The sequence below is a fragment of the Negadavirga shengliensis genome (assembly GCF_042652345.1).
Classification (GTDB): Bacteria; Bacteroidota; Bacteroidia; order Cytophagales; family Cyclobacteriaceae; genus Negadavirga; species Negadavirga shengliensis.
Map to the genome: position 1 here is coordinate 173,014 of NZ_JBHSJJ010000007.1, position 57,671 is coordinate 230,684.

At 46.4% G+C, this 57,671-nt stretch carries 48 protein-coding genes (2 of these 48 only partly in view); 22 read left to right on the forward strand and 26 right to left on the reverse strand.

Translation table 11 applies throughout. The annotated features are described in order from the left end of the window. On the reverse strand, positions 1-992 hold the 5' portion of the coding sequence (locus tag ACFPFU_RS13810; protein ID WP_377065352.1) for a pyridoxal phosphate-dependent aminotransferase. Its footprint begins 340 nt before the window's first position; the window shows 992 of its 1,332 coding nt (coding positions 1-992); it begins with the start codon at positions 990-992; the stop codon falls past the left edge of the window. A 113-nt stretch (positions 993-1,105) separates the two neighbouring features. Continuing rightward, positions 1,106-2,785: an energy-dependent translational throttle protein EttA gene (gene ettA, locus ACFPFU_RS13815; RefSeq protein ID WP_377065353.1), complete on the reverse strand. Its 1,680-nt coding sequence runs from the start codon at positions 2,783-2,785 to the stop codon at positions 1,106-1,108. 140 nt (positions 2,786-2,925) lie between these two features. Here ettA and ACFPFU_RS13820 point away from each other — a divergent pair, with 140 nt between their 5' ends. Beyond that, the gene (locus ACFPFU_RS13820) at positions 2,926-4,176 is read left to right on the forward strand and encodes a DUF349 domain-containing protein (RefSeq protein WP_377065493.1); all 1,251 of its coding nucleotides are present in this window, start codon (positions 2,926-2,928) and stop codon (positions 4,174-4,176) included. Between the two features lie 77 nt (positions 4,177-4,253). Next, positions 4,254-4,475, forward strand: coding sequence for a DUF2795 domain-containing protein (locus ACFPFU_RS13825; protein ID WP_010855875.1), 222 nt, complete (start codon positions 4,254-4,256; stop codon positions 4,473-4,475). A gap of 61 nt (positions 4,476-4,536) precedes the next feature. On the opposite strand, the gene ACFPFU_RS13830 is transcribed toward ACFPFU_RS13825, so the two are convergent. From ACFPFU_RS13830 to lpxK, 17 genes are all read right to left on the reverse strand, one after another. Continuing rightward, positions 4,537-5,274 (reverse strand): LytR/AlgR family response regulator transcription factor, encoded by a 738-nt coding sequence (locus tag ACFPFU_RS13830; protein ID WP_377065354.1) that lies wholly within the window; start codon positions 5,272-5,274, stop codon positions 4,537-4,539. Further along, positions 5,271-6,302: a sensor histidine kinase gene (locus ACFPFU_RS13835; RefSeq protein WP_377065355.1), complete on the reverse strand. Its 1,032-nt coding sequence runs from the start codon at positions 6,300-6,302 to the stop codon at positions 5,271-5,273. Before ACFPFU_RS13835 ends, ACFPFU_RS13830 begins: the two co-directional genes overlap by 4 nt. 23 nt (positions 6,303-6,325) lie before the next feature. Next, positions 6,326-7,081 carry a LiaF transmembrane domain-containing protein gene (locus ACFPFU_RS13840; protein WP_377065356.1) on the reverse strand — a complete coding sequence of 252 codons (756 nt, stop codon included), beginning with the start codon at positions 7,079-7,081 and terminating at the stop codon, positions 6,326-6,328. 117 nt (positions 7,082-7,198) lie between these two features. Next, positions 7,199-7,882, reverse strand: a complete 684-nt coding sequence (locus ACFPFU_RS13845; protein WP_377065357.1) for a 2-C-methyl-D-erythritol 4-phosphate cytidylyltransferase — start codon at positions 7,880-7,882, stop codon at positions 7,199-7,201. 187 nt (positions 7,883-8,069) lie between these two features. Beyond that, entirely contained in the window at positions 8,070-9,035 is a 966-nt protein-coding gene (locus tag ACFPFU_RS13850) for a PorP/SprF family type IX secretion system membrane protein (protein ID WP_377065358.1), read from the reverse strand. A 75-nt stretch (positions 9,036-9,110) separates the two neighbouring features. Then, positions 9,111-17,093, reverse strand: coding sequence for an MBG domain-containing protein (locus tag ACFPFU_RS13855; RefSeq protein WP_377065359.1), 7,983 nt, complete (start codon positions 17,091-17,093; stop codon positions 9,111-9,113). Positions 17,094-17,241: 148 nt separating this feature from the next. Then, positions 17,242-17,805, reverse strand: a complete 564-nt coding sequence (locus ACFPFU_RS13860) for a phage tail protein (protein WP_377065360.1) — start codon at positions 17,803-17,805, stop codon at positions 17,242-17,244. 45 nt (positions 17,806-17,850) lie between these two features. Next, positions 17,851-18,306, reverse strand: a complete 456-nt coding sequence (locus ACFPFU_RS13865) for a hypothetical protein (protein WP_377065361.1) — start codon at positions 18,304-18,306, stop codon at positions 17,851-17,853. A gap of 361 nt (positions 18,307-18,667) precedes the next feature. After that, the gene (locus ACFPFU_RS13870) at positions 18,668-19,486 is read right to left on the reverse strand and encodes a hypothetical protein (RefSeq protein WP_377065362.1); all 819 of its coding nucleotides are present in this window, start codon (positions 19,484-19,486) and stop codon (positions 18,668-18,670) included. 159 nt (positions 19,487-19,645) lie between these two features. After that, positions 19,646-20,287, reverse strand: a complete 642-nt coding sequence (locus ACFPFU_RS13875) for a response regulator (protein WP_377065363.1) — start codon at positions 20,285-20,287, stop codon at positions 19,646-19,648. Beyond that, positions 20,211-22,346 (reverse strand): tetratricopeptide repeat-containing sensor histidine kinase, encoded by a 2,136-nt coding sequence (locus tag ACFPFU_RS13880; RefSeq protein ID WP_377065364.1) that lies wholly within the window; start codon positions 22,344-22,346, stop codon positions 20,211-20,213. Before ACFPFU_RS13880 ends, ACFPFU_RS13875 begins: the two co-directional genes overlap by 77 nt. A 436-nt stretch (positions 22,347-22,782) precedes the next feature. Further along, positions 22,783-23,223: a DinB family protein gene (locus ACFPFU_RS13885; RefSeq protein WP_377065365.1), complete on the reverse strand. Its 441-nt coding sequence runs from the start codon at positions 23,221-23,223 to the stop codon at positions 22,783-22,785. A 48-nt stretch (positions 23,224-23,271) separates the two neighbouring features. Continuing rightward, the gene (locus tag ACFPFU_RS13890) at positions 23,272-24,960 is read right to left on the reverse strand and encodes a GMC oxidoreductase (protein WP_377065366.1); all 1,689 of its coding nucleotides are present in this window, start codon (positions 24,958-24,960) and stop codon (positions 23,272-23,274) included. 75 nt (positions 24,961-25,035) lie between these two features. Next, positions 25,036-26,280, reverse strand: a complete 1,245-nt coding sequence (locus ACFPFU_RS13895; RefSeq protein ID WP_377065367.1) for an ABC transporter permease — start codon at positions 26,278-26,280, stop codon at positions 25,036-25,038. A 122-nt stretch (positions 26,281-26,402) separates the two neighbouring features. Beyond that, complete coding sequence (locus tag ACFPFU_RS13900; protein WP_377065368.1) at positions 26,403-27,014, reverse strand: MiaE family protein; 612 nt, start codon at positions 27,012-27,014, stop codon at positions 26,403-26,405. Positions 27,015-27,017: 3 nt separating this feature from the next. Next, positions 27,018-28,904, reverse strand: coding sequence for a putative porin (locus ACFPFU_RS13905; protein WP_377065494.1), 1,887 nt, complete (start codon positions 28,902-28,904; stop codon positions 27,018-27,020). A 40-nt stretch (positions 28,905-28,944) separates the two neighbouring features. Continuing rightward, positions 28,945-30,012, reverse strand: coding sequence for a tetraacyldisaccharide 4'-kinase (gene lpxK, locus ACFPFU_RS13910; RefSeq protein WP_377065369.1), 1,068 nt, complete (start codon positions 30,010-30,012; stop codon positions 28,945-28,947). 45 nt (positions 30,013-30,057) lie between these two features. On the opposite strand from lpxK, the gene ACFPFU_RS13915 reads away from it, so the two are divergent. From ACFPFU_RS13915 to ACFPFU_RS13925, 3 genes are all read left to right on the forward strand, one after another. Continuing rightward, entirely contained in the window at positions 30,058-31,158 is a 1,101-nt protein-coding gene (locus tag ACFPFU_RS13915) for a Nif3-like dinuclear metal center hexameric protein (RefSeq protein WP_377065370.1), read from the forward strand. Positions 31,159-31,161: 3 nt separating this feature from the next. Then, positions 31,162-31,929, forward strand: coding sequence for a zinc ribbon domain-containing protein (locus ACFPFU_RS13920; RefSeq protein ID WP_377065371.1), 768 nt, complete (start codon positions 31,162-31,164; stop codon positions 31,927-31,929). Positions 31,930-32,045: 116 nt separating this feature from the next. Then, the gene (locus tag ACFPFU_RS13925; protein WP_377065372.1) at positions 32,046-32,459 is read left to right on the forward strand and encodes a hypothetical protein; all 414 of its coding nucleotides are present in this window, start codon (positions 32,046-32,048) and stop codon (positions 32,457-32,459) included. Here the strand turns inward: ACFPFU_RS13925 and ACFPFU_RS13930 are convergent. Continuing rightward, positions 32,443-33,081 carry a histidine phosphatase family protein gene (locus tag ACFPFU_RS13930; protein ID WP_377065373.1) on the reverse strand — a complete coding sequence of 213 codons (639 nt, stop codon included), beginning with the start codon at positions 33,079-33,081 and terminating at the stop codon, positions 32,443-32,445. The two genes, ACFPFU_RS13925 and ACFPFU_RS13930, sit on opposite strands and share 17 nt — an antisense overlap. Before the next feature lie 57 nt (positions 33,082-33,138). Between ACFPFU_RS13930 and ACFPFU_RS13935 the strand changes: the two genes are divergently transcribed. The 8 genes from ACFPFU_RS13935 (at position 33,139) to ACFPFU_RS13970 (ending at position 43,744) form a co-directional block, all read left to right on the forward strand. Beyond that, positions 33,139-33,558, forward strand: coding sequence for a hotdog fold thioesterase (locus tag ACFPFU_RS13935; RefSeq protein WP_377065374.1), 420 nt, complete (start codon positions 33,139-33,141; stop codon positions 33,556-33,558). A gap of 5 nt (positions 33,559-33,563) precedes the next feature. Beyond that, positions 33,564-34,775, forward strand: coding sequence for a chorismate-binding protein (locus ACFPFU_RS13940; RefSeq protein WP_377065375.1), 1,212 nt, complete (start codon positions 33,564-33,566; stop codon positions 34,773-34,775). After that, positions 34,772-36,463: a 2-succinyl-5-enolpyruvyl-6-hydroxy-3-cyclohexene-1-carboxylic-acid synthase gene (menD, locus tag ACFPFU_RS13945; RefSeq protein WP_377065376.1), complete on the forward strand. Its 1,692-nt coding sequence runs from the start codon at positions 34,772-34,774 to the stop codon at positions 36,461-36,463. The genes ACFPFU_RS13940 and menD overlap by 4 nt, the downstream gene beginning before the upstream one ends. Before the next feature lie 119 nt (positions 36,464-36,582). After that, positions 36,583-37,464, forward strand: coding sequence for an inositol oxygenase family protein (locus ACFPFU_RS13950; RefSeq protein WP_377065377.1), 882 nt, complete (start codon positions 36,583-36,585; stop codon positions 37,462-37,464). A gap of 92 nt (positions 37,465-37,556) precedes the next feature. Then, the gene (locus ACFPFU_RS13955; RefSeq protein ID WP_377065378.1) at positions 37,557-39,131 is read left to right on the forward strand and encodes a solute:sodium symporter family transporter; all 1,575 of its coding nucleotides are present in this window, start codon (positions 37,557-37,559) and stop codon (positions 39,129-39,131) included. Between the two features lie 140 nt (positions 39,132-39,271). Beyond that, positions 39,272-39,955, forward strand: coding sequence for a response regulator transcription factor (locus tag ACFPFU_RS13960; protein WP_377065379.1), 684 nt, complete (start codon positions 39,272-39,274; stop codon positions 39,953-39,955). Continuing rightward, complete coding sequence (locus ACFPFU_RS13965) at positions 39,952-41,202, forward strand: sensor histidine kinase (protein WP_377065380.1); 1,251 nt, start codon at positions 39,952-39,954, stop codon at positions 41,200-41,202. The genes ACFPFU_RS13960 and ACFPFU_RS13965 overlap by 4 nt, the downstream gene beginning before the upstream one ends. Positions 41,203-41,395: 193 nt before the next feature. After that, positions 41,396-43,744 carry a TonB-dependent receptor gene (locus tag ACFPFU_RS13970; RefSeq protein ID WP_377065381.1) on the forward strand — a complete coding sequence of 783 codons (2,349 nt, stop codon included), beginning with the start codon at positions 41,396-41,398 and terminating at the stop codon, positions 43,742-43,744. A 157-nt stretch (positions 43,745-43,901) separates the two neighbouring features. Here ACFPFU_RS13970 and ACFPFU_RS13975 read toward each other — a convergent pair whose 3' ends face one another. Further along, positions 43,902-44,552: a LuxR C-terminal-related transcriptional regulator gene (locus ACFPFU_RS13975; RefSeq protein ID WP_377065382.1), complete on the reverse strand. Its 651-nt coding sequence runs from the start codon at positions 44,550-44,552 to the stop codon at positions 43,902-43,904. A 67-nt stretch (positions 44,553-44,619) separates the two neighbouring features. Continuing rightward, positions 44,620-47,763, reverse strand: a complete 3,144-nt coding sequence (locus ACFPFU_RS13980) for a sensor histidine kinase (protein WP_377065383.1) — start codon at positions 47,761-47,763, stop codon at positions 44,620-44,622. A 341-nt stretch (positions 47,764-48,104) separates the two neighbouring features. On the opposite strand from ACFPFU_RS13980, the gene ACFPFU_RS13985 reads away from it, so the two are divergent. From ACFPFU_RS13985 to ACFPFU_RS13995, 3 genes are all read left to right on the forward strand, one after another. Beyond that, on the forward strand, positions 48,105-48,518 hold the full coding sequence (locus ACFPFU_RS13985) for a hypothetical protein (protein ID WP_377065384.1): 414 nt from the start codon (positions 48,105-48,107) through the stop codon (positions 48,516-48,518). A 179-nt stretch (positions 48,519-48,697) separates the two neighbouring features. Beyond that, positions 48,698-49,372 (forward strand): hypothetical protein, encoded by a 675-nt coding sequence (locus ACFPFU_RS13990; protein ID WP_377065385.1) that lies wholly within the window; start codon positions 48,698-48,700, stop codon positions 49,370-49,372. 649 nt (positions 49,373-50,021) lie between these two features. Next, positions 50,022-50,894, forward strand: coding sequence for an alpha/beta hydrolase (locus tag ACFPFU_RS13995; protein WP_377065386.1), 873 nt, complete (start codon positions 50,022-50,024; stop codon positions 50,892-50,894). Positions 50,895-50,983: 89 nt separating this feature from the next. Here ACFPFU_RS13995 and ACFPFU_RS14000 read toward each other — a convergent pair whose 3' ends face one another. Then, entirely contained in the window at positions 50,984-51,877 is an 894-nt protein-coding gene (locus tag ACFPFU_RS14000) for a DUF5829 family protein (RefSeq protein ID WP_377065387.1), read from the reverse strand. Between the two features lie 242 nt (positions 51,878-52,119). On the opposite strand from ACFPFU_RS14000, the gene ACFPFU_RS14005 reads away from it, so the two are divergent. The 5 genes from ACFPFU_RS14005 to ACFPFU_RS14025 all read left to right on the forward strand — a co-directional run bounded on the left by ACFPFU_RS14005 (position 52,120) and on the right by ACFPFU_RS14025 (position 55,697). Next, positions 52,120-52,815, forward strand: coding sequence for a hypothetical protein (locus ACFPFU_RS14005; protein ID WP_377065388.1), 696 nt, complete (start codon positions 52,120-52,122; stop codon positions 52,813-52,815). A gap of 111 nt (positions 52,816-52,926) precedes the next feature. Further along, entirely contained in the window at positions 52,927-53,343 is a 417-nt protein-coding gene (locus ACFPFU_RS14010) for a DsrE family protein (RefSeq protein ID WP_377065389.1), read from the forward strand. Beyond that, positions 53,340-54,392: a c-type cytochrome gene (locus ACFPFU_RS14015; RefSeq protein ID WP_377065390.1), complete on the forward strand. Its 1,053-nt coding sequence runs from the start codon at positions 53,340-53,342 to the stop codon at positions 54,390-54,392. Before ACFPFU_RS14010 ends, ACFPFU_RS14015 begins: the two co-directional genes overlap by 4 nt. Then, positions 54,393-55,199 carry a sulfite exporter TauE/SafE family protein gene (locus tag ACFPFU_RS14020; RefSeq protein ID WP_377065391.1) on the forward strand — a complete coding sequence of 269 codons (807 nt, stop codon included), beginning with the start codon at positions 54,393-54,395 and terminating at the stop codon, positions 55,197-55,199. It begins immediately after the preceding gene. A 24-nt stretch (positions 55,200-55,223) separates the two neighbouring features. Continuing rightward, positions 55,224-55,697 (forward strand): hypothetical protein, encoded by a 474-nt coding sequence (locus ACFPFU_RS14025; RefSeq protein ID WP_377065392.1) that lies wholly within the window; start codon positions 55,224-55,226, stop codon positions 55,695-55,697. A 197-nt stretch (positions 55,698-55,894) separates the two neighbouring features. On the opposite strand, the gene ACFPFU_RS14030 is transcribed toward ACFPFU_RS14025, so the two are convergent. Together ACFPFU_RS14030 and ACFPFU_RS14035 are read right to left on the reverse strand one after the other, a co-directional pair. Further along, positions 55,895-56,176: a hypothetical protein gene (locus ACFPFU_RS14030; protein WP_377065393.1), complete on the reverse strand. Its 282-nt coding sequence runs from the start codon at positions 56,174-56,176 to the stop codon at positions 55,895-55,897. Further along, positions 56,173-56,688 carry a hypothetical protein gene (locus ACFPFU_RS14035; protein WP_377065394.1) on the reverse strand — a complete coding sequence of 172 codons (516 nt, stop codon included), beginning with the start codon at positions 56,686-56,688 and terminating at the stop codon, positions 56,173-56,175. The genes ACFPFU_RS14030 and ACFPFU_RS14035 overlap by 4 nt, the downstream gene beginning before the upstream one ends. Positions 56,689-56,819: 131 nt before the next feature. Here ACFPFU_RS14035 and ACFPFU_RS14040 point away from each other — a divergent pair, with 131 nt between their 5' ends. After that, positions 56,820-57,056, forward strand: coding sequence for a hypothetical protein (locus tag ACFPFU_RS14040; RefSeq protein ID WP_377065395.1), 237 nt, complete (start codon positions 56,820-56,822; stop codon positions 57,054-57,056). A gap of 249 nt (positions 57,057-57,305) precedes the next feature. Here ACFPFU_RS14040 and ACFPFU_RS14045 read toward each other — a convergent pair whose 3' ends face one another. Continuing rightward, positions 57,306-57,671, reverse strand: partial view of a glycoside hydrolase family 43 protein gene (locus ACFPFU_RS14045; protein ID WP_377065396.1) — the 3' end only. The gene runs 621 nt beyond the window's last position; 366 of the gene's 987 nt are visible here — the last part of the coding sequence; its start codon lies off the right edge, out of view; its stop codon occupies positions 57,306-57,308.

Consider the following 57,671-nt stretch of genomic DNA (forward strand, 5'->3'; position numbering starts at 1 on the left):
AACCTGATCCCTTTGACAGGTCCCAAAATCTCCTCCATGATGCGGCTTCGCCGGCCTATCTTTTCATTGGCTTCTTTTCTGTATTCGGCATATTCAGGATGGCTCATGATTTTGGGAATGGCCAATTGGGGCAGGGTGGTAGAACAGACTTCGATCATTTTGGCGTTTTCCAAAGTAATACACAACTTGGAGAATTCCTTGGAAACGTTTTTGTTGTAAAACTCCATCCATCCGCACCTCGAACCCGGCCAGGGGAATTCCTTGGAGATCCCTTTCAGGGAAATCCCGGGAAGGTCATCGCCCAGTATCTCGGACAAGCCAATGGCTTCAAAACCATTATAGGTGATATTCTGGTAAATCTCATCCGCAATCAAAAGCAAACGGAATTCACGAGCGATTTCCACAAAGCGGTCCAGTACCTCCCTGGGATAAACCATACCCGTAGGATTGTCGGGATTAATGATAAGGATTCCCACGATAGAGGGGTTGTATTTCACCTTATTATAAAGATCATCCATATCCGGATACCAATTGTTGTCCGGATCAAGATTATAGGTAATCGGGCTGGTATTGGCATGGGCAGCCTCAGCGGAACTGTGGGTGGAATAAGCCGGGGAAGGGCCGATAATCCTGGCAGTGGGAATCAAAAACTGATAAAGTTTGGCGATGCCATCGCCCAAGCCGTTAAAAAACAAAATATCATCTGCAGTAATCTGCACCCCACCTTTTTGGTTGTTGATGCGTGCAAGATATTCCCTGGTTTCCAGCATGCCTTTGCTATCCGCATAACCGTAGCTATGGTCATCCTGAACCAATTCGGCCACGATCTCCTTCATCCAGCCCGGTATGGTATTGCTTTTCTGTATGGGGTCCCCAATATTTTCCCAGGTGATGCCATAACCCAGGTTTTCTATCATCCTGGCTTTTTTTACAATACCCCTGATCTCATAATTCAATTCCTCAGCGCCAGGCCTTAACAGCAACTGTCTCATAATTTACCTTCTTCTATACAATCAGTATTTACTAAATGCAAAGAAACAAAAAAGAGCAATAATCACTCAGAATTTTATCTGAAAAGAGCAATAAAACTGCAAATTTCACAACGCTATTTCAGTTTTTTATACTTGATGCGTTTGGGGGTAATGTCCCCCAATCTTTTTTTCTTGTTTTCTTCGTAATCGGAAAAATTACCTTCAAACCAATATACCGATGAATTTCCCTCAAATGCCAAAATGTGGGTACAGATCCTGTCCAAAAACCACCGGTCGTGGGAAATGATCACCGCACAGCCTCCGAAATTTTCCAAAGCCTCCTCCAGCGCCCGGAGCGTATTCACATCCAGGTCGTTGGTAGGTTCATCCAAAAGCAGAAGGTTTCCGCCTTTTTTCAGTGTCAGGGCCAGGTGTACCCTGTTTCTCTCCCCTCCGGATAATATCCCTACCTTTTTTTCCTGGTCAGAACCTGCAAAGTTAAATTTACTTACATAGGCCCTTGCATTTACTTCTTTGTTGCCCAGCCGGACAAATTCATTGCCGCCGGATATCATTTCATATACCGACTTATCGGCATCCAAAATATCATGCTCCTGATCCACATAGGCTATCTCCACGGTCTCTCCGACTTCAAAATGCCCCGCATCAGGCGCTTCGCTGCCCGTTATCAGCTTAAACAGGGTGGATTTGCCGGCACCGTTTGGACCTATTACCCCGACAATCCCCCCCTGAGGAAGGGAAAAAGAGAGGTCATCAAAAAGCAGGTTGTCCCCATAGCCTTTGGAGACCCCGTTTACCTCAATGACTTTTGAACCGAGCCTGGGTCCAGGGGGAATATACAGTTCCAATTTGGATTCTTTTTCTTTGGATTCCTCACTTACCAGCTTTTCATAGGCGTTGAGTCTTGCCTTGCCCTTGGACTGCTTTGCCTTGGGGGACATCCGGATCCATTCCAGCTCCCTTTCCAGGGTTTTCTGTCTTTTGGACTCGGTCTTTTCTTCCTTTTTCAGGCGCTCCTGTTTTTGCTCCAACCAGCTGGAATAATTTCCTTTCCAGGGGATTCCTTCGCCTCGGTCCAGTTCCAATATCCATCCCGCCACGTTGTCCAGAAAGTACCGGTCATGGGTTACGGCGATAACCGTTCCTTTATAGTTCTTCAGGTGTTGCTCCAACCAGTGCACCGATTCTGCATCCAGGTGGTTGGTCGGCTCATCCAGCAAAAGCACATCGGGTTCCTGCAACAAAAGGCGGCACAACGCCACCCTTCTTTTTTCCCCACCAGAAAGGTTTTTGATGACCGCCTCACCCGGAGGGAGTCTAAGCGCATCCATGGCCTTGTCCAGCATCACATCCAATTCCCAGGCATTACAGGCATCCAGCTTTTCCTGCACTTCCCCTTGCTGTTGGATCAATTTATCCATGGCTTCAGGATCTTCCATGACAGCGGGATCCATAAATTTTTCATTGATGGCCTCAAATTCCTTCAAAAGGCCGATTGTACTTGCCACCGCTTCCTCCACCACCTCTTTGACTGTCTTATCCTGATCAAGTTCAGGCTCCTGCTCCAACATCCCTACGCTATAGCCGGGAGACCAGACCACTTCTCCCAAGAAATCCTTGTCTTTGCCCGCGATGATCCTTAACAAAGAACTTTTCCCGGATCCGTTGAGACCCAGCACACCTATTTTGGCACCATAAAAAAACGACAGATAAATATCCTTCAAAATTTTCTTTTGAGGGGGGTATATTTTTGAGACCCCGGCCATAGAAAAAATTATTTTTTCATTACTCATAGCAGACCTTCTTTTATTCCTGTTATTTTTAAACGACAAAGATGGTAAAAAATCACCTTTCTTAGGATAAATGGAGCATAATTAATTAATTTGCAAAAAAGACAAAAAACCACTTGAAAGTACAACCAACCTATCTGATCATGACGGAACATCCCTATGGATATATAAAAGAAAACAAGGTCTATTTAAAAGGATTTTTGGGCCAGGAAGACCGGATTATCGGCGAAGTAAAAGAAGATGAGGCTTCTACGATAAAATATTTTGAAGACCGCTTTGAGGTCCTCCGGCAAAAAGTGGACACCCTAAAAAAAAACATCCAAGAAAACCAGAATAAAGGGTCTTTTCTTATGAAACTGATCCATCTGAAAGACTCCATGATGAAGTATGATGCCTTGGGGGATTTCCCTTCGCTGATCGAAGAGTTGGAATTGCAGGAGAAATACCTGGAAGAAATCATACAGGCCAACAGGTTACGGAATCTGGAAATCAAAAAAGGACTTATCCTGGAGGCAGAGGCCCTGCAGAACAGTACGGACTGGAAAGAAACTTCTGAAGCTTTCAAAAACCTGAAGTTACGGTGGTTAAAAACCGGTCCGGTCGAAAAAGAACAGGAAGAGGAAATAGAAAATGCTTTCCAGGCAGCGCTGGACACTTTTTACACCAACCGGAAGCATTATTTTGAAGACATGGCCATACAGGCCGAAAAAAACATTAAAGTATACGAAGGTTTGCTGGACCAAGCCCGGAAGGCCCATGACCTCCCGGATGTGAAACTGGCTTTTGAAATCAGCAAGCGGATCCAAAAGGAATGGAAAGCCTCGGGAAGGGTCCCTGCCGATAAAAGGCAGCCCTTATGGGATGAGTTTTCAAAACTGAACAACAGGATCTTCAGCAAGTATAAAAGAATGGCTCAAAATACGCCAAAAATCAGTCCAGGGCTGATGATCAAAAAAATGGAGCGTATGGTCCAGGAAATGAAAATGCTTTCGGAAGGCCCTATTAATCAGGACAAACTTGCGGAGGCCAAAAAACTGCAGGCGGAGTGGAAAAAACTGCCCCCAAAAAAACCCAGAAATGCGCAACAAAGTATGAGGTCCTTCGTATTCTTTGCAGACATCGTTTTTGAAAAATCTTTCTTGGAAAAACTCTGTCTTTCCAAATATAGTGATTTTGAAAACAAGGAACCTTCCGAGCAAAAGCAGATAAAGGCAGGACTCCTCAAGGACCTGATCAACCGGGATCAGAGAGAATTGGAAACCGTAAAAGAAAACGCGGAGAATTTCAGATCACACGAGGAAGGTTTTGAAACCATAATGAGAAGGAAATTAGGGGCCTATAAAAGAAAAGTAGATGTTAAAAATCATATATTAAAAGAACTTACAAACAATTGATTCGTAAACATTTAAGTTTTAAAAAGAATTTATATTTTTGCATCCCACTAACAGGGACAATAAAATTTGTGTAGACTATGTATTGGACTTTAGAACTTGCCTCCTATTTGGAAGACGCACCGTGGCCTGCCACTAAAGATGAATTAATTGACTTTGCTATCCGTTCAGGCGCACCTTTGGAAGTCGTGGAAAACCTCCAGGAATTAGAGGACGATGGCGAACCTTATGAAAACATTGAAGAAATCTGGCCGGACTATCCTACGAAAGACGATTTCTTCTTTAACGAAGACGAATATTGATTTTTATCCCTCCTTAGCAGGAAAAAGCCACTAAGGAGGGGTTCCCCATGGGGCTCCCGCTTTAAATCCCCAATACTGCTTTTAATCTCCCTATACCACTCTTACTTACAGGAAGCACTTTCCCGTTTTTCAGCACGACCACCTGACTGTCTTTTTGATAAGACTCTATTTTGGTGATTTCACTTACATTCACAATATAGGATCTGTGAATCCTGACAAAATCATTTGGGTCCAAAGAATTTTCAAAAAAATTCATAGTGGATAACTTGAGGTACTCTTTCTCCGCGGTGTGGATGCTGACATAATCCCCATCTGAGGAAAAATAATGAATATCCAAAACCGGAACGATGTGAATGTGATGAGCGATCTTGACCACCACCCTCTCCAACTGCCCTTCTCCCACAAACCTGTTTTCCAGCAGCTTTTGGCCAGTGGCAATGCTGCTTCCAGTTTGTTTGGCCACCCGCTCAACCGCCTCCCACAGCCTCTCCTTGGTAAACGGTTTCAACAAATAATCCACTGCATGGATTTCAAAAGCCTTAATCGCAAATTCATCAAAAGCGGTGGTGAAAATGACAGGGGGCGGGTTATCCACCAACTCGAGCATCTCAAATCCGTTGATCTTTGGCATTTGTATGTCCAAAAAAATCAGATCAGGCTTTGTTTCAGAAATCCCTTTGAGACCGGAAAAGCCATCATGGTATTTGCCCACCACTTCCACACCCGGATGGTCTATCAGGTATTCCTCTATAAGCTGTAAAGCCAGCGGCTCATCATCTATGGCAACACATCGGATCATTTTGGCTGGGGGATTTTCATACTTACTGTAAAATTATCATTATCTTTTTTATAGTGAAGCAGGTCCTTTCTCCCAAACAGCAAATAAAGCCTTCTCTCCACGCTTTCCAAACCAAAACCGACTCCTCTGGGACCACCGCTTTGCTGGCTGCAAGGGTTGGTGATGACAATGACAAAATAATTGCCTTCTTTTTTTGCCGTGAATTCAATCAATATATCCCCTGTGACACCATAAAGCCCATGCTTAATCGCGTTTTCCACTAAAGGCTGGATCAAAAGAGGCGGCACCATCAAATCCCCTACCCCCTCTTCCATGTTAAAACGGAAATCCAAGCGGTGACCAAATCTCACCTTTTCAATGGAAAGGTATTGGGATATGATTTTGTATTCTTCATCTACCCTCTCCCACTTCATAGGGTCTTTCTTTAGACTAGCCCGAAAAAAATCAGCCAGCTCCTGCAACATTAATCTTGCTTTTTTGGGATCACTTCCCAAAAGTGCCGAAATGGAATTCAGGCTGTTGAAAAGAAAATGGGGCTGCAACTGCTGGCGGAGATAAAACAGCTCTGCGTCCTTGGAAAGTTTCCGGCTCATTTCGCCAAGCTGCTGCTGGTTCCACCCCTTTTCAAAGTTTTTTATCAGCAGCATAAAAATCGCAACACAATAGAGGAGCAAAAACATGATGCCTAGCCTGGCAGGTATGGATTTCTCATAAAAAACAAAAAATACCGCATTGGTGTCCAATATTCCTCTAGCCAACCATTTTCCCCCAAACACAAGCAGAACGGACACAACCAAAGAAAACAGCAATGCCGGCCAGGCATTTATTTTGGAGGGAGGATAATAGTGAAGCATATTGACCAGTAAAAACAACCCTAAGACAAGTTGAATGACAAAAAAACCGGCATCCGCCACACCGGTTTTCCATGACTGCCCATAGTACATGGCTATAAATGTGGCCGAGCCAAACACCAGCAAGAGGAAAAAAAGGATGTCTCTTTTACTAAAAGGTATTTTGTGCCATTCCATGGACGCTTGAAAACAAATTGGTTTTAATAAGAAGTGATCTCTATCCCGCCAAAGACCACAGATCCTGTGATGACCAATCTCTTATCCGGATCCACTGTTCCCTGTTGCACGTAACGTTTGTCTTCTACACCGGCCGCCACGTTGTTCAAGCTGGTCTGCACATCCCAGTGAGCCGGAACAAGCAATTTCAAGCCACCGAAAACCACAGACACGTTGATAACCGCTTGCTTTTCAATATCCGCGTGAAGAAAATCGATATCCGTGCCTCCGAAAACAGTGCTCACTTCCCCTCCTTGAAAGTTTTTCGAGATCACCTTCCGCTTGATGCCACAAAAAATGGCCTCCACATTCAAAAAATCGGAATCATCGTCCTTGCTTTTTTCCTTACCAGGTTTTCCCGTCCTTATCTTTCGTTCCCAACGGTCGTAATTCCCCTCCCAATCTTTCCAGTCAATATCCAGTTTCTTCTTCCTTCTGAAAAGGATATACAGGCCTAAAAAGATAAGCGCAGCGGGAAGCAAATAAGGGCCTATTTCTATAGGTAAATTCATCTTGTCCTTAAGAAGAAAATAGCCACCGACAAGGAGCAGGATCACCGCTCCAAAATTCTGAAACCCATTCTTGATTCCCGTATACAGCCCTATGACGATCAATATCATGGGCCATGTAAAAAGCCAATAGGGCAAAAAGTCCCCCATTTCCTTTAATAAGAGCAAGGCTCCTATCAAAAGGATAAGAACCCCTAACATTTGGTTGCCGCTTCTGATTCTTCTGCTCATTGTTTTGCTTTTTTATATAACGATACCAAATTACACCGGAACTTCCTTTTCAAAAAGTGTAATTCTCTGAACAGCCCATAAAAATCGGTGAATCCCCGTTTTCCCTCGCTGAAAAAATCAGGTTTTTTCTCTCGTGGAAAGTAAAAACTCCGCATAGGCCAAATCCTCCGGAGTGGTGATCTTGATGTTTTCCGGATTGCCGGGGATCAGGGATACCTGCCAACCCTGATGTTCATAAACCGTGGCGTCATCTGTAAAATAGTATCTTTCCTCTGTATCAAACGCCTGCTTGATTTTGTCCAGGCGAAACGTCTGAGGGGTCTGCACCAACCTGAAATACTCCCTTTCCTGGTAAAAAGATTTGCCGTCATCCGTCACCTTGCGGATAGAGTCCTTTAAAGGCACCACCGTGATGGCGCTTCCTGTCTTTTCAGCTTCCTGATAGCTCTTTTCAATCACTTCCTCTTTGACAAACGGCCTTACACCATCATGAATGGCCACCAGCCCGTCAGAAGAAGGGATGGCTTCCAGTCCGTTTTTCACGGATTGAAACCTTGAATGTCCTCCTTTTACCAAGCTGTGGGGAACCGAAAAAAGATGCTTCCCGCACAGTTCCTTCCAAAAATCAAAATCCTTCTCAGGAAGCACCAGAATCAGATTGATTGCCGGATTCCCGCGATAAAACACATTCAGGGTATGCATCAAAACGGGAAGACCATTCAATGAAAGGTATTGCTTGGGTAGGGTTGCTCCCATACGGGTCCCCGCTCCCCCGGCCACGATGATGGCGTGTTTCTTCATTGCTTCAAATCGGTTCGGTCCCTTTGTGTAAACTGCTGGACCAAAATTAATAAATTTGTCCGACCGCCGATGTTGTTGTCCGACAAATTCCCTATTTTACTCCAAAAACCCATACTGCGGCATAGAAAGGCAACTTGGATGTACGGGGGTTAAACCGGGACCGGTCAAGGCGTATCTTGCTACTCGCCTACCAAATCAGCACTTCATCCTCAGTCCTCCGTTCATTGGAACGGAACAGGTTAAACACCGCCGTAAACTCGTGCGTGGTGTTCGGAAGCAGGTAGGAGCCTATAGACGGCAGCTCGTAAATATACCCCACCCTGAAACGGTCCAGCACCAGCCCCAACTGGAAGTTGTTCGCGTAGTCCCGCCGGTGGCCCGCCCCCAGCCAGAGACGGTCCAGCATCAGCACCTTCAGGTTCAGCTCCGTGTTGTCCGGCAGATCGGCCTGCATCCGCTGCATGAAGTTCAGGATCACCGAAAAGTCCTTCGACAGCGCCTGGCGGAAGCCCGCCTGCACGATGTGTGTCACAGGCTTCCGGTCCATGAACACGTCTCCTGACTGGATTGCACCCCGGTTCACGTTGTGCGCCCCATACGAAAGGTAGTAGTTCCGGTGTGTCAGCGCCAGACCCAGGTTGAAGTCCAGGATATGCATGTCCGCAAAGCTGTTCAGGTAGCGTCCCAGCACCGGGTCGCCCGCCTGCTCCGGCGTCATCGCGTTTCCATCCAGACGCACCGTATTATAGTTCACGCCGGCACCCAGCCGCAGGTTAGTGTTCGCGTCCAGCCTTATCCTGGAGGCGTAGCTCGCGATCAGCTCCGTGTCCACAAAGGTCCCGTAGCGGTCGTGGAGCAGGCTGATCCCAACCGCGTTTTTGCTCAACAGCGCAGCGTCAGCGTCCCCCGACAGCTCCCCGAAGTCCAGTTCCGCCGACAGGAAGTATGTCCCCGGTGCACCCTCGAAACCCGCCCACTGGTTCCTTACGAAGGCCCGTGCCGTCGATCCTTCATAGCCTGTCAGGCCGGGGTTGTAGTAATTCTGGAAATGGCTGAACTGGCTGATATATTTCCTCGACTGGCCTTCCGCTACGCGGATCATGCCAACGGCGCAGATCAGGACGGTGACGGCTACTGTATATATGCGTTTCATCTTTAGTTATGGTTATTCGTCATTGATAATTGGGTTATTTGACCACTTCTTGATACTTGGGTACGCTGTACTCACCTACTCCCGGATCACTGTCAAAAAGCCCCGTCTGCTCTGGCCTTGCTCACGGACCTCCACCACGTAGTAGTAGGTGCCGACTGGAACATCCCGGCCTTCGAAAGTGCCGTCCCACCGTACGTCTGGATCTTCCGTGTAGAACACCCGCTTACCGCTGCGCTCAAACACCGAGATCCGGACCCCACTGTGGAAACGCAGCTCGTTGATCCCCCAACTGTCGTTCAGCCCGTCACCGTTTGGCGTGAAGCTGTTGTGGATCATTATCTCCTGCAGGCCTGTTCGCTCGCGCTCCAGCTCCAGCACCCGGTCCAGTTCGTTGCCGTCGCGGTCCGTCACCCGGAGTCTAACACGGAACACCGTCCTGCCCTCGGCCCGGTCCGCACTGCTCCAGTACAGACGGCCGTCATGCACCTCAAAGTAGCGGTTATCCGCGCCGTCGCCCAGCAATTCAATCCGGTGAAAATCATCCCATTCGTCCACCACCACCAACTCACCGATCTCAAAGAAAAACCGTGTAGCCTCCGGTGCGAAGACCGGGTTGTCAATGTACAGGTCTGTTGGTCGGGGCTTCGGAAGTACCGTCAGCACAAAACTGCTGCCCAGTCCGTCCGGATTCAGGATACCTTCTTCCAACTGCAGCCTGCCGGTCACCCTGTAGCTGCCCCTGGCATGGATGTCCATGCCTGCCGTTTCCCAGAGGACCGGTACCTCAAAAAAGCCTCCTCCCTGATCTACGGCCACTATCTGGGCGGGAAGCTCGGGCATGGTCCCCCATGGTGTCTCCAGGTCCGCGGGGTCCATGATCATGGATATCGCCGCCCCAATGATCCTGAAATCCGCTCCCATGAATTCTATCGCATAGTTATTCCCGGCCGTGAGTGTGCCTATCCCTATCGCATATTCACCCGCCGACTCACCCGGTTCCCTTGCCAGTACGCCCGACAGGATATGTTCATCGTCCCCTGCCACAAAGCCCTCGGCATGGTATGCAAACACCGGATCGGGATCCCCGTACAGCTTGGTCTGCCCTTCATGGGCCGTCACCGCCAATGGGGCTTTGGTAACCGTCAGGCTCCCCGGCCGGTAGGTGATGTCATAATTATTATCAGCCGCGCCAGACAGGGTGATCGGATATATACCTATGCCCGAGTTGGCGGTGGCCGTTGTGGCTATACCCGGTTGAACAGCCGTTCCCTTGTCCCCGGGGACAAGGTCCTCGTATACAAAAGTCAGCTCGGGATTGTCCCCACCATAAACCTTGGTTTTGTCCTCCGCCCTGATGGTCAGAGGCGCTTTCGCAACCGTCAGGCTACCCGGCTGGTAGGTGATGTTGTAATTGCCGGAAGTAAAGCCTCCCGGTTCGATCATGTAGCTGCCCACGTCTACGGCGCCCTGTGCGCTGCCTTGATAGCTTAACGCACCGTCCAGCACGCTTTCGTCCTCGCCATTCACAAAGCCGCTGTAGCTGACACCGTTGCCACCACTGTAGGGCTCGCCGTCGTAAATTTTGCTTTGATTCAGTGCCGTGACGGTCAATGGGGCCCGGGATACCTGAACGGTAAAGCGGATGTCCGTGGCCGGGTTAAAGTTGCTGTCACCCCGCTGGCTGGCCGTAATGGTCGCTGTACCCGCTCCTGCGACGGTCACCTTGCCGTCCGTAGCTACGGCGGCAACCGATGTGTTGCTGCTCGCGTAGGTCACAGGCAATCCGGAAGTCGCCTGTGCACTGCCATCCAAAGGGGAAGCCCCGTAGGTAACATTGACTGTGCCGCCTGCCGTACGGGCATTAAAGATCAGCACATTACCGCCCGAGGGTACGACGGTCAGCGTCCCCGGCACATAGGCAATCAGGTAATTGTCCGCCGTCAATCCATCCGGCACGATGGCGTAGCTGCCCGTCTCGGTCGCACCCTGGGAACTGCCGCCGTAGGTCAGTACGCCGTCTAGCACCGTTTCGTCATCTCCGTTCACAAAACCACTGTAGCTGACGCCGCTGCCACCGCTGAAGGGCTGGGCGTCATAGACTTTTGTGGCGTCATTGGCCGTTACCGTAAGCGGTGCAGGTTGTACTTCAAGGTTAAAGCTGATGGGGTCTGCCGGGGCATAATTGACATTGCCCGCCTGGGTAGCCTTAATGGTCGTAGTGCCTACACCTGTGATCTGTACATTGCCGTCCACATCAACGGTAGCTACAGTCGCATCGCTACTTGCATAACTTACTATAAGGCCGGAAGAGGCCGTCGCAGCCCCGTTGATAATTCCGCCCCCATAGATGCGCTGCACCGTTGTCCCTACTGTCTGGGCATTGAAGATCAACTCATTCACTTCACTCCGGGAAATCGTCAGCGTGCCGCTTTCAAAGGTAATGGCGTAATTCTCAGAGCTTAGTCCTTCCGGTATGATCCCGTAGGCACCCACATCCGTCGCGCCCTGCGCATCACCACTATAGGTCAATATACCGGTAAGCACGGTTTCATCTTCTCCATTGACAAAACCACTATAGCTAACCCCATTGCCACCACTATAGGGCAGCCCATCATAAATTTTGAACTGGTGATTTGCTGTAACGGTCAGGGTGGCTTGCAACACTTCCAGGTTAAAACTGATAGGATCCGCGGGCGCATAATTGGTGTCTCCTGCTTGGGTAGCCGTAATGGTGGTCACACCCACACCTGTGATCTGTACATTGCCATCTGCGTCAACGGTAGCTACGGTAGTATCGCCACTTTCATAATTTACTATAAGACCCGAAGAGGCCGTCGCCGCCCCGTTGATAATTCCGCCCCCATAGATGCGCTGCACCGTTGTCCCTACTGTCTGGGCATTGAAGATCAACTCATTCACTTCACTCTGGGAAATGGTCAGCGTACCGCTTTCAAAGGTAATGGCGTAATTCTCAGAACTCAGCCCTTCCGGTATGATCCCGTAGGTACCCACATCCGTCGCGCCCTGCGCATCGCCACTATAGGTCAATGTACCGGTAAGCACGGATTCATCTTCTCCATTGACAAAACCACTATAGCTAACCCCATTGCCGCCTGTGAATGGCTCACCGTCATACACTCCAGTAGCATCATTTGCCGTAATCGTCAATAGAGCTTTTTCTACAGTCAGTGTAAATTCCACATCCGCAGCAGGGAGATAATTATCATCACCAGCCTGAGAGGCAGTGATGGTGGCTGTGCCGGCCCCCACTATGCTGATCTGTCCCTCCACAATCTCTGCTACAGCCATATTGGCACTGCTATAGGTCAGTGGTAAGCCGCTATCACTGCTGCCATGGGTAAAGGCTTCGTCTCCATAGGTTTTGGTGATATTTTCGGCGGTAATGGTCTGGGGCTCATGTTGCACCTCATAGGCCCCCATATCGATGGTGCCGCCTACCAGGCGAGGGTTATCGGCCAGATCCAGATCGTTTTCCAAGTCGCCCACTTGCTCGTAACGGACATTGTCTCCGGCATTGATGGCGGGGCTGGTGACCCTCAGGTGCAAATACTCACCGTGCTCCGGATCTTCACTGACGAACTGCGGACTGATCGCGGTTCCATCCAGGTTGTTTGGCCCGTCACCCGTCAAATCCATCCCCTCTACCAGGCTGTGGGCATACGATGCAGGGCCGCCTACCTGTGGATCATTCGTGGCACTGTTGCCCCAGATGATACTGTTTCGGACAAATGCTTCAGCGTTGGATTCACTGTATATTGCGCCGCCATTATTGTTTGCCGTGTTTCCATGCATGGACACATTGGTTAACAAGGAGGTAGTTTCTGAGTCGTTACCTATCCCGCCTCCATTATTATTTGCACTATTGCCACTAAACGTGACGTTGGTCAGTTCGGGATTGCTATGATCCGAATTATACATTCCACCACCGTTATTTGCCTCATTGCTGCTGAAGACAACATTACTCAATATGGGACTACTTTGACTTACATTATGCATCCCTCCGCCGCTTCCGTTTGCGGTGTTCCCGGAAAAGGTAACCTTGGTCAGTTTGGGAGCGCTGTTGGAAAAGTTATGCATCCCGCCCCCATTATTATTTGCACTATTGCCACTGAAGGTGACATTGGTCAGTTTGGGGCTACTGCTGAAGATATTAGCCATTCCACCACCGGTGTTTGACTCATTGTTACTGAAGACAACATTGATCAAAGTGGGGTTTTTTGATGAGCTAAACATTCCACCGCCAAAGTTCGCCGACGAGTTGCCCCTGATGATCAGGTTGACGAACGTGGCCGACCCGGAACTGTTGTATATTCCGCCTCCATCGAAGTTCATGGTGCTTCCGTTTGCCTTCCCGCCGGTAATGGTAAAGCCGTCCAGCACGGCGGTATCTTCCGCCCCGGAGCCGGTGACTACGTGGTAGGAGTTGTCTCCCTGAATTTGCGTTACATCGGTGATGATGCCGTCGATGTCGTTGTCATTTTCGTCGATGTCGCCGCTTAGTATCGTAACATTTTGCTCCCAGTCCCGGGCTTCGAGGCCGGTTTCTGTACCGTCAAAGCCGCCGTATATTTCCACCCCGCTGACGAGCCGGAAGGTGGCATGGCGGTCGGTGGGATCACCGGTGGGCAGGTACTTGCCTGCGGCTACCCAGATCTGAAGGGTACCATTTGTGGAAGCATCCCAGCTTTGTGCCCAAGAGAGGGCAGTGTGCAATTCGGTGATGGCATTGGCCCAGGAATCGCCCATTTGGCTACCTCCGGGGACGTTTTGATCCACATAAAGGACGTTGTCAGCATTGGGCCGGATAGTATGGATGATGATATTCTCAGTACTTCCCACGTTGTCCAGGGTAAGCAACGCGTCATTGCCCGCCGCATCCCTCAGGGTGCCGCCATTGAGCTGAATGGCACCCTCCAACTCGATACCGTCCAAGTCCAGGTCCTCATCCTGTACGGTATAGCTGAACATCAGCGCACTGCCGCCGCTGCCACCCGTATAGCCGGCCTGTCGTGTGGTGCTGCCGATCACTATACCCAGGTAAGGCGTGCCGCCCGTCGTGTTCACCGTTACGTTTTCATCATAGTTCACCGTAAACTCCAGCGTGCTGCCGCTCTCGTAGGTGCCGTCGGAGGGAACGGCGACACTGCTGATGGCCGGCGGGAAAGATTGAAATTCGTAGGTATTATCTCCTGACTCAAATTCCTCAGACAGGGTTGCCCCATTCACAACATAGGCGTCATCGGTAAAACCCGGCCCGTTAATGTTAAATGAAATCACCAGGGGGTCTGTATTATCTTCATTTACCCCGGCCACCACGTCAGCAATCAGGAAATAGTATTGAAATTGGACATTGGCTCCCCCTGTGAAATCCTGGTCAGCCACTGTAAACCTGAGCTCTCCGGCATCATATACAGGGTTTTCCGCAACTACATTGGTGGCGTGGTTGGCTTCGTTATAGGAGGTCGCCGTGCCGCTGCTTACCAGCCTGATGTTTTCAATTTTACCGGCCGGATCTTCATTGATCTGAAACGTAATATCCGTAAACGAAAAACTTCCAAAATACGAGAATCCAACACCGATTAACGCCTGGTTTTGAGAGCCGCCTTCCAGCGTTCCGCTGTTCAGTCCGCCTCCGGGACTGGAAAGGCCTATGGTCGGGTTAATCGTTATTTCATCGGTTTGAGTGGTATAACCTGTAGGCACATCCGTAAAAACAATACGTGTGACACCAGAGGAGAAAAAGCCAAGGTCCGATGCAGTCAAAGAGCCATCAGAAATCGCATTATGGTCCGGTGTATTTCTCTGCGCGATGTTGGCAGTATTGGAAACCACAAAATCCGTACTTGTAAATCGCTTGCTCCAATTTCCATTTGCGTCTACCGCTTGTACTGTAGCTGCCTGATCAAATGGAAAATACGCATTGGCATCTGCTGACGGCTGTGTAGTTACGGCCAAATCCGTGGCGGTTACCACCACTTCATTGTCAGTACCTGATGTGGAAATGGTTTCCGTCGTGCGGATGCCGCTGGAACTGGGGGCGGTTTCAATATCCACACCGGGAGTGACCTCAAATCCAAAGTGGCTGCCGTCCATGTTTTCATCCAGGCCGCCGTCCACGGTCTCCTTCAGCCAAATATAGAGTTCATACCCTTTGCTTGCCCCATTTTGAATCCCACCGGTTCTGTTCGTGGCTTGGTCAAATCCTGAGAATTCAATCCGGTCTGCAAAAATATCAACACCGGTATAGTCGGAGCGCCCGTCGCTGTCTACCAGCACTGCACCCGCCAGTATTTGGGTCCAATCGTCAAAATCATCGGTATCTGACTTTCTGATGGTCAGCTTATCCAGTAGCAGATCGGCTCCATCGGTCCCTTCATCTTCAAGGGTAAGGCCCATCACAAAAGTAGCCTCTCCCTGAGAATTGGCAACGGAAGATATGGCGGTACCGGCGGCATCAAGAGATACATCTACTTCATCATCGGGTGGCAAGGTAGAAAACGATACCGAAATGGCGTCTGATGTTCTGTAATGGGCCGTGGCATGATTTGTACCACTTCTGTTGAAAGGAATGACCGTTACGGTATACTGGGTACCTGCATTTAGTCCGCCAAGTACGATGTCGGGGCCTGATACCTCTTCAGCTTCAGCAGGCGGAGCCTGACCGTTTTGAACTGATGAAATATTTGCCGGTACAGTACCCTGGTTGACGTACACCAGGTAGCCCGAGGTGTTGGATGGAGCATCCCATTCAAGGCTAAGCTCCGATTGGGATTGCGGGTCACTACTAAGCTGGAGATTGGCAGCCGGGCCGCCTGGCAACGTGGACAGGGTATATACGTTATTGACAGTCCCTACCTCTATATAACTATTGGTATGCGATTGGCCATCGAATTGATTCAGGGCGTAGAATGTAAAATCGTAAGCTGTAGCAGGTGATAACGATGTAAAGGAGGTTTGTTGGGGGCTACCACTTGAAATAACATTGCTGGTCCCAAAAATAGGCCCTCCTCCATTTGGAGGGGTTGAATGACTTCCTCTGAATATTCTAAGACTCACCCAATCTTCCAAATCACTTGAGTCCCAATTGAGTGTGATAAAAGACTGGTTTGGTGTGGTTACTATATCCTGTATGGAACCACTGGCTTCAGGGGCCAATGTATATCTGTTGGTATTGACTTGAATGTTGTAGTTGTAGGTTTCGGGGTTGCTACCGTTCCAATTTGCGGAACCAAGCTTGAGGTCGTATCTGCCTGGAGCCAGCCCGTCGAATGTAACGGAGAGGGTTCCGGGGCCAGTATTAACACTACCCACAACAAAGCCTTGTGCTGCCGGAGCCACTCCATTCTCCACGGTGAAATCATCTCCATAAGGAACCGCAAAACCCACAAAGTGCTCGTTGGATCCGGGGGAGGGCGATCCATCAGTCGTGGCGTTAACTACGATCTGATCAAAATCGCTGGTGAAGGATGAAATACTGTTTATTTGGAGTGGCTCCGGCACATCCGTATTCCCTGTGAAGCTGTCGATATTGGTATTGAAAAAATCCGTGGAGCTTATCCGTACTTCGTCCACGGTAATATTCCCTAGGGACAGTGTGGCGCTTGCGCCGGTAGCAACTGTCTGAGAGCTTCCCACGACAGTACCACCCTTGTATCCCTGAACGGTTACCGTTTCCCCAGCCGTATTGTTAATAAATATGCTGGTAAAAATAAAGTCTGCCCGGTCTTGTCTGGAAATGGTAACCCGCTCTTCCGTTCCTGTATTGAAAATACTTGATCCCAAATTTATCGAAGGAGTATCTCCTTCACCGAACTGGTTTTCCCAGGCAAAGTCACCACCGTCTCCCTCATTCGTAAATTCAAAAACAAACACTTCTCCTCCCAGGGTTCTGGTAAAACTGGTGGCAGGGGAAGGGCTTATTGGAGTATCAAATGTTTCATTGAAGGTAGTCTGGCCCAGGGTCTGGGACAGGCTAGCGCATAATACCGGCAAAAGCAGCAGCCATTTTGGAAGGGCAGCCGGGTAAAAATGTTTCATATCTCAAAAGATTACTATTGACTTTATTTATGGAATCATCTGTTGGAATCGATCCCTTCACCCACCTTGTCGACATGACAGAACAGGAAAGGGAGATTCACTCCCTTTCGAACAGATCTTAAATCTCCCACTTAAGGAAAGCCGACACCTATTCCCTCGGCGGAAAAATCCCCTGCAAGCAAATGATATAGTTCAGCCCAAGGTAGGGCGGCATGTTGTTTACGGGGGTACCACCGCCTGTATTGCCGGTTACCTCAGCCATCCCTCCCGTAGTATTCAAGGCCACATCAGGCGCCTCATTGTTATACGCCTGAGCAGGCCTGCCGCTGGCCAACGGAGCAGCCAGGGTATTGGCGCCGTTGGTTCCGGGAACCTGCTCGGTAGCGTTTTTGCTGCTGGCTTTCACTTCCGGAGAAACCGAATGGTTGTGGGGAGGCAGGTTGTTTACCGTTAGGGTGTTGGCAGCCGAACCGCCCATTTGTCCCTCTCTGTAATCAGGCAACCCAGGACCCACTCCGGTACCTATGGGTACCCTGCCTCTCAGGTCGGGCAGAGCGAATGTGGTTGTCCCGTTGCCTCCGTAGGTGGTGCCAAGAATGGCAAACAAGGCTTGATTTTGACTAATAGGCAGTAATTGTCCTTGGCAAAACATCCATCCTCTGGGGGCAAAATTGCCGGCGAATAGCTTGATCACTCCGATAAATTCATCCATTATTTTGTTAGTTATGTGTAAAAATTTATTTAAGAAAATTGATTGTCATTTCTGATCCCGAAAATGCTTTTTTAAAACCTGAAGCACATGCTCTAATTCGCGGATAAGTACACCATAGTCCTCATGCAACTGCCCCAGGGGGGCGCTTGCGGCTATGTCTCCTGTGAGCTTTTGCTTTTCCAATTCCCCCTTCCGATGGTCCAGTTTAAAGATGTCCGTGCGTATCCTGTCCATTTTTTCCAGACAGGCCTGCACTTGCTTACGATGATAAACGTCCGGGTACTTTTTGAGCTGTTCCAAAAAATAGACCCAAGACATGCTGTGGGCACAGCTCAGACTTTTGTTCCGCAGGTCTTTTCTACAAAACCCCCTGCGCTCAAACCTTGCCCGGTGCGTGTCTGAACTAAACCCGGTTGCTACAAATTCCTCATGGGACAGACCACAACCGATCACCCTAAAACCAAAAAGCCCCAACATACTCAACCGATAACCTTGTAACAAAAAAACACAATTATACTTAAGTTGATATTTCCCCACATTTAAACCCAAGTTTATACCCGAACAACCTATAGGTGCGCAATTAAACTTCCGGTAAGAAATGGTGTAGAACAACACCATCATTTCCCTGTTCAAAGCTATGATGATTTGGGATACAAATAAATAGGCAAAACATGCAGGTTTTACGTAGGGGTACGTATGTAAATAAGACTGTCTCAACCGTCACCCACAAAATCTCCATGTACTCTCCTGTGCATAATTAGATTGCCAGCCCTCAGGAAGGCGGATTTTTCCAATTTTCACCGGAATCGCAGTGACGGGTTACTTATGATACAGCCTCCTTCGATTTTAATTGATGACTAGATCAAGCTTTTAACACATTTGATTTTAATAAACTGTGATACGTCTCTTTAGCCGCTTTAGGAAGCTCTTCCGGTGAGTTAAATGCAGCCGGTTTGGTCAACGAACCTTCCGCGGAATGGATAACCGCATAATCGGTCGTCTCGCCAAAATAATCTGCCGTTCCCTCCTGGATTCTTACTTGCCAGGTGACCTCAAGCATATAAAATTTCCCGGGCTTAAAATTAAACTCATCACTGACTGTTTTACTCCAGGTCTTGGTAACTGATTGTTCGTAAGTCTCGGTCAGGCCACGAACCACCTGGCTTCTAAAGCCGGCAGAAATTTTCCCGTTAACCCCTCCCCTACTTTCCCTATTTCCAAACCAACCGCCGACTTCTCCACTAATGGAAAATTCCTCAGATTCGGAATATTCACTCGCGATCCCCTTCGATTGTGAATAGGCGCTGCTAAAAGAATTGGAGATCTTCCGGGAAGTTTCACTGTTAAAATCCCTGGCGTCCACAAATTGAAAAGTTTTGATGTTCTTTGTTTTAAGTTCAGTCTTTTCAAAAGCAACAGACGCTTTTACGAATTTTTTATCCTTTGTAAGGATATAATCCCCATCCATATCATACATTTGTCCCGGTTTGACAATTTGCTCATCGAATATGGTTTTACCATCCCTGATACTGATTTTCACTTGAAGAAAAGTGTCTTCACGGTATTCACCCGTTTCCTCCTCATTGATAGACCGCTCGGCCAGGGCTGCCAGATAGGCCGTGTCTGTGGGTTTGTAAAAATACACCAGTACCTCTTTACCATAGTTATTCTTAATTTTCATGATTCTTTTTGCTTAATCGTGTTGAACAAAATTTAAAAAGAAGAAATGCATTTACTCCATTGTAAAAATACGACCGTATATTACACAAGTAAATGCGTAGGAGTCGCAGGTTTTACGTAGGGGGGACTACTCCCAACGACAATGGCGAAAAATAGTGTACTAAAGCGAAAGAATTAGCGTCCTGTATCTTTGTGCCCAGCGGTCCAACTGTTCTTCACCGATGTTAATATCGAGTTTATGGATAATGTTGCTACGGTGCTTCTGAACTGTACGGAAAGAAATAAGGAGTTGTCCGGCGATTTCTTTGGAGGTCAGGGACTGGGCCACCATCCGGAGAATGGTCCTTTCCGAGGGGGACAGCAGTTTTAGCTTCTGTAATTGAGGATTGATCGCTGTTTCCAATATTTCTTTGAAAGTATTACTGAAGTAGGTTTCGCCTTTCTGCACTTTTTGAATGCATTTCTCGATTTCGGAAATGGGTTCTTCTTTCAGCAGGTAGCCATCTATCCCCAATTCCCTGGCTTTATAGATAAAGTCTTCTTCTTTGTGTGAAGTCAGTATGATAAATTTCGTTTTGAGTCCTTCTTTCTTTGCCTTAGCCAGAATTTCCATGCCCGAAAAAAGGGGCATCTCAATATCGAGAATGGCGATGCAGGGTGTTTTATCCATGATGGCTTCCAGGGCCTGTAAACCTGTAGTGGCCTGGGCCACCACATTGTAATTTTTAGCCAAGAGTTCGTCCACCAATCCCTTCAACAACAAGGGATGGTCGTCGGCTACCAATATGCTTGGTTTGTCCATAATTTCGGTATAAAATTGCTTTAATGGTGGTGCCTTTATTCGGGGATGTGATGACTTCCAATTCGCCACACATCATCTTGACGCGCTCTTTCATCGTTTTGAGCCCCAGGCTGTGCTGTTGTTGTTTGTTGCCATAATCAAAACCCTTTCCATTGTCTTTTATCAATACACTCAGCTTGTTTGCGTTTAGTTCGAGCGCAATCAACACCTCCGTGGCATCGGCATGTTTTACAATGTTGGTGATGGCTTCCTGGATAAAGCGGTAGAGGTTGACGTTACTTTCCTTGTCAAAGCACGCATCTATCCAATCCAGCTCCGTCGTAAAGATGATGTTGTATTTTTCATCAAAATCACAGATAAGGTGTCGAATGGCTTCCGTCAAACCCAATTGGTCCAATGCCGGCGGACGCAAGCCCCTGGATACCGCCCTTACTTCCTCCAGAGTCTGCTGCGACAACTGTAGCAATTCCTGGTGCTGTAGGTCCCTGGCCCTTTTGGTGATCAAGGTCAGTTGCTGGCCGATACCGTCATGCAGTTCTCTGGAAATGTGTTTCCGTTCTATTTCCTGATTGCGCAGCAATTCCTGGGAAAAATGCTCTGTGAGCCGATGCTGCTTTCTGGCAAAACTTCTGGACTTAAAAATCCACAAAAACCCGGAACCGGTGATCAGGATCAAAAACCCAAAAAGCATCCAATAGGTTTTCTCTTTGTTTTTGGCATTGAGTAAAACAATATCTTGTCTTTGTCTGGCTATTTCGAGGTCTTTCTTTTCGGTTTCATAAAGTGTTTGCACGTAGGCATATCTCCTTCTGGAAATACTGTTATCTATCGAATCTTTTATTCTCGCATAATTTCTGTAATGTTCAATGGCTTTGGCTAACATGCCTTTCTCCTCATAGATGTTTCCAAGCAACCCTTCGAGTCTGATGATATTATGAACTTCGTTGGAGGCTTTTACACTTTCCAGGGCCGTCAAAGCATGCACTTCCGCTTTATCAAGGCTGTTTGCCGACAAGGCATTCTCGCTTAGTGCCATATGGCGGTACAGACCGAGAAAAGGGCTTTTCAGATGCGCTTCCATGCCTTCCAGTTTTTCTTTATAAATATTGGAAGAGTCTATTTTCCCATTTCTCGCATAAGCCATCACGGCATAAGATAACGTGATGACGTCTACCACGTTTTGTAACGCCGAAGCCTCATTCCTTTCCGCCAGAGCCATTCTGATTTGTGACAATTCTTCCTGAGCGTCCCCTTGCAAATACGCCTCGGTACAAGCTCCGAGACGGGCAACGGCCACCACCTGGTATTCACCAAGATCTCTTCCTTTTTCAAAAACTTCCTGCCGGGCTGCTTTGGCCTGGTCATACAGTCCATTTCTACTGTATAGCTGGCTCAACCCGTTCTGCGCCCACAAATACATCAATTGGTTGTCCTGGTGAGTAAAGATTTTCTTTGCGGTCTCAAAATATTCTACACTTTCGGCAATATTGTTTATTTTACCGCTGTTTTCTCCAGCCTTTAGATAAGCATAGCCAAATTCATATAAGGAGGAATCTTGTTTTTGCTCCAAAAAAGCTATGGCCTCATCAAGTATGTCCAGTGATGTCTGGTAGTTTTGTAAATAAGTGGCCGCTTCAGCATAGGCGATATAAAAGACAGCTTTTTGATTTTGATCTTTGCAACGCGGCAAATGCTTATAAAAACCATCCAATAAGGCATAGGCCCTATTATGATCGATGCTTTTAAAAATGAAATAATCCCCAAGCAAGTTGACAAAGGTCAGTGCGTTGTCCCACTGCTCAATACTTATCGCATTATCCTTATAGGTGATGATCAGTTCCGCAGTGGCATCATCTTGAATTTTATGGTTTTCCAGATAGCTGATAAGATAGGATATCCGCTGGTCATCCATCAAAATTGAATCCAAACCAGCGCTTAAAATTGCCGCCTTGTCACCTTCCAAAAAATCGGGATCAACAGTTTCGTGTGTTTGAGCCAAGCTCAAATCCGACCTCACCAAGAGGATCAAACAAGCTAAGATATGAAAAAGCTTCACCACACCAGCAAATATTATAGATGAATCACCTATTCTTAATGATAAAATACCCCAACCCCTTAACAGGTCTATTTATTGCTACTTTTCCCCCCCCACTTCATCCATTTTCCAACAATTCCTTTAACAGCCCCATCATTCCTTGTGAGCCACACCGTTCGTAGCTAAAAATAAGTTACATGGTAACCAGTATAAAGATTAATGTATATGCAAAATAATCTTATAAAAAGGATAATCAAAGCCTGCTTTGGTAAAATATAATTATATTTTATAAACAACATTTATGCAATTATTAAATACAATTTTTAAGGGAAGATGAAGAGCGATAAAATCATCGGCAAATCCGCATGGAGGCCGGATGTGGGTGACCATGGGAAGTTCCGGGGAAAGCTGAGGCTGGACTATCAATAAAACTCAGGTCGAGCTCCTTCAACCTCGCTTGTCATCTTTTATAAAAAACATAATCGGAGATGAGTGGCTCCAGTCCCGTCTGTCTGAACAACAGAGCGATCTGTCCCCGGTGATACGTAGAATGGTTGATGATATGAAACAGGATATCGATGATCCTGTTTTCGAAGGCATCCCCTTTGGAAGTGGTATAAGATATGGTTTGGTCGGTATCCACTTTGTCCAGCAAAGCCAGCGAGTCCTCATAATTCTTCTTGTCCATCGCCTGCAGCCTGCTCACGGGATGTGTTTCCCATACGCTGTAAACGGCCTTTTTCCCATTTATTCTCGCATTCCATATGTGGTGGGCATTGAGCATGTGACAAAACAACTGTAGGGATTTTTCGTCTGTACTTTCTTTAAGAAATATTTCCACCAGCTTTTGGTTGTAGTGGTGGTTATAGGCTAAAAGATCTTTAAAATAACTCCGGTCCATAAATGGCTGTTGTTTAAAGTTAAACTCGGTATGCTTATACGGGAAGAATCACAAATCCCCTGACTTCAATTGCTTCACCGCATGGTCCACAGCCCTGGCGGTGAGCGCCATGTACGTAATGGATGGGTTTTGGGTGCTTGTGGAGGTCATGCAGGCACCATCTGTTACATACACATTGGGACAGTGATGCATCTGGTTCCATCGGCCCAACAAAGAAGTTTTAGGGTCTTTGCCCATTCTTACCCCTCCCATCTCATGGATATCCAGGCCGGGCGCCTGTTTGCTGTCCCGTTGCACAATATTTTTGCAGCCTGCCTTGTCCAGCATTTCGGCACCTTGCTCCAAAAAGTCCCTGAGTGATTTTTCATCGTTTTCATCATAATCCACATCCACCCTAAGCAAGGGCATACCCCACTTGTCTGTGTGGGTTTTATCCAGATATACCCTGCTTTCTTCCTTGGGAATGGTTTCCCCTTGCATCATCATATATACGCCCCAATTGCCCGGCTGTGAATTGGCCTCCTTAAACCCCGCTCCAAACTCCCTGTTTCCGGCGCTGCCCCAGCTTTGTCTGCTGGCAGTGTAGAAAGTCATATAGCCTCTGAGAAAGTCCATTTCCTGTTTTTTGACGTTTCTGAAGTTGGGCATCATGATCGCGGTGGGTCTTCTGCCGAAATAATAGGCATCCAGATGGCCTTCCACGCTGGCAGACAGACTCCCCCTGTAATTGTGAAAAGCGATGAATTTACCCAGTAGACCACTGTCATTCCCCAAGCCGTTTGGAAAGCGGCTTGAAGTGGAATTCAACAATATCAGATTGGAATTCAATGCCGAGGCATTCACAAAAATCACCTTTGCGAAGTATTCCGTCGTCTCTGATGTTTCCGCATCGATCACCCTCACCCCGGTCACTTTTTCTTTTTGATCGTCATATATGACGGAATGAACGACAGCATGGGGTCGCATGGTGAGATTACCTGTCGCGGCTGCGGCAGGCAGGGTGGATGAATTTGAACTGAAATAGGCGCCAAAAGGACAGCCTCTTTGGCAAAGGCTTCTGGCCATACACTGTCCGCGTCCCATTTTAGTATGGTGATCTGCCGGCTTGGTGAGATGGGCACACCGCCCTATGACAAAAGATCGGTCAGGATAAGCAGCGTTAACCCTTTCCTTAATCAGCCTTTCCACTTTGTTCATTTCCCACGGGGGAAGAAATTCACCGTCAGGCAGGGTTTCCAAACCGTCTTTGTTGCCGCTCACTCCTATAAACTGTTCTACGTGGCTGTACCAGGGAGCAATATCCTCGTAGCGGATGGGCCAATCTACGGCAAAACCATCCCTCGCCGGTCCTTCAAAATCATATTTGCTCCATCGCTGCACCTGTCTGGCCCAGAGCAGAGACTTCCCTCCAACCTGATAGCCTCTGATCCAGTCAAAGGGTTTGTCCTGAATGTATGGATGCTCGTTATCCTTGACAAAAAAATGATCCGCATCATCCCTGAACGCATAGCATCTGGATACGATGGGGTTTTCTTGCCTTACAGACAATGGCAGCTGGCCTCTCAGCGGAAATTCCCAAGGCGGCGTATGCATGGTAGAGTAATCTTCTTTGTGAACCACATCTCTCCCTCTTTCCAAAACCAGGGTTTTCAGTCCTTTTTCACAAAGCTCCTTTGCTGCCCATCCTCCACTGATTCCTGAACCTATAACTATCGCATCGTATGTATGATCCTTCATTTTTTGTGTAAGCCGGACATGCCGGTTTGTGCAAGGTTTTTTTGTTTATTTTCAAAGTTAGCTTTCCAGCCGGAATTATTCATATCGGAGTGATTCTATGGGGTCCAGTCTACTGGCTTTGTAAGCTGGAATAAACCCGGAAAACAGGCCTACCAATACACAGATGATAAAAGCTATCACAATCCACAACCAAGGTATCAGAAAACCTCCCGGCCCCACGGTATTGCCTACCAGGTTGCCGATCCCTATGCCCATCAATACGCCGAGTATCCCTCCCAGCACACAAATAACGATGGCTTCTATCAAAAACTGCTGCCTGATCCGGAGCGGGGTAGCTCCCAAGGCTTTACGGATGCCGATTTCGCGGGTCCTTTCGGTAACAGACACCAACATGATGTTCATCAACCCGATGGCCGCTCCCAAAAGGGTAATAAAGCCAATACCAAAACCTCCTATCCGCAAGAAACCGGCAATTTCTTCAAGACTATCTCCCAGGGTCTGGGATTTTACCACCTCGAAGGAATCTTCCGTACCGATTTTGTCCTCCCGTATTGCCCTCATCATCCCGGTAGCCTGGCCCATTTCGTATTCCATCTTCAAGGGGTCTGACGTGCCTACGGTGATTGTATAGCGGAATGTTCCGTTTTGATCCAGGTTTTTGGCATTCTGTAAAGGAATGACGATGGCACGGTCCGAACCGGAATCTCCTCCCACGCCCCCCTGCTTTTGCATAACGCCTACAATAGTATAACGTCTTCCGTACATGGAAATGTAATGGTTGACAGGGTCTTCATTGTCCTCGAATAGAACCGCTTGTATGTCTGTGCCAATCACACAGACATTGTTTCCGTATCGGGTTTCGACATTGCTGAAGTTCCGTCCGTTTTCCACAGCTATTCCCTTGATCAGGAAGTAATTTTCATCCCCCCCGATAATCCTGCTGTTGGGATTGGTCTTTTTGGAACCTCTTTTTATTTCCGCAGCTCCCGAAAGAAAGGTAGTGACCGTGGATACACCTCTTTCGTTGTAGGTTTCCTTAAAAGCCATGGCATCCCGGAATGAGATGGGAGGGTAGTTTTTAGGCGCCACGCCGGATGATGTGGCCCTCCCCCCGGAGGTCCACCTGCTTCTGATGTCAAAATTATTGGCCCCAAAGCCCGAAAGGCTTTCTTCTATCTGGGCTTTCATGGCATCGATGGCTGTAAGCATCCCCACCAAAGAGGTAATTCCTATGGCAATGATAAGGCCGGTAAGAATGGTTCTTAACAGATTGGTCTTGACTGACCTAAAGGCCTCTTTAATATTTTCGAGCAGATTCATCTTTTGTTGTTCGTTATAGGACAAAAATCGGACACTCCTATAAATACAGCTTTAATGATACGGAATTATCGGTTGGGGAAAAAGCAATTGGGAATTTTTAACTTTTGCCTGCTCTTCCACCGTCAGTGCATCCTATCGCCTCTAATTTCCAGGTTTTTCATTACTTCTTTTTCGTATTCCAGCCACTCCCGCCATCTTTTTTCCACCACTTCAGTGGATTGATAGTGTTTTGCCAGATCTATAAAGTTCACATAATGCCCCGCTTCCGACACCATCAATTCATAATAAAACTGCCTGAGATCCTCTTCTTCCAGGTTTTTCCAAAGCAGCTTGAACCTTTCGCAGCTCCTGGCTTCTATCAAAGCATTCATCAGCAAATATTCCATAAGCTGGTCCATTCTACTACCCCCTTTTCGGATAAACGCCTGGAGCCTAACGACGTATTCGTCCTTTCTGGGCTTGCCAAAAGTATACCCTCTTTTTCTGATCTGCTCCATTACCGCCTCAAAGTGGGCCCACTCCTCCGCCACCACGGGAGTAAGCACATCTACCAATTTATCGAGTTCCGGGAATTTTATAATCAGGGAAATGCAGGAGGAGGCTGCCTTTTGCTCACAATAGGCATGGTCCACCAGAATATCCTGCAAGCTGATTTTGGCCACATCTACCCATCGGGGATCCGTAGGCAGCTGAAGCCTCAGCATTTTGTTCCTTGTTGTTTCCTGCCAATTCATAATTTAATCGAAGAATGACCAACTTATGCCCAGATCCAACATATTTTTGAGACCGGTGTATCCCGGTGTGATAAAATAGCCGGGATTCTCCAGCATGCCGGCATTGAGATGATTGTACCTGAACAATACCCGGGTTCTTTTGATGCGGAAGTTCAGAAAAGCATCGACTACCGGATAAGCATATACATTGAATTCATTTTGCAGGTAAAACTGCTGGGTAGCGGGCGTATAGCCTTCAGCAAAATTATCACTTCTGAACCTGCCCTCCAAACCCAACTGTACATATATATTTTCATTGAACAACGGCCCATCAAAGAAAAAACGGGAGTTGGCGAATAGCTGCGGTATCCTGAATTTATCGGCTGCACCTCCGGTAATCAGGGTATAATAAGCTTCGGACTGCCAATGAAACTTATTGGCAAACACCATGTGGGCATCGATTCCCGGAATCAACATAAACGCCTCACCTGTGGCCTGCTCGGGCACCTGCTCCTCGTTAAAAAAGACAAAATTGTTCACCCTGTTGATGGTCATGTTGGGCCGGATTTTAAAATCCTGAAAATCCGCCTTAATGACCCCTTTGATTTGGTCGACACCTATGTTGGAGAAATTATTGTCCCAACGGTAGTGATTTCCCCTGTACAACTCCTGAGCAAGGGTGGGTCTGTACGACGCCTTTGTATAACTGACATCCAGAAAAGGGGAAATAAATAACCCGTGTATCCTGTACCCATCCGGAATCAGGTATTCTCCTTCTGCTTCGAAGACCCACTTTTCGGTAATTTCCCCCCTTAAAGCGCCTCCCAAATACAGCTCTGTAAAGGAGTTATTGTGCTCAAAGAAATAGCTGGCCATCCTGCCTGTTCTGAATTTCAGGTAGGCATTGTAATAAACAGGACCAAAGTCCCCCTTAAACCCCATCTCGTTTCTCCATTCTGAAAAATGGTTCTGGTTATTGGTAGTATCCCTGGCACTGTGGATGTTGGTGGTATCTGAAGAATTGAACCTGTTCTCATTGAAAAACAAAGCGTCATCTGTATTCAGCCGGGAGAAAAAAGTGACTTCCTGTTTCTTCTTGTCAAAAACATGGTAGATCTGCCACCCCTTTAACAATTCATATTGGTGATAGAGATGGTAATCCTGCCTTAAATCCACCGCTCTGGAATTTCGCAGCCACACTTTGGAGTCCTCATACGTGAAGTAGACCGATGTGGTGTCAATCTCAGGAGGTATGATCCCGCCCTGCTCATTTACCCGGTGCTTCATCCTGGTAAAATTAGCCATTAAAAAATATTTGTCATTTTCAGACTGGTAATTGGTATGAATGGAATAAGAATCGTTGACCACCATGTTGTCATCTCTCCGGGTAGGATTCAGTGTTTTTCTCGCCCTTATCGTGCCATAATTGATCCCCACATTCCATTTGGGGGTGATGTTCCTTGCAAACCCGATATCCAGCTTGTTGCGGTTGCCTCCACCGAAAAAAGCTTCTATCTTGGTATAAGGGGATTTGGTGTCATAATACTGTATACTGTCAGGCGAATTATGGTAAATATCATACACATGAAAACCCGACGTACGCCCTATCTGCTTTGGTGCTTCATAAAACACCGGTTTGGCGGCAGAACCCAAATTCCCTAAGTCCTGGTATTTGTACCATGTAGCGGCTACGGGCTCATAGTTGTGGAAGCCAGTCAATGAAGTATCCACTTCCAGCTTTTCAAACTTATTGTACCGAAGGAATTTTTCGTAATAAATAAGGGAGGTTTTTGGTCCATAGACCATTTTAGTCGAATCATCCAACAGTCCCCGCCTTGGGGTATCCTCCTGGTCCGTTTCCTCAGGCGTTCCCTGCGGTTGCGGCTGCTGGGCATTTACCGAGAGGATCATTCCCCAGCCAGCCAGAAGCAATATAAAAAAATACCTGAATTTAATTCCCACTTTCGATTGCCTTTTTACTGATTACTTGTTCGATCATACCGATCACCTTTTGCCGGTCCTCCCTTTCCATTTCAACTTCTATCGGCAAAGCAAAAATCGGAATTTCTCCATATAACGAAAGGAATTTTTCATCGTTTAGTTTCACCGCATCTTTTTCAGTCGTCAATATCCAGGGATCCTTTTGCACATATTTTGAACATGTCCTTTTTATCTGTCCAATGTCCCTTTCCGTGTACCGGTGATGATCAGGGAAAGTCAAAATCTCCAGCACGTTATACCTGCTGCGCACCTCTTCTACAAAGATTTGGTTGTTGGCGATTCCTGTCACGATGACCACATGCTCTGAAACCGGTCTCTTCTTAGCAAGAACGACCGATGGGGTTCCGTATTTTATTCGGGTAAAGACCACCGGTGTTCCTGGCCGTACATAGGCCGAAACCTGCTTTCTGTAGTAGGCCCTCTGTTCCCCATCCATGTTTTCGGGGCATTTGGTCACGATGACCAAAGCTGCCCTCGCCGCGTTTTTTCTGGCTTCTCTTAAGGTGCCCAAAGGAAAGAGGCTGTCTTTAAAGAAAGGATTTTGGTAAGTGGTGAGTAAAATATTAAAATCTGCTTTCAAATAACGGTGCTGAAAAGCATCATCCAGCAAAATGAGGTGGGTACCGGGTCTGTTGGCCAGAATCATAGGAACGGCCAGAATCCTTTCCTCCCCTACAGCCACAGAGACTTCCTTCCCGAATTTCTGATATATCTGAAAAGGCTCGTCACCAATGTCTCTGGGCAAATGGCGGTCATTGGCGAGTAAAAACCCCGTTGTTTTTCTTCCATAGCCTCTGCTTAGGACCGTTAATCCATATTTTTCTTTCAGTTCTCTAATCAAAAACTCAATCATAGGCGTTTTTCCCGTCCCTCCCATGGCCAGATTGCCCACCACTACCGTAGGTACATCAAAAGAAGTCTCCTTTTTTAAGCCTGCATCGAACATTTTGTTCCTAAAAGCTGTCGCCAAGCCATACAGACATGCGAATGGATACAACAAAATGCCATAAAACCGCATTGGTGTTTTTTTTGTAGTTTTGATTTTATAAAGAATGACAAATATATGGTTTATTTAATAAGAGATGTTATATCCCATTTTGAATCCGTTGCCCCTGCTGCTTATCAAGAGTCATATGACAATTCCGGGCTCATTGTGGGAAATGCAGGCGCTGAGGTAAAAGGAATCCTATGCTGTCTGGATGTCACGGAAGAAGTGATACTTGAAGCCAAAGAAAAAGGCTGTAACCTGGTCGTCGCCCACCATCCTATTGTGTTTAAGGGACTGAAAAGCCTTACGGGCAAGTCATATGTGGAAAGGACGGTTATCCTCGCCATCAAAAACGACATTGCCATCTATGCCATTCACACCAATCTGGATCATGTAGGCACCGGAGTGAACCGGAAAATCTCTGAAAAGATAGGGCTTATTAATCCCAGAATACTTGCTCCAAAGTCCGGTTTGTTGATGAAACTGACGACATTCGTGCCTCTGAAAGATACGGACACCGTACTGAATTCTCTATATCAATCTGGCGCCGGCTCGATTGGCAATTACGCCCACTGCAGCTTTAAGGTGGCCGGAGAGGGCACCTTTTTACCGCTCGAAGGGGCCGAGCCCTATCTCGGCAATGCAGGAACGGAAGAAAGGGTAAAAGAAAACAGGGTTGAGGTGGTCTTTCCCGCTTATTTAAAAAATCAGGTGATTGAAGCCCTACAAACGTCCCATCCGTATGAGGAGGTGGCTTATTATCTTCATATATTGGAAAATGAAAACCAGGAAATTGGCGCCGGTATGGTAGGCGAGTTGCCAGAAGAGATGGAAGAGATGGCATTTCTCCGCCACCTGAAAAAAAGCATGGACCTACAGGTCATCAAACATACCCGGCTGACCGGTAAAAGAATCAGCAGGGTAGCCCTATGTGGCGGGGCCGGGTTCTTCTTATTGAAAGATGCCAAAAAAGCCGGAGCTGGTGTATTTATCACTTCAGATATCAAGTACCATGAATTTTTCGATGCTGAAAACCAGCTCATTATTGCAGACATCGGACACTACGAAAGTGAAATTTACACAAAAGAATTGTTAAAAGATATTTTGTTACAAAAATTTAGTAATATTGCACTCTATTTGACAAATGTAGTTACGAATCCCATAAGTTACCTTTAGTACATGGAAAGTCCCGTTGCACAGAAACTAGAAGCCATCCTCACCTTACAAAACATTGATTCCCGTTTAGATGCCATTTTTAAAGTCAGGGGAGCCCTCCCCGAAGAAGTGCAGGATTTGGAAGATGAAATAGTGGGATACGAAACCAGATTAAATAAATTCAATACAGACATCACTTCTCTGGAAGAAGAAATAAAAAAACATAAAGAGGCCATCAAAGAATCTGAGAAACTTATCAAGAAGTACCAGGATCAGCAGATGAATGTCAGAAACAACAGGGAGTATGACGCCATTACCAAAGAACTGGAACTTCAAGACCTGGAGATACAGGTTTCGAAGAAAAAAATAGCCGAGGCTCAGGTCAGGATAGAAGAAAAGGGAAAAGACATTGATGAACTTAAAGACGTTCTGAAAGACCGACAAAAAGATCTGGACCAAAAAAAGGAGGAACTTGGAACCATCGTTTCAGAAAGCGAGGCGGAAGAGAGCAAACTTCAGTCTGACCGCGAAAAGGCCACCAAAAAAGTGGAAGACCGGTTGCTGAAATCCTACAATAAAATCAGGCAGAATGCCAAAAACGGCTTGGCTGTGGTACTGGTAAAAAGAGGGGCCTGCGGCGGATGTTTCAATGTGGTCCCGCCACAGCGGCAAGCTGAAATCCGCGAGCGTAAAAAAATCATCGTTTGTGAGCACTGCGGAAGAATCCTTGCGGGTGTGGAAGATGAGTCGGAAGAGGAAAGCGCACCGAAAAGAAAAAGAAGCAGGGCTTGATCCCTATCTTCATAGATTGTCAAACTGAACCGGGAAAAATTCCCGGTTTTTTTTTCCTTCTTTTAATCTGGAATCATTTTTGATTTGTATATTTAAAATGTATATATTTCGGATCAATGAGAAGGGCTTTGGTTTCCATAATGATCTTGCTTTTTTCCTTTTTTTCTTTTGCAAAAGAAAAAAAGGAAAAAACTTTTCTTATCATTTTTCATAGCGAAGAACTGAAACAATACAATTCAAGTGCCGCCCATGTTGAACTCAGCTTCTTGGACAGTTTTGAGACCCGCTCCTATTCCGGGAATTCAGAAACGGCCCTGCTTATCACCGTTCCTTTTATCGACTGGTCCATTTGTGAGATGGGAAATGCATTGGTGATCGTGGGCGATGACCGGTTAGTGCCTCTGTCAGAGGTGGCTTTCCGAATCATTGATTTAGAAGAAAGTCAGGAAAACTTCCGTGCGCTCCTTTCTTCCACAGAAGACCAAAAAAGCAAGAAAAGGGTCAGCAACACGATCAGATTATCTTTGTAAGCTCTTCTTTTATCAGAACAGGGGTAGGCCTGTATGCATCCATGCGAAATGTTCTGTCCGCATATTGCGTGAGCTCATAGCAGCAAAGGTTTTCATGTTTGAACACATCCATATACCTTAGCTCATAATTCAACAGAACACTCATCAGTATCCGGATGGCCCTTCCATGCATGCAGACCAGTATTTTGCTTCCTCCGTTATCCACGATGTGGTCGAAAGCCTTTCTCAACCGGATGGCTACGTCCAAAGGTGATTCCCCCCCATCAATTTTATGGTCCAGTTCACCGGAAGCCCATTTTTTGAGCATATTGTGGTAATATTCATTTTCTTGATGATCCATCGGCAAGCCCTCGTATTTGCCCCATGAGATCTCATTTAGCTCCGGAATACTTTCATGAGGAACCTTCCCGTTGATAAAACGCTCTATGGATTGGCGGGTCCTTATCAGTCCCGAATAATAAATCCTGTCAAAAGGTATGTGTTTGTATTCTTCGTAAAATGCTGCTGCTTGTTTTTGGCCATTTTCGTTGATCGGAGCATCAATGCCACTTCCCTGTACCACTCCTTTAAGATTGTAATCAGTTTGGCCATGACGGACCACATAGATTTTTTTACTGCCCAAGATTCCTTATTTTTGGTTTCGATTTTCAAATAAAAAAATTTTATTCCACATATAAACATGATATTTAAGAAAAGTCCTGACCTGGATTTTTTAAATCGTATGGCTGAGGACACCATGTCCTCTTATTTGGGTATCAACTTTACCGGTATAGGCGAAGATTACCTGGAGGCTGAAATGCCGGTCACCTCTAAAACCAGACAGCCCATGGGGCTGCTACACGGGGGAGCCAACGTGGTTCTCGCCGAAACCTTGGGCAGTGTGGCAGGAAATCTGGCTCTGGAAGACGACGACCATTATATCGTAGGGCTGGAAATCAATGCCAATCACATCAGATCCGTAAAATCGGGTAAAGTCAAAGGCATTGCAAAACCTGTTCATTTAGGCAGAAAAACCCAGATATGGGAAATAAAAATCCATGATGAAACAGGCAAGCTGACTTGTATCAGCCGCATCACTTTGGCGGTATTGGAAAAGTAAAGAAAATGGACGCAGCAATAGAAAAGACACTCCTTACGAAAGAACAATACCTTGAGGTGGTAATTTACAAGGCGTTGACAGAAAACCATCAAATCGCGGTATGGAGAAAACCAAAACAGAACCTGGTTGAGGTGATTATTGACAGTCAGCCTGAAACCCAACAGGTTAATCCGGATCTTGAAAACCTGCCTGCCGGCTTTTTGATCCACCCTTTTCTCGGAAAAAAAGACGGAAAATCCTATTTTATTCAAGCGGAGTCTTATTTTAGCTTTCTTCTGAATGATGAAACTCCTTTCGAAGAAGAACAGGCTTTTGGAAACACTCCCGCTTCCCGGCCGGAGGGCTTTAAAGATATCCTTAGAAAAAAGCTCATGGAAAAAAATCCCTCCCGGCGGGATTTGGTCTCTACTCCTAAAGAGGATTTTCTGAAAATGGTGGAAGAGGCAGTGGCTGTCATTAACTCCGGCAATATGTATAAAGTAGTGCCGGCCAGAATAAAAAAAATGACCTTGGGAGCGACCTTCGATATTGCCCTTACTTTTTTAAAGTTGTGTGAGGCCTACCCCAATGCCTTCGTGAATTTTTTTCACACCTCCGAATCGGGTTCCTGGTTTGGGGCAAGTCCTGAAACGCTTATTGAAACCAAGGGAGATCTTTTTTACACCATGTCGCTGGCAGGGACCCAGCAGGCGACGGGTAATAACCCCCTAAAAACAGCGGCCTGGACACAAAAAGAAATAGAAGAACAGGCTCTGGTCAGCCGTTATATTGTGAATTGTTTTAAAAAAATCAGGTTAAGGGAATACGAGGAAATCGGTCCCAAAACCACGATAGCCGGCGGTCTGCTGCACCTCAAATCGGATTTTCGGGTAGACATGAAAGCCACCAATTTCCCCCAGCTGGGCTCAGTGATGCTTGAACTCCTCCACCCTACCTCTGCCGTGTGCGGTATGCCCAAAGAAAGTGCGCTGGAATTTATTCAAAAGCATGAAAAATTCGACCGTTCTTTTTTCTCGGGATATATCGGTCCGGTAAACATTGGAGAGGAAACTTCCATTTTTGTCAACCTCCGTTGTGCACAGCTCCAGGGCGGAGACATTCTGTTGTATGCGGGAGCAGGCGTTACGGAAGACTCTGTACCCGAAAAGGAATGGAAAGAAACAGAAATGAAATGCGATATCATCGGAAAATTCATCAATTCAACTGACTCGGTTTGATCTTAGCTCATATCACCCATATTGCGGATATCTGCGCAAAAAGCGGTATCAAGGAAGCCATTCTATCTCCAGGGTCCCGCTGCGCTCCCATTTCCCTCGCTTTTATAAGGCACCCTGACATCCATTGCAGGACCGTTTCTGATGAAAGATCAGCGGCTTTTATTGCTTTGGGAATGGCGCAGCAACTTGAAAAACCGGTCGTCCTGATCTGTACCAGTGGTTCGGCGGCGTTGAATTATGCCCCTGCTGTTGCCGAAGCTTTTTTCCAACAGATCCCTCTCCTGATATTGACCGCTGACAGACCTGCCGAATGGATAGACCAGTGGGACGGCCAGACCATTCGACAGGAGCAGCTGTACGGCAAACACGTAAAAGGAAGCCTGATGTTTCCTGATGAGGGAAGCATCAAAGAAAAAATCTGGCATGCCAGGCGGCTTATCAACGAGGCCCTGGTGTTGTCAAAAACCTTCCCCATGGGCCCTGTACATGTCAACATACCTGTCAGAGAGCCGTTTTATCCCCTGCCCGAAGAAGAATTTACTTTCCCGATGGACGGCCAGGTTCTGGAAACGATCCCCGTCCAGCACCACCTTAAAGAAGAGGTCCTGATCAAACTCAAGTCCAAGCTGGAAAGTTATCAAAAAATAATGGTGGTCCCGGGTCAGCAACGCCCCAACCCCCAGGTACAAAAACTGCTGGATGAACTGGTGCGCGGTCACAAGGCTGTAGTAATTGCCGATGCCATCAGTAACCTGCAGTCCAGCAGTACGGTGACGCACCATGATCTGATTTTGCAAAATCCTGCTTCTTCGGAAATACTCGAGCCCGACCTGGTGATAAGTTTTGGTAAGTCCATTATTTCCAAAGCGCTGAAGTTGTTTTTAAGAAATGCAGAAGTATCCCATTGGCATATACAGCCACAAGGATATGTTCCGGACAGTTTCCAGCATCTGACCAAAATCATCCCTACTTCACCCGATTATTTTCTGGAGTTCCTTCTGAAAAACGGTCCCGAAATCCATCCCCCCTTTGAAAAGAGCTGGGGGGACAACGAACGGAAAGTCCGGAAAGTACTGCCGGAAATTCTGGAAAACACTGCTTTTGGCGAATTCAAGGCTTTATACAAAATCCGCCCTTTCATTCCCAAAATCTCCAAAATCCATTTAGCCAACAGCATGCCTGTGCGTTATGTGAATTTCCTTGGTCTCGGAGACGGAGGGCAGGAAATTATCTGCAACCGCGGCACCAGCGGGATTGACGGGTCCAACAGCGCCGCGGTGGGATGCACATTTACCACCAAAGAACCGGTCACGTTGATTACGGGAGACATGGCTTTCTTTTATGACAGAAATGCTTTCTGGCACAAATACAACATGGCTAATCTACGGGTGATTGTGCTCAACAACCACGGAGGCGGTATATTCCGGCTTATTGAAGGGCCATCCAAGCTTCCCGAACTGGATGAATATTTTGAAACCCAGCAACGGCTGGAAGCGGATCTCTTGGCGCAAGAGGCCGGATTTGATTACCTCCGGTTAGATCAGGAAAACAACCTTCCGGAGGTATTGGATAACTTTTATCACAAATCCGTCCGCCCTAAAATTCTGGAGATCATCTCTTCCAGTGTAGAGAACGCGACCGTTCTGCAGGAGGTTAAGAAAGCTGTAAAACAGCTGCTTTCCAAATAAGCCGTCGCAGAAAACAGTGATTCAAATCTTAAGTGGAAAAGAAAAATATCATTTGTTTTTTATAACTTTAAGGAATCGATACCTGTTATGGAACCACATAAAGCATAAAGGATTCAGTCATGAAGTCAAAATTCACCAAAAAAGAGACCGCTCCGCTGGAGAATATAGAGGAATGGGAAGATGATCTGTTGGTCCGTTACCCCAAGCCCAAGTCCGAGCAGGCCAAAAGCAAAGAGGACTACAGGAATTATCATGATTCCGAAAGGGTGGATACCGTCAGGGAATTTTACAGACTCAACCACCAATACCAAACCTATGATTTTGTGGTGGAGAAACAAAAAGAATTTCTCGCCTTTGATAAAAAGGAAATGGCTTTCTGGGATGCCATCGATTATTTGAACACCCTGGTGGATGATTCCGATCCGGACATCAACCTGGACCAACTCCAACATCTTTTACAAACCTCCGAAGCGATCCGGGCCGATGGCCATCCCGATTGGTTTGTGCTGACAGGCTTTATCCATGATATGGGCAAGGTGCTTTGCCTTTTCGGAGAGCCCCAATGGGCCGTGGTGGGCGACACCTTTCCGGTAGGCTGCAGGCATTCCGATAAAATCGTTTATCCTGAGTTCTTTGGGGCCAACCCCGACCATCACGATGAAAGATACAATACCGAATACGGGATATATGAACCCAATTGCGGTCTTGACAATGTTAAGATGTCCTGGGGGCATGACGAATACCTTTACCAAATGATGAAGGATTACCTCCCTGAACCTGCCCTGTACATGATCAGATATCATTCCTTTTATGCCCAGCACAGGGAAGGTGCTTATGATCATTTGCTCAATGACCATGACAAGGAGATGTTCAAGTGGGTGGACAAATTCAATCCCTACGATTTGTACTCCAAAGTCCCCGTGCCGCCTGATGCCAAAAAACTCAGGCCTTACTACGAAGACCTGGTGGCCAAATACCTCCCCGATACATTAAAGTTCTAAAAACTGTTTTAATGCGCCCCTAAATAACCATCAACTTTTGTTTCCCGGCATGTTCCTGCATGGCCGGCCGGGAGACCACCTATACTTCTTATATGCTGACCGTAATCACCTTTGTAGGCTTTACACTTTTTGTTGCTTTTTTTTCCTGGTATAAGTTAAGAAAAGACGATGTCAGTTCCCGGGAAGGATATTTCCTAGGTGGTCGTACGCTCACCGGCGGCGTGATCGCGGGATCCATGATTTTGACCAACATCTCCACAGAACACCTTATCGGCATGAACGGATCCGCCTACAAAAACGGCATGATCATCATCGCCTGGGAGGTTACCTCTGCCATTGCCCTGGTCATAGCAGCATTGTATTTTTTGCCCATTTATCTTAGGATGGGTTTGACGACCATTCCCCAATATCTGGAAAGAAGATATGACAACACCACCAAGACGTTAGTAGCCTTTTTGCTCATGGTTTCTTTTGTGGTGACCCTGCTCCCCATCGTACTGTACACGGGCGCCATCAATCTGGAAAGTGTTTTCAAAGTCTCCGAAGTCCTGCAGGTAAGCCGTGGAGAAGGGATATGGCTGACGGTCATCACCATAGGGGTGATCGGTTCGGTGTATGCGATATTCGGCGGGCTAAAAGCGGTGGCGTTTTCAGATTCCATCAATGCTATCGGATTGGTGATAGGGGGATTGATGGTGCCTGTCTTCGCTTTGTGGGACATAGGCGATGGCAACCTTTTGCTGGGCATGAGAAAGGTGTATGAATATGCCCCCGAAAAATTCAACGTCATCGGGGAAGAGGACTCTGTATTGCCTTTCAGCACCCTTTTTACCGGCCTTATGATCAACCAGCTTTATTTCTGGGGAATGAACCAGACCATCATCCAAAGGGCCTTCGGTGCCAAAAACATGGCCGAGGCCCAAAAAGGGCTGCTTTTTACCGGCATTTTCAAAATACTGATCCCTTTGATCATTGTGCTGCCAGGGATCATCGCCTTTTATTATTTTGGGGATCAATTTTATGATGATCAGGATTTTATATACCCGGTATTGCTGTCAAGGGTACTACCACTGGGCCTTACCGGCTTTTTTGCGGCGGTGGTCCTGGGAGCCATCTTAAGCACTTTTAACAGTGTGCTGAATTCCGCTGCCACCATTTTCAGCTTGGATATCTACAAAAAGTTCACCCGTTCCGTTCCCTCTGACCGGAAACTGGTGAGGGTGGGACGGTTGAGTTCGGTGGTGTTGGCCATAACGGCCATTCTCATCGCTCCTCTAGTGGGCAATGCGCCTGAGGGCCTGTACCAGCTGATGCAGCAGTTGAACGGCATCTTCTTTATTCCCATTGCCTCCATACTGGTGGCCGGTTTCTTCATCCCCAAAATCTCTGCCACCGGTGCCAAGGTAGGCTTGATCACGGGGCTATCTTTCTATCTCCTTACCAGCTTTGTGTTGGAAGTCAACCTGCATTTTATCCATATATGGGGTATTGAATTCCTTCTGAATCTGGGCTTGATGTATATGGTAAGTCTAAAATATCCTTCCACATCCAGCTTTTTGAGCCATACAAAAAGTCCATTGGACATGAAAGAATGGAAATATGCAAAACCACTTTCCCTGGTTTTGTGCCTTATTACCCTTCTGATTTACTATTGGTTAGGGAGGTAAGCATTTGGGGAAAATCCCGGTGTGTAGATTTTCCATGCGAAATTTGGAGGTCGTGCCTTGCACTTGTCGAATCCCGCTTGGAAAAACAAAGTGTGAAACCGGCTTCAAGTTTTCTTCAAAAATTCCTGTTAAATTGAAATATGAAAATTCTTCTGATAGAAGACAATTCGGAATTGACGGGTAATGTCCAGGATTTTCTGCACAAAGAGGGGGTTATCTGTGAAGCGGTCCAAACCAGTTTTGATGCTCAGGATAAGCTTCTAGCCTACGAGTACGATTGTGTGGTTTTGGATATTATGCTTCCCGACGGAAGTGGATTGGATATTTTGCGGTTTATAAAGTCCCAAAAGATAAGTGCCAGTGTAATCATCATTTCCGCCAAAGACTCCCTTGAAGATAAAATTACGGGTCTGGATTGGGGAGCCGATGATTATTTAACCAAACCATTCTACCTCTCAGAGCTCTATGCCAGATTAAAAGCCCTATACAGAAGGAATAATTTAAAAGGAAACGACTTGTTGGAAGTCGGTAGTTTGCAGGTGGACACCTGCACCCTGCAGGTATTTGCAGCTGGCATGCTGGTAGACCTGACCCGAAAGGAATTCGATTTGTTGGTCTTTCTGATCACCAACAAAAACAGGGTTCTCAGCCGGCAGGCAATTGCCCAGCATTTATGGGGTGATTACATAGACGACTTGGCCAACTTTGATTTTGTGTACCAACACATAAAAAACCTGCGTAAAAAAATCACTTTGACCGGAAACAGGGATCCCATACAGACCGTGTACGGGATCGGTTATAAATTCTCAGATCAGTACTCATGAAACTTATCAACATCATCACTTTCTCGTATCTGGTCATCTCGGTGGTGGTTCTCTTGATAGGTGGCTTGTTGATATTTAAAAAGCTGGAGGCCGAAATAGATTTTGAGCTGGGAAAGGAATTGGAGCGCCAACTGGACCGGTATGCCGAAAAAATAGCGTCCGGAGACCCTGCGTACCCTTCAATAGGGGACCGGCTGGAAGTGAAAGAACTGCCGGCTACCGCGGCCATCATGGATCTGTATGTCCGGGATACCGTTGCCTGGCACCAGCCTTTGGAACAAATGGAACGTCAGTTAAAAGCGAGCAGGTCTTATAAGATTAACGGAAAACACTATTACCTTGCCACCTACAACACCGTCATCGAAACCAATGACATCACTGAGACAGTAGTGCAGACCATGTTGATCATTTTTCTGTTGCTTTTGGTGTTTACGGTGCTGGCCGCAAGGCTGATAAGCCGAAAAATCCTCAATCCTTTTTATAGAAGCTTGGAAATGATCCGTTCTTTCTCTTTCAAGAAGGATACTCCCCTGGTTTTTCCTCCCACCAAAACCGAAGAATTCACGCGACTGAATGGCTTTTTGGAAAAAATGTCTGTGAAATTATTAAAGGATTACCGTGTAATGAAGGAATTTTCAGAAAATCTGTCCCATGAAATCCAGACGCCGGTGGCGGTGGTAAGGGGCAAACTGGAGTTGCTCCTGGACACAGCTTTGACTGATCAACAAGTACAACTGATCACCTCGGCATATCGTGCAAACGACAAAATCACCCGGACAGTCCACTCCTTGTCTGTTTTGGCCAAATTGGAAAACCTGGAATTTGAAGCCGTTAAAGAAGTTTGCCTGTCTGAAAAAATGGAACAGATTCTTGATGAATTCAATGAATTGATCCTCATCAAGGGTATCGGTTTGGAAAAAAGGATTGAAGGGAATGTTAAAATCGTTACTGACCCTTATTTGGCGGAGATGTTACTGAACAATCTGGTGGTAAATGCCATTAAGCACAATGTGCCACAGGGAAATATCAGGGTCGAATTGACAGATAAGATGCTTGTCATCAGCAATACCGGCAAGCAGCCCACCGTACCCGTAACCTCCTACTTTGAACGGTTTAAAAAAGAGGGAAACGAAAGTGAATCCATCGGTTTGGGCCTGGCCATTGTCAAACAGATCTGTCAAATAAACGGGTTTGACATCAACTATCAGTTCTTAGGAAACCGCCACGTGGTCACCGTCGGGTTTTGACAGGAATCCCAAGGAGCCCCGCGGGCGAATTTTACAGGATTTTGCTGTTGTTTTTTGCGGAGAACCAAACAAAAACCATGACAAAATCCCATCAATTGAACCCAGGTTTTTGTGTCAATTGATTCCTCTGATCGTCAAACTTCAAAATTAGCTCAGAATTTTGGACGTTCTTTGTCGCAAAGGATAAAGTTCAATGATACCCAAGCCGCTTTTATTTTTATTGGTTCTCTCGTGTTTCTCTCTCCTGGGTAAGAGCTGGGGACAGGACGGAGATAGGGGGTTTACTATCCGGGGCCAAGTCAAGGATAGAACCTCGGGTTCTCCCCTCCCCTACACACAAATCGCCTTGTTTGCTCCCGGCCAATCTTCACCTTTGACATTCTCGGATGCAGATGAAACAGGAAATTTCTCCCTCAGTGCACCGGAAGGCAGCTATATGATACGTTTCTATCTGTTAGGTTATGAGAAAAAAGAAATCGGAAATCTCGTCGTAAAAGAAAACATCCACCTGGGTGAAGTCAAACTCGCCAATGAAAACCAGGAACTGGAAGAGGTCATCATCGAATCCGACCGGGTGATGATGAGGACTGATGTGGAAGGCCTCACCATTAACCCCAGCCGGAACCTTTCCAACATAGGGGGCACCCTTCTGGATATTTTACGAAACACGCCCTCCGTCAGGGTGGGGGATGACGGCTCCATATCGCTAAGGGGAAGCTCAGGGACCAACGTGTTGATCAACGGCAGGAATTCTTCGCTGACGCAAAACCTTGATCAGATTCCCGCAAGTGCCATTGAGCAAATCCGCATCATCAACAACCCCAACGCCAGATACGATGCCGAAGCCGAAGGGGGGATCATAGATATTGTTCTGAAAAAAGGCGACGATCTGGGTACCCATTGGGGACTGGAAGCATTATATGGTACCAGAGGCAGAATGAATATAGGGGCCAGGATGAACCATAGAACCATGAAATTCAATGTGTATGGCGGTTACAATTTTCGCCGGTGGAGGGATGTAGGCGTAAGAACAGTACAGCGTGAAATTTTTGCCGATGAGGAGGGTTTGGATCAACGTACGCGCAGCACAAGAGAAAATCCGGATCACACCTTTAATTATGGGGCTGATTATTATTTTGGTAAAAACACCCTGAGCTATGAGGGGATTTTCAGCAAAAGTATTGACGATCAGGTCAACACGCTGTATTCCCGGCTTACCCAGACAGGATCGGACCGCCTTTTAATGGAATACGTCAGGAGAAACAATGAAATGGAGACTGATGATGGGATTGAAAATGCCTTGATCTATGAAAGGTCATTTGATGACAAGGAAAGGTCCTTCAAACTCGTGGCCAGCCATTCGTACCGCAACCAGTTTAAAACACAGCATATCGATATATTCAGAAATGCCGCCGTACCGGACCCTGAATTGCTGAACGGTCAGGAGAGGGCGTATACTGATGAAGTGAGAAATATTTCCGTCATCCAAATGGATTATGTCCATCCTTTAAAGGATGGGATGAAATTGGAAACGGGATTAAAGTCCAACCTCCGGGATTTTGACAATGATTATATTTTTTCCCGTTTTAATGAATCCTCCCGGCAATTCGAAGAAGATCCCGCTGTCAGCAACAGGTTTGATTATAAAGACAGGATACATGCGGCTTATTTTATCATGTCCAGGTCAGGGGACAAATTCGATATTATGCTTGGCCTGAGGGGAGAATACACCTTGGTGGACACCTATTTGTACAATACCGAAGAAAGAAATACCCAGAAATACTTTAATTTGTTCCCAAGCCTTCAATCACTGTACCATTTGGATGATGTCCAGTCACTTAAGCTGACTTACAGTAGGAGAATTGACCGGCCCACTGCCTGGCGGCTCAATCCTTTTCCTGATATTACGGACTCGCTGAATGTACGGAGAGGAAATCCCCGTCTTCAACCGGAAATGATTCATTCACTGGAGTTTGGACACTTGCTGGAAAAGGAAAAGTCCAGTTTAACCACCAACCTGTTTTACCGCCACGTAAGTGGTCAACTTGATTTCATTACCGTAATTGAAGATGGGATTTCCTATTCCCAGCCAGAGAATCTCAACAGCGCCGAGTCATATGGGGTCGAAGTAATTGGCCTGGTGGACCCTGCTCCGTGGTGGACCGTGTCGGGAAGTTTTACGGGTTTCCGGATCAATGTGGACGGTTCCAACCTCGGGGAGGAATTCAAAAACAACGGCTTCTCCTGGAACACCAAACTGACCACCGACTTTATGTTACCCTACGCGTTCAATCTTCAATTCATCTTCAATTATGAATCCCAGGAAATAGAGGCCCAGGGTCGTGATCTTTCCCAGTACTATACAGATGCCAGCCTTCAAAAAAATTTATTTAACAAAAAATTAAACCTTTTGGTGAGCGTGAGGGATATCTTTGATACCAGGCGGTTTGCAGGCAACAGTGTGACCAACACCTTTAGGCAGGATTTTTATTCCAAGAGAGAGACCCGTATCGTTTTATTGAGCGCTAAATATAATTTTTGATCAAAACCGATCCCTTGTTCCCATTCAAAAATTGTCGGCACTTTGTCGTACGTAGAGGCCGAAACCGGTTCATGCATGACGGGCCGGACAGGAGGTCCGGTCCAAACAGGGCTGCTGGGGTAGCTGCATCACCACCAGCAAAAGGCCATTGGAGGCCTTACCTCAGAATTCTTTTATTAATGGCTTTGGCCACTGCTTCGGTAAGTGAAGCAACATGTAATTTTTCGTATATTTTTTTCACATAGGTGCGCACAGTTTCATAACTGATCCCCAGTTCTGACGCAATCATTTTATGGGAGAGGCCATTGACAATACATTGCAACACTTCTTTTTCGCGGGAAGTCAACCTGTAATCTACCGCAGCCTCTTTTTTGACATACTGCGGTATCTGTTGCATTCTGTTAAGAACTTTCCGAGCAATGACCGGAGACATCGGCGAACCGCCAAACTGAAGTTCCCGAAGGGCATCTATTAATTTTGTATTGAGATCCGTTTTCAGAATATAACCTGATGCGCCGGAGCAGATCGATTCAAATACCCGTTCATCATCTTCAAATACAGTTTGCATGAGTATCTGAATCTGCGGAAATGCTTCTTTCAGTTTGGCTGTTGCCTCTATGCCATTAATGCCGGGCATTTCTATATCCATCAAAACAATGGCCGGATTAGTTTTACGGACTTCCTCTATACAATGCCCCGCGTGCGTGTATTTACCGATCAGTCTGAATTCTGCGGTAGTCCCGAGCAACAGTTCCACACTGTCCAATATATTCCGGTTATCATCAAAAACCACTACGTCCAAAGTCATCCCTATCCAGTTTTTACAAAATTACACATTTAATCTTCTGGAATCCATCCCCAATATGGGGGATAAATCACAGGCCAAAGCGCAGCGCCACTTTGGCGCCCTCTCCCACCGCGGCATATATTTCACAGCTGCCTCCAATTTCAATAGCACGCCTTCGCATGTTGTTAAGACCGTTGCCGGATAAACCTTGAGCGCTGTGCAACAATTGCTGCTGCAAATCAAACCCTTTGCCATCATCCTGAACCAGCATGACAACTTCCTGCTGCATGCTTCCCAAGGCCTTGTTTTTTTTAATCTCCACTTTGATTTTTATATGTTTTGTTTCGGCATACTTTATGGCATTGGTAAAAGCCTCTTTAAATATCAGATAGAAATTTTTACGTTTTTCCATTTCCAGATTTATATCAAGTAATTCCTCGTCATAGTCGAAATCCAGTTTTATCTGCTTGGCAAGCGCCAAGGAGACTGCAAAAGACTCCATACGCTGGAGTATGTTCGCCATGTTGTCATTGTGGGGATTGATGGCCCATACAATATCACTCATTTCCGATATAATATTATGGGAGGTCTCACTGATCTTTCCCAATACCTTTATGAGAGAGGCTTGCTGCCGGTCTCCCTGAAAATTCTGCGCCACCTCGCTGTAAATTAAAATACTGCTCAAAGCCGATCCAATATTGTCATGCAGATCCTGGGCAATCCTATTTCTTATTGCCTGCAATTTTAACAAGCCATTGACCCGATAGCGGTAAACACTGTAGGCTATTGAAGCAATGATGATTGTACAAAGACCATAAAACCACCAAGTGACCCAAAATGGAGGGGTAATTGTAAAATAAACCTCCGTGACAGCTTCTTTGTCGCGTGCGGTATTTTCATCCGTTTTCACTCTAAAAACATAGTCCCCTCCTTTGAGATTGGTATAGCTGGCAGTGTTGTGGTTTCCCGCGTGTACCCAATCTTTGTCAACGTTTTCCAATTGGTACAAATATCCTGCAGGGGTGGAAAAAGAGAAATTGGGTACTATGAAATTAAAGGAGACGGCGTTTTGCCTATAAGGAAGCCGAATAGGTCCGTTGTGCAGTAAATGGGAGTGGGAAACATTATAGATGCGAAAATCAGTCAGCAGTACCGTGTTTGAAGATGTTGTGGTGCTTATGGTTTCAGGGTCAAAGCATATGAAATAGTTCTTTCCTGACACATACAGCTTGCCGGATTTGTCTTTAAGGATATTGCCATTTACCCCTCCCGTTTTCTCCTGATCAGGTAATTTTACCGAACTGAACCACTGGGTCCGGGGGTCGTATCTATGCAATTTGCCATTGGAGATCATAAACACATTTCCGGCCTCATCGACCTGCAGGCCTTCGATGAGGTTGGGAGAACCGGCAACATGTTTGATTTCCCCGGTTTCTTTAAGCCAATAATGCAGGCCACCCCCAAAAGTACTGATCCATAAATTCCCGTCTTTTCCCTCCACCACATCATAAACATAATTATTGAGAAGTCCCGTGCCTCTCGATAGATCAGCAGTATGATACTTTACATGCGGCGAGGGATCCTTTATCCATTCACCCAGTCCGCCTATGGTATTGGCAAGCCATATTTTCCCCGTCGACGTTTTGTAGAATTTCCGGATGAGGTGATCTTTAAGCTGAAAAGTTGAGATAACATTTTTGACGCTGTCCAACCTTGATACCCAATGTTCCCGTTCAAGATCGTAATACGTCAGGTAATGTCCGTAAGGAGACACAAGCAATACCGGACGCCCTTCAATGGTATCTTTTACAATCGAAGTAATTCTGGATTCTATGAGCCCATTCATTACTTGGTCATAATGGGTATTGGGCATGATTTCAAGCATATCCTCAGAAATATCATAGGAAAACAGAGAATAGTCAGTGCCGAGATAAAGTCGCTCATCATCTTTGAAGAAACTGGTTATGGCAAGCGGCCGTTCATCGTAAAAAAGCGGCCGGTGGATAAAGGTATCCGCCCCTGACTTACGGAAAAACAGACCGTTATTGGTTCCCAGCCATAAAGTTTCATTATCATCTTCGTGCAAACTGTAAATAATTGAAGGCTCCTGTCCCACGGAGGGTATAAAAGTCTGCCGAAACTGCTGCCATAAAGGATCGCTGACACTTATACCTTTGTCTGTCCCTACCCACATCTTACCATCTTTGTCGAGAAACAGGCAATTGATCCTGTCATCAGCCACCGTCCCGTCCTGAAAGGGGTTGTGGCGGTAATGGTAGAAATGCTGCGTACTTTTTTCATACAATTGAAGACCCTTGGTTCTGCCACCCATCCACAAATACCCTTCATGGTCTTCGGCCAGGCAAAGGATTTCGTCATTCAAAAAACTTTTAGGATCTGATTCCCCAACAAACGTCTCTTCCTCAAAGGTATGGCGATTATAACGGTATAACTTGTTATCCCACGAACCGAACCACACATTTCCCTCAGAATCGCAATAAAGCGAACTCACTTCGGCATGCGGCAGGTCGGCATAAAGGTCATCATAACGGGAATCGGTTTCGTATTGAAGGGTCACGGGATCGATTTTCATGATACTTCCCCCCTGCCTTCCCACCCATACTATTTGGTCATCATCCTCACAAAGTGCCAGCGCTACGTGCCTTTTTGTAATATCGGGACTGGCAAATAAGCCTGTTTCCTTATCAAAACGAAGGGCCGAAAACCCATTGGTAGCAATCCAGAGGTTTCCATAACTGTCCAGTAACAACGCATTTACACTGTTCGTCGGAATTAACGTTGTATCCTCAGAAGTATGTTTATACTGCCTGAACTGGCTTTCGGCAGGACTTCGGTAATCATACCTGGCAATACCCCCATCCAATGTAGAAATCCAGATTATCCCGTTTTCATCTTCCAGCATGTCGGATATCCTGTTTCCCGAAATGCTTTGCGGATTACCCGCTTCATGGCGGAAAATTTCGAAAGACCGTCCATCAAAACGGTTAAGCCCATCATCGGTGCCTATCCAAATAAAGCCACGATGGTCCTGCATAATACAATTTACCTTGTTGTGTGACAAACCATTTTCTACAGTAATCTTTTCAAAATACAACGCAGGGGCCTGCGCTGCTGCGGAAACATCAATTATCCAAGATACCATCACAAAAGTGCGGAGAACCAACCATCTCCATGTCCCCAAGTAGGCCATTACGGTTTTTGAGCCACACATGTTTTTTGGAAGTTAACTGGCTGATAATAAGAGATAAAAATAAATTGTTTATGGAACAACTCCAAAACTTATCGTAATCTATTGCGACACCCCCAGTTTTGGGGATGGTCATTGCGGAATTTGGGGATTGGCCGCAGCATGCCGATAGGATACCTTTGCCTGAAACATTTGACCGGCAATAAATCCGGCATCAACAGGTTCAAGCCATACAGCAAAACAACAGACCCATGAAATCGAGCATGACGAGATTGTCACACAGAGGGATGCCCCGATAGCCCCGATAGCTCGGGGGGGAAGCAGGCGAGATTCCATATGGCCTAATGAGAAAAAATTATAATCATATGAAATATATAGTTTTAATCATTGTAATCTTCTGTACGCTTGCGTTGAGGCCGGCAGAAAACAACGGAAACGATCATGATAAACAAGGAAACGAAAACTTAATTTCTAACCAAAATAAAAAAAACATGTATGTAATCCGAAATGTATTCCAAGCAAAACCAGGGAAAGCCAAAGATCTCGTCAAGGTTTTTAAGCAAGCCGGGGAGGTAGATCCCAACATCAAAAATTTAAGAATCATGACTGATATATCGGCGGATTTCTGGACAGTGGTGGTAGAAAATGAGGTAGAATCCCTTGATCAGGAAGCCGCCGATGCAAGAAGTTATACCTCTTCGCCGGAGATGAAAGAGATATTCAAGGATTACCTGGATTACATCGAAAGCGGCTACAGGGAGATATTCATTTTGGAGTAGCTTAAAAATGCCCCCAAACTGGGAAACAACGGATCGAAGCGGCAGGGCAGGGAGCCCATACTCGGCAAAACGCCCAACAGGCAGATCGCCACGGACCGCCCGCATTTTGTCTCGAAGCCCTGGCAAAACCCGGCTTAGTACCGCATGAAACAAATACCTAACAATATAAACCCCGGAAAATGAAACAGAAAGTTTACATTCAATCAGGCACTCACATCGGAAATTTACTCGCTACCCTATGCGTGTTTATGGTGATCACTACAGCCTGCAGTTCCAATGACGACGGACAACACCCTATCGAAATAGAACAACAGTCAAACCTCTTTCGTTTTGCGGATGGCCTGCCCCTTTCCGGGGGAGGGGCCTTCCTAAAACGGACTCCGACCCGTCTTACCATGACGCTGGACGCGCGCGACTTATGGCCAAACCAAACCTATACCATTTCATGGATGGTTTTTAATAACCCTGAACCTTGCCAGAACGGCATTACGGGCACGACTGACTGCGGTCAGGATGACCTCTTTGATGAAGTGATCGGAGGAAGTGTGCTTTTTGCTGATGGACAGCTTTCTGATGGGGAAGGAAGGTCTCAGTTTATGGCTACCCTGGATCTGGAGGACGCCACGGGCTGCCAGCCGCCATTTGATGATTTTGGCGTATGTCGAAAAGGACTTGAGAATCCCATGGGTGCGGAAGTGCATCTGGTGATACGCAGACATGGCGAAATGCTGCCTGAACTCGGAAATCTCCAGCTGGAAACCTATGCGGGCGGTTGTACACCTGAAACCTCCTTCGGCGCGGGCAACGGGCCAAATGAATGTGTGGATATGCAGTTTGCCGTATTTAAACCCTGACGGCAGGAATCCGGGCCGTATTATCGCCGTGGCCCTGATGACGACGGGGGTGGGGCTCTTTGGCACCTTTACAGCATTTGTGGCCAGTTGGTTTGTGAAAAAGGAGGAACAATAAGACAAAACATCTAATAGGCCCGGAGTGGCTGGGAAATGTTTTTTTGATTTTTTTTGAAAAACCGGCCTGTTTTGCTAAAAGGGTAAAATTGGGGTAAAGAAATTTTTTAATTTAACCGTTTAATACGTTGGCTTCACGCATAGAAATATTACAATATTAAATAATGTATTTATTCTTTTGAATTAAAAAAAATACCGAAAACAGCTTATTTTTAAAATATGATATATTTCTTAATTTTATAAGTTTCCTCTATTAACCGGGGCTTGGGTAGTATATGTTCTCTAAAATCGTCTTGCTCTTTTTTAGAGATAAGGGGTTTGATAATCTTTAGATAAAGACCGGATGGTTTCAGTCCACTTTAGATGGGATAAACATTCCAAGAAATGGAAGTAGGTTGATTTTGAGCTTATCAAAACCATAGCGCGCGAAGAACGATTGCTTTTGGTTTTGCTAGGGTAGACCCGTCCAGTACCGGAACTCATGGTAGCCGGGGGACGGCAACGTACCAACTGGCACTTTTTAGAAAAAATGCATATGAGTGGATTATACAAAAAAAAGCTGAAATTTTTACTGATGGCTTCGTTGATTTTCAACATCGTATTGGCGGGATACGGGATTAGAAAAATCATGCTTAAATATGAAAGACATGGATGGCACCATTTTACTGCTACTCCTAATCCTTTCCCGGACAAATGGCACGGATTCGAGCTTATAGCGTTTAAATTCAATGGCGTTGATGCGAAAATAGTTTTTCCCCATCAGCCAAATGAAGAAAAAAACTGGATATGGAGGACGCAGTTTTGGGATCTTGAACCGCAAGTTGATACGGCATTGTTAAACAGAGGATTTCATCTCGTATACATAGATGTCATTGACCTATATGGAAACAAAATAGCGGTAGACAGATTTAATGCATTTTATGGTTTCCTTATCAAGAATTTCGGATTAAATAGCAAAACGGTCTTGGAGGGAATAAGTAGGGGAGGCTTAGATGCGTACAATTGGGCATCAGAAAATACCGACAAAGTCTTTTGTATATATGGAGATGCACCGGTTTGTGACATTAAAAGTTGGCCCGGCGGCTTAGGGAAAGGGAAAGGTTCAAAACGGGATTGGGAAAAATGTCTAAAAGCTTATGGATTGACCGCCTTGACTGTAAATGACTTTGAAGGCATTCCAATTTATAATTGCACCAAACTTGCTGAGGCTAAGATCCCGGTTTTACATGTTTGCGGAGACCTTGATACGACTGTTCCGATAGATGAAAATACCTATAAACTGGAAAAATCATTTAAAGAAGCAGGGGGCGTGATTCAAATAATTATAAAAAAAGGAATTGGTCATCATCCACACGGTTTGGCAGATCCAAAGCCGATAGTCGATTTTATCTTAGCAAACGTAGAATAAGGAAGGGCGACAGCGTGGTAGGCTAAAAAGTAAAATAACCTTACGACAACAGCAATTTATGCTGAATATGATGTGCCATCTGTAGCCGTTCATTTTTTTGCCCTAAACCACCAGTAAGCTTCCTTTCCTAAAAACTCTATAAAACAATCGTCCGAAAAATAAACCGGATCAAGGAAACATTCCTTGTTCAGCGTCACCCGCAAATAGATCAGAAGGTTAGCTCCGGTTTGGTCATCTACGGAGATGCTGAAAGTGATGTCGGGAGACGAAGCGAGATAGCCGTCCTCTTTTCGCTCAAGAGAAAACCCAAGTGCCGAGAGCCAATCCGTCATTACGCTTGCTTCTTCAGAATTCAGACCAACACCTATTTCTACGAGATGGCTGGCAAGTTTCGCCGGGTTATAGGAGGATTTCCAGTATGCCTTGCCTGTAAAATCAAACGGTTCAGGTTGTTTGCCGTATAGATTTTCCAAAAAATCCCTTGAATAGGCATATATCCAATAATTTAATAAAGATCGTTTTGACGTGTTTTGACGGTGCACATATATGGTGTGGTGTTGTGGACGGCCCTCATTGTCCAGTTCATTTTCCATATGGAGATTGTCTCCGTATCTTTGCAGGGAATTATACACTTCCCGATGGGCATCGTCCGTCGCGGTGACCCATCCTATCCCAATCTGATTGACGGGTTCCTGCCACTTGTTAGCTGAACTCAGCAGTTCAAAGTAATGGTTGTTGAACCTGAAATACGCTTCCTTCTTTTCCGGCGTGATGGGAGAAAAATCCGGCCTTCCTCTGTCCATATTGCAGAAAACCTCCCGCATAATCGGGTGGTTGATAATCCTCTGGTAAGTTTCTTCAGGAATCACCGTGTACATATGGTCAAATTCCACAGGATTTTCGATGGTATCCTGCGCCAGGGTATTGCCATAAACCAGCCACGATACAGAAAACAAAAAGAAATAAGCCGGGTGCATTCGCATACAGAGTGGGTTTATACATCCGCCAATATGCAACAATATGGCAAAAATAGCAACAATAGATTTATTTAACCTGCTGATTCAGTCTCTCGATAACCAAATCCGGCGCGACCTACGCTATCCATGGGCTTCCATACAGCTTTATCCCCATTATCGGGGATATCTTTTGTGAAATCCGGGAATTGTCCCGAAAGGAATTACGGGGCAATTTTGAATCCAATACACAAGCTTAAAAACAACTGATTATGAAAGCAAATGACGTCAAAAATTCGAGAAGAACTTTTATTGGAACAATGGCCGTAACGGCCGGGTTGTCCGGGTTGGCAGGTGTGGTTTCACCCTTGATGGCCCATCCAGCATCCGGTGTAAAACCGGTAAATGTGAACGAGGCCGATGAATGGTTCAAACAGATCAAAGGGAAGCGCCGTGTCGTATATGATGCCACGCAACCTCATGATATCCTTCCTTTTGCCTGGCCAAGGGTATTCCTGTTGACCAACGAGGCCACAGGCACGCCGGAAAAGGACTGCAGTGTGGTGGTTGTACTTCGTCATGATGCCATTCCTTACGCCATGGAAAGCGGGTTGTGGGAAAAATACAATCTGGGCGAGGTCTTTCATGCTCCCGATCCGCACACCGGAGAGCCGGCGACACGCAATCCTTTTTGGAAACCAAAGCCAGGTGATTTTCAGATACCCGGATTTGGGGAAGTAGCTATAGGCATTGACCAACTACAGGAAAGCGGAGTGATGTTCTGCGTATGCGATGCGGCACTGACGGTTTATTCCGCTGCCTTAGCAGAGGGAATGGGCAAAGATGCAGCAGCCCTGAAAAAAGAGTGGGTAGCCGGATTATTACCGAATATTCAGGTGGTGCCATCAGGCGTATGGGCACTGGGCCGGGCTCAGGAACACAACTGCGCGTATATTTTTGCCGGATAGAAGGGTGCAGATACAATCATGCAGGGGCCTCTCAACGGGAGGAATCCGGGAATTAAAAACACCCGTAATTCCCGGATGCGGCATTCTATGGTTAAAATAAACAAACAGAAAATGAAAAAGTATGTAGCCATCGCTCCTATCCTGCTGCTGGCAATCAGCACATGGGCTCAGACCGATCCGGTAAAGGTGGTATTTGATGTTACCAGCGGTGATGCCGCCACCCATGCCGCTACCCTGCGTCATGTGAAGTTTATGGCCGAAACTTATGCTGACGCTGAATTCGAAGTGGTCGTCTATGGAGGGGCTCTGCCCATGGTTCTTCAGGAGCACTCCAGCGTGGCAGGGGACATTTTGGAATTCGAAGGTCATGAACGGGTTTCTTTTGTGGTATGTGAAGGCACCATGAAAAGGTATGAAACAGAGAAATCCCAGTTGATACCAGGGGTCAGTACTGTTCCGGACGGGATTCTTGAAATTGTCATCAAGCAAGGGGAAGGTTGGGGATATATCAAGGAAGCGCATAAATGATTACAGAGGAAGTACTTGTTCGTTCGATCAACCGGCTGATCCGGTTGATCTGGGTATTGATCCTTTGTGCATTCACTTCAATCGTTTTGCACCTCACCGGGACTAAAATAAAGTGGCTTGAAACCGGTTTCAGGGAAAACCCGGTGCATAAAGAACCCACTTCCTTTCAGGATTCTAAGCCCCCGGTTTCAGGCTCGGGTACCCAGCTGTGGCAGGCCCCGGACACCGCTTCCATACCTTCGACGCCAAGGGGCGATCTTATCCGTTATGGCAGGGATTTGATCAGCCATACCTCCATGTTTCTAGGACCAAAAGGAAAAGTGGCCAATATCAGCAACGGAATGAATTGCCAAAACTGTCACCTCAAAGCGGGGACGGTCCCGTTCGGGAATAATTACGGCAGGGTAGCCGCTGTTTATCCCCAATTCCGTAACCGGTCTGGAACCGTGGAAGGGTTTGAAAAAAGGGTCAATGATTGCATAGAACGAAGCCTCAACGGACAAAAACTGGACGAAAACAGCCGGGAAATGAAGGCGATGGTGGCTTACCTGAAATGGGTAGGAAAAGATGTAGGACTTGAGGAATCCTTTAACGGCCTTGGGCTGATCCCGCTTCAACTTCTTGACCGTCCAGCCGATCCGATCAGGGGAAACGAGGTATATATAAAATTCTGTGCCCGGTGCCATGGTGAAAACGGAGAAGGCGAGCTTGCAAAAAACGGCTTGGAATGGTTATATCCCCCGCTTTTTGGGGAGGACAGTTACAATACCGGGGCTGGTTTGTACCGTATTTCAATGTTTGCTTCCTATGTCAAATACAATATGCCTTATGGGGTCACTTTCGAAAACCCTTTTCTCTCAGACGAAGAGGCCTGGGATGTGGCTGCATATGTCAATTCCATGGCAAGACCGGAAAAGGATCTTTCGGGAGACTGGCCGGATATCTCCAAAAAACCCTTTGATCATCCATTTGGCCCCTATGCTGACGGGTTTTTAGAAGAGCAGCATAAATATGGCCCTTTTGGTCCTATAAAAGCAGTTTATCAATAAGTGGAAACAGCAGGATATATAGCACTCTTTTTTGTCGGTTTATTGCTGGGAACCCTGGGTGGTGGCGGGTCAATTCTTTCGGTTCCCATATTGGTATACCTATTTTCATTGGATATCGTTACCGCCACTGCCTACTCCTTATTTATTGTCGGAACAGCCAGTTTGGTGGGAAGTGTCCTGAAATACGGGACCAGGATGATTCACATCCGCACGGGAATGGTCTTTGGAATTCCCTCCCTGGCCACGATTTTTGTCACCAGAAACCGGATTATTCCGTCCATTCCTGAAGTCGTATTGCGCACAGACAATTTTAGCTGTACCAAAAGGACGGTGATCCTGATCATGTTTGCTGTACTGATGATCCTCGTCTCCATGGCCATGATCGCACCCCATACCCAAATGATGCGCAAAAAGAATCAGACCTCCACGCTATACATGGTTGTGGCCGGTATTGTAACGGGATTTTTGACGGGGTTGGTAGGTGCAGGCGGAGGTTTTATCATCATACCGGTACTGCTGTATCTAACCGGTCTTCCCTTCAAAACGGTAGTGGGAACTACCCTGCTGATCATTTCGGTCAACAGCTTTGCGGGGTTTACAGGAGATGTATTCAACCGTTCCATCGACTGGCCTTTCTTGCTGGTGATCACCGGCCTGGCGGTTTCGGGCATTTTTATTGCCGGCTATTTTACGCAGAAGCTGGCCAACGATCAGCTTCGCACCGCTTTCGGATGGCTGGTCCTTGCGACAGGACTGATGGTCTTATTACGGGAAGTGTCATTTGGTTTTGGATTGGTTTTTGTATGACGACTTAGTTCAAACACTATACACATGAAAAAACTATTGTTGATTGGTTGTTTTGTGCTGACCGTGGCGGTGGCACAGGCACAGGAGAAAGGAAATGCCCGCCTCCAGGCAGGTGGTGATTTTGGTTTCAGATCTGAACTTTTTGGGATAAACCTGGGAGCCGAATATTTTCTGGCCAACAGGATATCTGCTGTACCTAACTTTACCATTTATTTTCCGGACATTGGTAACGCAAGTACCCTGAATGTGGATTTTCGGTATTACCTTACCGAAGGCGTTTTACAGTGGTATGGGATGGCAGGTTTTACGAACAACTGGGTGAGTGGGGAAACCATTGGCGGAGATAGGGTTACCGCCAGCAGCCAAGGGGCAAATCTCGGTGCCGGAGGTGTATTAATGTTTGCGGACAGACTTGCTTTCAACCCTGAGATCAAGTATCAGGCTCAAAAAGGCGGGCAGGCAGTATTTCGTCTTGGACTGGTGTTTTTTATCAATTGATTAGTAGGTATGCCAACAAAAACCATCAAATCATCAGCGTCTATTAGAGGTCAGGACGTGGGCTCCCGACCTTGTTTGTATAGAATTATGGGCCTAAACCTTTCCTTTTCTAAAACTGATGTGAAACCCATCCACCAGCGTTATACAACCGCTGTTTTAAAGAAGGAAGCCCGTACCAGGCTTCCTTCTCATGATCATTAATCGATGTATAAAACCGCCTGTTTAGGGATTTGCAGACTTCCTTTCAAACAAAGGGCTTCCTCTGTTACGGCCCAGACTGTGGTTTCCACTTCATATATCCTGTGATCAACATCCATAAAGCCTATCCTTACTTTGCCGTGTTCAAGGTTGCCCAGGGCCAAGGCCCTTTCAAACGCTTTATCCCTCTGTCTGATGTCGCTGGGATTTGCCAGCACTTCTTCCTTGGGAAATCGGATATTTACGATTTCCTCTTTAAAAATCATTGTCGCAGGTTTCATAACACCAATTGATCTTTTAAAATTTTACGGGTTATATCCTCCAAATAGGTTTCCCATTTTTTGATGAGTATGGTTTCTCCGTTAAGATCGGAGAACCTGTTGCCATCATAAAATTCCAGGACATTGGCGGTGTCTCCGTTTTTGTCCAACAAGATCAGATCCAACCTATCAATGACTTTTCTTGATTCCACTTGGTTCACCACTTTGTGGGAGACTTCTCCGATCTTCACCCGGCTAATTGTATACAAATCGATGAGTACCGGGGAAGACAGGGCGATATCATCTGAATATAGCAGTTTGGCTTTATTTCGGTCCAGGCCGACGAAATATCTGCTCCTCCACAGGTCTTTTACCTGGATTTCCAACCCCTGACTTTTTGCAAAATCCTCTAATAACTTAGTGGCCCGGGTCTCTCTTTTTTTCGCTTTGCTGATGTGCAGGTATAGGGGAAGGATAAATGCGGCAATCAGGATCACTGCGATAGACAATGAAATTATATCTATATCGAACATATTGGGTTATGAGAAGTATCCGGCATGGTCGATCACCCATAACCGGATGGTGATTGAATGTGATAAATAGTGGTTTCCCGACAACGGCTGTCGGAAATTATATCCTCTTTGAAAGAGGGATGTGGCTAAAAATGTTTACCAGAAAAAATGACTGGGGAATTTTAACTCCCGGATTCCAAAAAACAAATCCACATGGTGATGCAATGAGATTTGCTTTTTGGTTTCATTTTCAAAATGTGTTAAATAATTTGAAACGGAAAACGGAAATAAGTCCCCCCATGGAGTATGGTTTTTTGGTGAAGGAAATATCAAACGCTCCCCTTCAAAAATTACCGGGAATTTTTTGGAATGATCATCGAGGAAACTGACCGCAACGGCAACATTGTCACCTTCTGTTATTTTGTCAGCATGCTTCACGCCCCAATTCGACTGCACAACAATTCCCTGCAAGGCCACTAAAACGGCCAGGAAAACACCAAAATACGTTTTTATGAATTTTGACATTGCAGTTTGACGCGGGCTATATATTATATTTTACTGTTCATTAAACAGGGATCAATTTACGTACCAAAAGGATCTATTTTTCCCTCCAGCCGCCTTTTCTATGAACGGATTTTTCAAAATCGGCTTCCCAGTACCAATTTATCCCCCGAATCATCTACTTCAAACAACGTGGGAACCCGAATGTAGCGGCCATTTTCACCCACGCTGTGACTATGTACGACCATCAGATGTTTGCCGTCGAATGTTTTGAACATCATTCCATGCCCATAGTTTGCAGGCGTAACCGGTTCCTCTTCATGTATCCAGGGTCCGTCTAAGGTGCCGCTGGCGGAATAGGCCACGCCCTGGGTATAATCGCTGAATACCCAACTGGTCCAAAGCATACCCAACTTCCCGGTTTGAGTCCTGAACAGCCATGGACCATCGGTTACTTTGTTGGGAACGATGTTTCCCTTTTCGTCCCGTTCCCTACTCCAGGG

Bases quoted from the DNA above. Each gene is read 5' to 3' on its own strand.
- ACFPFU_RS14025 (WP_377065392.1), top strand. From the start codon at position 55,224: ATGAAAAAACTATTGTTGATTGGTTGTTTTGTGCTGACCGTGGCGGTG.
- ACFPFU_RS13860 (WP_377065360.1), bottom strand. From the start codon at position 17,805: ATGGATGAATTTATCGGAGTGATCAAGCTATTCGCCGGCAATTTTGCC.
- ACFPFU_RS13980 (WP_377065383.1), bottom strand. From the start codon at position 47,763: ATGTGTGGCTCAAAAACCGTAATGGCCTACTTGGGGACATGGAGATGG.
- ACFPFU_RS13905 (WP_377065494.1), bottom strand. From the start codon at position 28,904: ATGATCCTCTCGGTAAATGCCCAGCAGCCGCAACCGCAGGGAACGCCT.
- ACFPFU_RS13835 (WP_377065355.1), bottom strand. From the start codon at position 6,302: ATGGAATGGCACAAAATACCTTTTAGTAAAAGAGACATCCTTTTTTTC.
- ACFPFU_RS13820 (WP_377065493.1), top strand. From the start codon at position 2,926: ATGACGGAACATCCCTATGGATATATAAAAGAAAACAAGGTCTATTTA.
- ACFPFU_RS13935 (WP_377065374.1), top strand. From the start codon at position 33,139: ATGATATTTAAGAAAAGTCCTGACCTGGATTTTTTAAATCGTATGGCT.
- ACFPFU_RS13825 (WP_010855875.1), top strand. From the start codon at position 4,254: ATGTATTGGACTTTAGAACTTGCCTCCTATTTGGAAGACGCACCGTGG.
- ACFPFU_RS13995 (WP_377065386.1), top strand. From the start codon at position 50,022: ATGAGTGGATTATACAAAAAAAAGCTGAAATTTTTACTGATGGCTTCG.
- ACFPFU_RS13950 (WP_377065377.1), top strand. From the start codon at position 36,583: ATGAAGTCAAAATTCACCAAAAAAGAGACCGCTCCGCTGGAGAATATA.
- ACFPFU_RS13965 (WP_377065380.1), top strand. From the start codon at position 39,952: ATGAAACTTATCAACATCATCACTTTCTCGTATCTGGTCATCTCGGTG.
- ACFPFU_RS14030 (WP_377065393.1), bottom strand. From the start codon at position 56,176: ATGAAACCTGCGACAATGATTTTTAAAGAGGAAATCGTAAATATCCGA.
- ACFPFU_RS14035 (WP_377065394.1), bottom strand. From the start codon at position 56,688: ATGTTCGATATAGATATAATTTCATTGTCTATCGCAGTGATCCTGATT.
- ACFPFU_RS13915 (WP_377065370.1), top strand. From the start codon at position 30,058: ATGGTTTATTTAATAAGAGATGTTATATCCCATTTTGAATCCGTTGCC.
- ACFPFU_RS13855 (WP_377065359.1), bottom strand. From the start codon at position 17,093: ATGAAACATTTTTACCCGGCTGCCCTTCCAAAATGGCTGCTGCTTTTG.
- ACFPFU_RS14015 (WP_377065390.1), top strand. From the start codon at position 53,340: ATGATTACAGAGGAAGTACTTGTTCGTTCGATCAACCGGCTGATCCGG.
- ACFPFU_RS13875 (WP_377065363.1), bottom strand. From the start codon at position 20,287: ATGGACAAACCAAGCATATTGGTAGCCGACGACCATCCCTTGTTGTTG.
- ACFPFU_RS13885 (WP_377065365.1), bottom strand. From the start codon at position 23,223: ATGGACCGGAGTTATTTTAAAGATCTTTTAGCCTATAACCACCACTAC.
- ACFPFU_RS13960 (WP_377065379.1), top strand. From the start codon at position 39,272: ATGAAAATTCTTCTGATAGAAGACAATTCGGAATTGACGGGTAATGTC.
- ACFPFU_RS13975 (WP_377065382.1), bottom strand. From the start codon at position 44,552: ATGACTTTGGACGTAGTGGTTTTTGATGATAACCGGAATATATTGGAC.
- ettA (WP_377065353.1), bottom strand. From the start codon at position 2,785: ATGAGTAATGAAAAAATAATTTTTTCTATGGCCGGGGTCTCAAAAATA.
- ACFPFU_RS13845 (WP_377065357.1), bottom strand. From the start codon at position 7,882: ATGAAGAAACACGCCATCATCGTGGCCGGGGGAGCGGGGACCCGTATG.
- ACFPFU_RS13895 (WP_377065367.1), bottom strand. From the start codon at position 26,280: ATGAATCTGCTCGAAAATATTAAAGAGGCCTTTAGGTCAGTCAAGACC.
- ACFPFU_RS13925 (WP_377065372.1), top strand. From the start codon at position 32,046: ATGAGAAGGGCTTTGGTTTCCATAATGATCTTGCTTTTTTCCTTTTTT.
- ACFPFU_RS13830 (WP_377065354.1), bottom strand. From the start codon at position 5,274: ATGATCCGATGTGTTGCCATAGATGATGAGCCGCTGGCTTTACAGCTT.
- ACFPFU_RS13990 (WP_377065385.1), top strand. From the start codon at position 48,698: ATGAAACAGAAAGTTTACATTCAATCAGGCACTCACATCGGAAATTTA.
- ACFPFU_RS13900 (WP_377065368.1), bottom strand. From the start codon at position 27,014: ATGAATTGGCAGGAAACAACAAGGAACAAAATGCTGAGGCTTCAGCTG.
- ACFPFU_RS13870 (WP_377065362.1), bottom strand. From the start codon at position 19,486: ATGAAAATTAAGAATAACTATGGTAAAGAGGTACTGGTGTATTTTTAC.
- ACFPFU_RS14040 (WP_377065395.1), top strand. From the start codon at position 56,820: ATGTTTACCAGAAAAAATGACTGGGGAATTTTAACTCCCGGATTCCAA.
- ACFPFU_RS14010 (WP_377065389.1), top strand. From the start codon at position 52,927: ATGAAAAAGTATGTAGCCATCGCTCCTATCCTGCTGCTGGCAATCAGC.
- ACFPFU_RS13920 (WP_377065371.1), top strand. From the start codon at position 31,162: ATGGAAAGTCCCGTTGCACAGAAACTAGAAGCCATCCTCACCTTACAA.
- ACFPFU_RS13940 (WP_377065375.1), top strand. From the start codon at position 33,564: ATGGACGCAGCAATAGAAAAGACACTCCTTACGAAAGAACAATACCTT.
- lpxK (WP_377065369.1), bottom strand. From the start codon at position 30,012: ATGCGGTTTTATGGCATTTTGTTGTATCCATTCGCATGTCTGTATGGC.
- ACFPFU_RS13850 (WP_377065358.1), bottom strand. From the start codon at position 9,035: ATGAAACGCATATATACAGTAGCCGTCACCGTCCTGATCTGCGCCGTT.
- ACFPFU_RS13970 (WP_377065381.1), top strand. From the start codon at position 41,396: ATGATACCCAAGCCGCTTTTATTTTTATTGGTTCTCTCGTGTTTCTCT.
- ACFPFU_RS13890 (WP_377065366.1), bottom strand. From the start codon at position 24,960: ATGAAGGATCATACATACGATGCGATAGTTATAGGTTCAGGAATCAGT.
- ACFPFU_RS14005 (WP_377065388.1), top strand. From the start codon at position 52,120: ATGAAAGCAAATGACGTCAAAAATTCGAGAAGAACTTTTATTGGAACA.
- ACFPFU_RS13955 (WP_377065378.1), top strand. From the start codon at position 37,557: ATGCTGACCGTAATCACCTTTGTAGGCTTTACACTTTTTGTTGCTTTT.
- ACFPFU_RS14000 (WP_377065387.1), bottom strand. From the start codon at position 51,877: ATGCGAATGCACCCGGCTTATTTCTTTTTGTTTTCTGTATCGTGGCTG.
- ACFPFU_RS13840 (WP_377065356.1), bottom strand. From the start codon at position 7,081: ATGAGCAGAAGAATCAGAAGCGGCAACCAAATGTTAGGGGTTCTTATC.
- ACFPFU_RS13985 (WP_377065384.1), top strand. From the start codon at position 48,105: ATGAAATATATAGTTTTAATCATTGTAATCTTCTGTACGCTTGCGTTG.